A 56,252-nucleotide genomic window follows, 5' to 3' on the forward strand; every position below is an offset into this window, starting at 1 on the left:
CCACCGACCTGGCGCTGATCGACGACGCCGTGGACGCCCTGGCGGCCGGCGACGCCGCGGCGCTGTTCGGCGCGGTGGAGTCGGTGATCGACGCCGGGCATGATCCGCGGCGCTTCGCCACCGACCTGCTCGAGCGGTTCCGCGACCTGATCCTGCTGCAGGCCGTCCCCGATGCGGCCAGCCGCGGCGTGGTGGACGCTCCCGAGGACGTGCTGGAGCGGATGCGTGACCAGGCCACCCGGATCGGCCCGGCGACCCTGACCCGTTACGCCGAGGTGGTGCAGGCGGGGCTCGGCGAGATGCGGGGTGCGACGGCGCCGCGGCTGCTGCTCGAGGTGGTGTGCGCCCGGCTGCTGTTGCCCTCGGCCAGCGACACCGAATCGGCGCTGCTGCAACGGGTCGAGCGGATCGAGACCCGGCTGGACATGTCCATTCCCGCGGGGTCGACGCCGGCCGAGCCGGTCGAGCAGCCGGTGCGGTTCACCCGGCCGTCCGCGGCGCCCAAGCCGGCGTCCAAGCCCGAGCCGGCGGCGGCCAAGCCCGAGCACGAGCCGGAACCCCAGCCCGAGGCCAGGCCGGAGCCGAGGCCCAAACCCACGCCGGAGCCCAAGCCGGCGCCGGAGCCGGCGCGGGCCTCCGAAACCCCGTCCGCGCCAGGGGAACTCAATGCCGCCGCGGTGCGAAGCATGTGGTCGACGGTGCGCGACAAGGTCCGTCAGCGCAGCCGCACCACCGAGGTGATGCTGGCCGGCGCCACCGTTCGGGCGATCGAGGACAACACGCTGGTGCTGACGCATGAATCGGCACCCCTGGCCAAGCGGCTCTGCGAACAGCGCAACGCCGACGTCATCGCCGAGGCGCTCAAGGATGCGCTGGGCGTCAACTGGCGGGTGCGGTGTGAGGCCGGCTCACCGGCGCCGGCGACGGCCGGCCCGCCGCATCCCAAGCCGGAACAGCCTGTCCCCGAACCGGATTCGGCCCGCCGTGACGAGGAAGAGCACATGCTGGCCGAGGCGGTGCGCGACGAGCCGGCGGCGCGCCGCGACCCGGAAGAGGCCGCGCTGGAGCTGCTGCAGAACGAGTTGGGCGCCCGCCGCATCGACGGGGGCTGAGCACCTCCCTGTTAGGGCGACCACCACGGCCGCAGCGGCAGGTCGTCGTCGCCGCGCGCGTCGACGTTGGCCGCCAGCACGTGATGCAGCTGAAGGTTGTTCTGCTCGAAGGCAACTCGCGAGGCCGCCATGTACAAACCCCACACCTTCGCGGTCGGCAACCCGACCTCGTCGACGGCGGCGTCCCAGTGCTCGACCAGATTGCGGCACCAGTCGCGCAGCGTCATCGCGTAGTGGTGCCGGAAGTTCTCGCCGTGCAGCACCTCGAAGCCGACGTCCTGGATCGCGCAGGTGATGCGGCCCGACCCGGTCAGCTCGCCGTCCGGGAACACGTAGCGGTCGGTGAACCCGCCGGCGAACGACGTCGAGGTGTTGTCGTGCCGGGTGATGCAGTGGTTGAGCAGCAGACCGCCGGTGCGCAGCTTGCTCTTCAGGAACCCGAAGTAGGCGGGGTAGTTCTTGACGCCAATGTGCTCGGTCAACCCGATCGAGGACACCGCGTCGAACCCGGTTTCCGCGACGTCGCGGTAGTCGGAGTGGCGCACCTGCGCCAGGTCGCCGAGCCCCTCGTCGTCGATGCGGCGCTGCGCCCACTTCGCCTGCTCGGCCGACAGGGTGGCGCCGATCGCCCGCACCCCGCGGCGCGCCGCGTAGCGCACCATGCCGCCCCAGCCGCAGCCGACGTCGAGCAGCCGGTCGCCCGGGGCCAACCGCAACTTGTCGAAGATCAGCCGGTACTTGTTCTCCTGCGCCTCTTCCAGCGTCGCGTCGGGGTGCGGGTACACCGCGCAGGTGTAGGTCATCGACGGGCCCAGCACCAATTCGTAGAACCGGTTGGAGACGTCGTAGTGGTGGTGGATGGCCTCGGCGTCGCGGGCCTTGGTGTGCATCAGCCCGTCGGCGATCCGGCGCCACCGGGGTCGCGTCTCCTGCGGCGGCGGGGCCACCGGCAACAACCGCTCGAACCCGATCGAGCGGACGACGTTGGCCAGCACCCGGGCCGGCGGCCGCTTGAACTGCACCCGATCGGTGAGCGTCTTGAGCAGCCGGTACGGATCACCCGGATGCACGCCGTAGGCCTGCAGGTCGCCGGCCACGTAGGCGCGGGCCAGGCCGAGCTCGCCCGGCGCCGTCGCCAGATACGTGGCCCCGCGCGGACTGCGCAGATCCAGGCCCAGCTCGGCGTCTTCGCTGCCGGCGGTGCTGCCGTCGTAAGCGGTGAACTTCAGCGGGTGGCGGCCGGTCGCGGCGAAGACCTCCAGAATCTCGGCCATGCTGAGCTTGCCGGTCCGCGACCGGTGCGGTTGTTTGGTGGTCGTCATCGCCGTTGTACCGCCTTCGCGTAGAGGTCGAGTAAACGAGAATCGGGGTCGTAGGTCTTCTTGACGGTGTTGTACGCCTCGCCGCCGTAGAGCTCGTCGAACTCCTCGCGGGTGTAGAAGGAGTCGGAGTACAGCGACTTATGCCCGTCCAGCTCGCTCACCTTGGCTTCGATCAGCCGGTTGGTGGCGCCCTCGGTCGCACCGGCGGGCACCGACGACCAGAAGCCGACGTTGACATAGGTGTGATCCGGGCGCATCGGGTACAGCGGCCAGCCGTCATGGTCGCGTAACCGTAAGGGGCACAACCAGATCGGTGTGATGGGCACCGTTTCGAGGAACCACTCCAGGAATTCGAAGGTCCGTTCCACCGGCAGCTCGACGTCCTGCACCACCCGCTCGCGCGGCGGACGGCCGTTGCGGGCCTCGATGCGGTCCGAGATGCGCAAGCGCCGGTCCAGCGAGACCAGCTTGGAGTAGACGCTGCTGCGCCGGTAGCGGCGCGGCCACCAGCGCCGCACCCGCGGGTTCTGCACGCCGAACGCACGCGAGCACCAGAACCAGTCGGTGTCCCAGCGCCAGAAGTAGTCGTGCATGGTCAGCCGGTCGTCCTTGGTGGGCTCGTCGCCCGGGGAGTCGTGCCGGATCGACTGGTAGTAGATGTGTTGCCCGGTGTAGTCGCTGACCGGGCCGGGGGTGGTGGTCCGCCGGCCCACGCACAGGTAGCTCTCGTCGGCGCTGAACACCACGCCGTCGAGATAGTCCACCGGCGTGCCGGCGTGGCCGCCGGTGTCGATGATGCGTTCGGCCGCCGCGATCAGGTCAGCCAGCGCGTGAAACCTGATGTGGCGCAACGCCACAAACGGCGCGACCGGCTCCAGCTCGATCCGCAGTCGGGTCGAATACCCAAGCGTGCCATAGGAATTCGGGAAGGCGCGGAACAGGTCGGCGTGCTGGGTGCGCGACGCGGTGAGCAATTCGCCGGCGCCGGTGAGGATGTCCATCTCCAGCACCGACTCGTGCGGCAGACCGTTGCGGAACGACGCCGATTCGATGCCCAGGCCGCTCACCGCGCCGCCGAGGGTGATGGTCTTGAGCTGGGGCACCACCAGCGGCGACAGCCCGTACGGCAGGGTCGCGGCCACCAGGTCCTCGTAGGTGCACATGCCCGCCACGTCGGCGGTGCGGGTCTCCGGATCCACCCCCAGCACCCGGGTCAGCCCGGAGGTGTCCAGGCCGGGCGCGTCGCGTTTGGTGCGGGCGCGGAACAGGTTTGACGTCGGCTTGGCCAGCCGGACGGCCGACGTTGCCGGGATGGACCGATAACTTTCCAGCAACCGGTCGACGCCGGCCTGGTGGGCCGAGAGTGCGGATCCAAGGACTGGCACCAGATATACCCTAGTCTTCGACAACAGCCCGTGCACCCGTCGTGAGCGGCGGTATCGGGGAAACCATCAGCAGGAGGGGCCGCCGTGGGACAGGTGAGCGCAGACAGCACCATCTTGATCAACGCCGACCCGGCGGCAACCCTTGCCGCCGTCGCGGACTACCAGACGGTCCGCCCGAAAATCCTCTCCCCGCAATACAGCGACTACCAGGTGCTGCAGGGCGGGCAGGGCGCCGGCACGGTCGCCAAGTGGAAGCTGCAAGCCACCAAGTCGCGGGTCCGCGACGTGCAGGTCGACGTCGACGTGGCCGGGCACACCGTGATCGAGAAGGACGCCAATTCGTCCATGGTGACCAACTGGACGGTGGCACCGGCCGGGCCCGGCTCCAGCGTCACCGTCAAGACCACCTGGACCGGCGCCGGCGGCGTCAAGGGCTTCTTCGAGAAAACCTTTGCGCCGTTGGGGCTGAAGAAGATTCAGGGCGAGGTGCTGGCCAACCTGAAGAGGGAGCTGGAGAGCTAGCGGGCCTGGCCCTGGGAGCCCAGGAAGCCCGCGACGCCGCGGACCATCGCGTCGGCGTACTTCTGCCGGCCCTCGGCCGACTCCATCAGCGCCGAATCCGCGGGGTTCTTCATGTTGCCGCACTCGACCAGGATCGACGGGTACTGCGCCAGGTTCAGGCCGGTCAGGTCCGAGCGCCCGTATAGCCCGTTCTGGCCGATGTAGTTGGCCGGCGGGATGCCCGAGGCCTGCATCTGATCGCGCATGATTCGGGCGTATTGCACCGACGGCCCGGCCTGCACCTGGTTGAGCGGCGGGGCCGAATAGTTGACGTGGAAGCCGCGGCCCGACGGCGGTCCGCCATCGGCGTGGATGGACAGAATCGCGTTGGGGTGCAACGCGTTGGCCATGTTGGCGCGCTCATCGACGCACGGGCCCAGCCCGGTGTCGTTGGCCCGGGCCAGGGCGGTCCGCACCCCCAGCGCGGTCAGCTCGGCGCGCACCCGAAGCGCGGTGTCCCAGGTGAAGGTGTGCTCCTGGTAGCCGGTGTTGGTCGCCGTCCCACTGGCCTGACAGTCCTTGGTGCCGCCGCGCCCGGTGGGCACCTGGCGGTTGATGGACGCGTCGTTGGAGCCGTTGTGGCCCGGGTCGATGAACACCACCATGCCGGCGATGTTGGACGGCACCCCCCACGCGGCCGGGGCTGCGGTCGGAATGATCGCCGTCGACGCAGCAACCAGCGCACCGACCGCCACTTTGATCCCGACACGTCTGCTCAGTCGTAGGTCCACGGCGCCAAGGTAACGTCGCGCGGTCTACGCTGGGTGTTCCGAATCGCCGGAGACTCACGAGCGAAACCAAGTCGAGACCAAGACGCGAGGGGACTGTCATGCAACCCGGACCCGGAGGCGATATGTCCGCGCTGCTGGCCCAGGCGCAGCAGATGCAGCAAAAGCTCATGGAGGCCCAGCAGCAACTGGCCAACGCCGAGGTGCACGGTCAGGCCGGCGGGGGTCTGGTCAAGGTCGTCGTCAAGGGCAGCGGCGAGGTGGTCGCGGTCAAGATCGATCCCTCCGTCGTCGACCCGTCGGACGTCGAGACCTTGCAGGACCTGGTCGTCGGCGCCATGGCCGACGCGTCCAAGCAGGTCACCCGGATGGCCCAGGAGCGGCTCGGGTCGCTGGCCGGCGGGTTCGGCGCGCCGCCCGGGCAGCCTCCGGCACCGGCGCCGGGCGTTTAGCGTCCGGGTAGATTCCAGGGCCGACATGTTTGAGGGACCCGTCCAGGACCTGATCGACGAGCTGGGCAAGCTGCCGGGCATCGGGCCCAAAAGCGCCCAGCGCATCGCCTTTCATCTGCTGTCGGTCGAACCGCCCGACATCGACCGGCTGACCGCGGTGCTGGCCAGGGTCCGCGACGGGGTGCGGTTCTGCGCGGTGTGCGGCAACGTCTCCGACGACGAGCGCTGCCGGATTTGCTCCGACCCCCGCCGCGACGCGTCGGTGGTGTGCGTGGTCGAGGAGCCCAAGGACGTGCAGGCCGTCGAGCGCACCCGCGAATTCCGCGGCCGCTACCACGTTTTGGGCGGTGCGCTCGATCCGCTGTCCGGGGTGGGCCCCGATCAGCTGCGGATCCGCGAGCTGCTCAGCCGGATCGGGGAGCGGGTCGACGACGTCGACATCACCGAGGTGATCATCGCCACCGACCCGAACACCGAGGGCGAGGCGACGGCCACCTACCTGGTGCGGATGCTGCGCGACATTCCCGGCCTGACCGTGACCCGCATCGCCTCCGGGCTGCCGATGGGCGGCGATCTGGAGTTCGCCGACGAGTTGACGCTGGGCCGCGCGCTGGCCGGCCGCCGCGCCATGGTCTGAGGGTTTTCGGCCGCTCAGCGGGCGGCCAGCCGCTCCCGGCGCAGCAACTCCACCTCGGGCATTGGCAGCTCGGGCAGCCCGCCGACCACCTTGCCCAGCAGCAGGTCGGCCAGCTGCGGGTTGCGGGCCAGGCACGGCCCGTGCATGTAGGTGGCGACCACCGACCCCTGCACCACCCCGTCGAAACCGTCTCCGGCGCGGTTGCCCGCACCCTTGACCACCGCGCCCAGGGGAGCGGCGGAGGGGCCCAATACCGTTCCGCCCCTGTGGTTTTCGAAACCGGTCAACGGCTCGGTCAAGCCGGCCAGCAGCGGCTTGGTCACCAGCTCGCCGATGTGGCGGGCGTCCTGCGGAGAGGTCGTCGCGTCCAGCATGCCCACGCCGTCGACCCGTTCCCCGGCCGACGTCTCATACCAGTGCCCGAGCACCTGAACGGCCGCGCAGATCGCCAGCACCGGCGCGCCGCGTTCGGCGGCGCGCTGCAGGCCCGGGTAGCGCAGCAGATGCCGGGTGGCCAGCCGCTGCGCGTAGTCCTCGGCCCCGCCCAGCGTGTAGAGGTCCAACGACTCGGGCACCGGGTCGGCCAGCGTGAGTTCGACGATCTCGGCGGCGATGCCGCGCAGCCGCAGTCGCTGCCGCAGCACCAGCGCGTTGCCTCCGTCGCCGTAGGTGCCCATCACGTCGGGCAGCACCAGCCCGATCCGCACGACCGAATCAGCCATGGCGCGCCAACGCTCGTTGCAGCGTCAGGAACGCGGTGTAGTTGGCGACGACCTCCACCCGCCCGGGCGGGCAGGACTCGATGGCGGCGACGGTGTCGTGCACCAGGGTGTGCTCGACACCGGCGTACCCGAGCCGCACCGCCAGGTCGGTGCCGCGCTCCCCGGCGGCCACCACCGGGGTGGTCTGGAACGCGTCGTTGAAGTGCTCGAAGCGCACGTCCCACAGCCAGGACAGGTCCTCGCCGTCGGGCACCCGGCCGTTGACCGAGATGACCACCCCGTCGGCGTGCGGGTCCACCATCGACAGCGCTTCCTGCCAGCCCGCCGGATTCTTGGCCAGCAGCATGCGGACGTCGTGCCCGCCGACCCGCACCGTGCGATACCGGCCGGCGACCTCGTCGACCGTCGACACGGCCGTCACCGCCGCCGCCGGATCGGCGCCCAACGCGACCGCGGCCGCTACGGCCTGGGCGGCGTTGCCGCGGTTCACCGCGCCCGGCAGCGCCAACCGCATCGGCAGCGCCACACCGCCTTGGCCGTACAGGTTGCCGCCGTCCTGTGGGTCGAACCACCAGTGCGGGCTGGGCCGCTTGAAGTCGGCGCCGGTGGAATACCAATGCCCCTGCTCGCGGACGATCACCTCGCCGCTGCGCGGGCAGCTCACCGAGTCGTTCGCCCAGGAGCCGCCGGCGGCCACCCACACCACGTGGGGACTGTCGTAGGCCGCGGAGGTCATCAGCACGTCGTCGCAGTTGGCCACGACGACCGCGTCCGGGTGCCGGGCCAGGCCGGCGCGCAGGGTCCGCTCGATGACGTTGATCTCGCCGACCCGGTCCAGCTGGTCGCGGGACAGGTTGAGCAGCACGACGACGCCCGGGCGGACGGCGTCGGACACGTGCGGCACGTGCATCTCGTCGACCTCCAGGGCGGCCAGCCGGGCGCCGCGGTTGGCGGCCAGCGCCGCGACCAGGCCGGCGTCCATGTTGGCGCCCTCGGCGTTGGTGGCCACCGATCCCATGGTGGCCAGCGCGGCGGCGGTCATCCGGGTGGTGGTCGACTTGCCGTTGGTGCCGGTGACGACGACGGTGCGCCGGCCGGTGGCCAGTTGCCGCAGCACCGAGCGGTCCAGCGTCATCGCGACCAGCCCGCCGATCATGGCGCCGGCGCCGCGGCCGGTCACCCGGGACGCCCAGCGCGCGCTCGCTCCCGCGGCCAGGGCCAGGCGGGCACGGGTGGTCAGCACCCGGAGAGTTTAAGGGCGATCGCAAGCGCGGCGCTTGTCGCCGGGCGCAGCGGGTCGCCCTCATCGGGTTCGGTGCGATCGCAAGCGCGGCGCTTGTCGCCGGGCGCAGCGGGTCGCCCTCATCGGGTTCGGTGCGATCGCAAGCGCGGCGCTTGTCGCCGGGCGCAGCGGGTCGCCCTCATCGACTGGAGGCGCAGCGGGTCGCCCAGATCGATTCGAACGCCGACACGGCGCCGTGTGACACCGGTGATGTCGGTCGCCCGTGCCATCCTCAGTGCATGAGCGCGGTGTGCTGGGGTCGTCCGGCCAGCGAGCCGGACGCGGGATGGGCCGTCATCGACGTCGAGACCTCGGGCTTTCGCCCGGGTCAGGCTCGCATCATCAGCCTTGCGGTGCTCGGGCTGGACACCGGCGGCAAGGTCGAGCAGTCGGTGGTGAGCCTGCTCAACCCGGGCGTGGATCCGGGCCCCACCCATGTGCACGGCCTGACTGCCGCCATGCTGGAAGACCAGCCGCAGTTCGCCGACATCGCGGGCGATGTGGTCGAGGTGCTGCGCGGCCGCACCCTGGTCGCCCACAACGTGGCCTTCGACTACGCCTTCCTCGCCGCCGAGGCCGAACTCGCCGGCATCGAACTTCCCGTCGACACCGTGATGTGCACGGTCGAGCTGGCCCGGCGGCTGGACCTGGGCATCGACAACCTGCGGCTGGAGACGCTGGCGGCGCACTGGGGCGTGACCCAGCAGCGGCCGCACGACGCCTTCGACGACGCCATGGTGCTGACCGGCGTGCTGGCCTCGGCGCTGCAGCGGGCCCGGGAACGCGACATCTGGCTGCCGGTGCATCCGGTGACCCGGCGCCGCTGGCCCAACGGCCGGGTCACCCACGACGAGCTGCGCCCGCTGAAGGTGCTGGCCTCCCGGATGCCCTGCCCCTATCTCAACCCGGGCCCCTACGTGGGCGGCCGACCACTCGTCCAGGGCATGCGCGTCGCGCTGGCCGCCGAGGTCGAGCGCACGCACGAGGAACTCGTCGAGCGGATCCTGCACGCCGGGCTGGCCTACAGCGACACCGTGGACCGGGAGACCTCGCTGGTGGTGTGCAACGACCCCGCCGCCGAGCACGGCAAAGGCTATCTGGCCCGGCAATTGGGGGTGCCGGTGATCTCCGACGCGCAGTTTTTGGACTGCGTTCGCGCCGTCATCGGCGGCACCAGCATGGACGAGTTCACCGACGCCACGCCCGATCCGCAGCTGGCGCTGTTCTGATCAGGCGCGGGCGGCTCGGTTGACCGCCGACACCACCGCGCGCAACGAGGCGGTGGTGATGGACGGGGCGATGCCGACACCCCACACCGTCCGACCGTTGACCGACGCCTCCACATACGCGGCGGCCTGCGCGTCGTCGCCCGAACTCATGGCGTGCTCGGAGTAGTCCAGCACCGCCACATCGAACCCGACCCCGGCGAGCGCGTGCACGAACGCGGCCAGCGGGCCGTTGCCGGTCCCGTTGATCTCGGTCTGCTCCCCGTTGATCTTGACCGTCGCGGAGATGCTGGTGACGCCGCTGTCCTCGTCGGAGGCGTCGACGCGCTGCTTGACCCGCTCCAGCGGCCACACCGGGGCCAGGTACTCCTCGAAGAACGCGTCCCACATCTCCTTGGGGCTGACCTCGCCGCCCTCGCCCTCGCTGATCTTCTGGATCACCTGGGAGAACTCGATCTGCAGCCGGCGCGGCAGGGCCAGGCCGTGATCGGCCTTCATGATGTAGGCCACCCCGCCCTTGCCGGACTGCGAGTTCACCCGGATCACCGCCTCGTAGGTGCGCCCGACGTCCTTGGGGTCGATCGGCAGATACGGCACCTGCCAGAGCATGTCCTCGACGTCGGTGTCGGCGGCGTCGGCGTCGATCTTCATCTGGTCCAGGCCCTTGTTGATGGCGTCCTGGTGGCTGCCGGAGAACGCGGTGTAGACCAGGTCGCCGCCGTAGGGGTGCCGCTCGTGCACCGGCAGCTGATTGCAGTACTCCACCGTGCGGCGGATCTCGTCGATGTTGGAGAAGTCGATCTGCGGGTCCACGCCGCGGGAGAACAGGTTCAGCCCCAGCGTCACCAGGCACACGTTGCCGGTGCGTTCGCCGTTGCCGAACAGGCAGCCCTCGATCCGGTCGGCGCCGGCCGCATAGCCCAATTCCGCTGCGGCTACGGCGGTTCCGCGGTCGTTGTGCGGGTGCAGGCTCAGGATGACGGAGTCGCGGCGGGCCAGATTGCGGCTAATCCACTCGATGGAGTCGGCGTACACGTTGGGGGTGGCCATCTCCACCGTGGCGGGCAGGTTGAAGATGATCGGGTTTTCCGGTGTGGGCCTTATGATTTCGCCGACCGCGTCGCACACCTGCTTGGCGTACTCCAGTTCGGTTCCGGTATAGGACTCCGGCGAGTACTCGAACCGCCACCGCGTCTCGGGGTACTTGGCGGCCTCCTCGACGCACTTGCGGGCGCCGGTCACGGCGATCTCCTGCACCGCGGCCCGGTCGGCGCGAAATACCACGCGCCGCTGCAGGATTGACGTCGAGTTGTAGAAGTGCACGATGGCCTGCGGCGCGCCCTGGCACGCGGCGAAGGTGCGCTCGATCAGTTCCGGCCGGCACTGGGTCAGCACCTGAATGGTGACGTCGTCGGGAATGGCGCCCTCGGTGATGATCTCGCGGACGAAGTCGAAGTCGGTCTGGCTGGCCGACGGGAAGCCGACCTCGATCTCCTTGTAGCCCATGCGGACCAGCAGGTCGAACATGCGGCGCTTGCGGGCCGGGCTCATCGGGTCGATCAGCGCCTGGTTGCCGTCGCGCAGGTCCACCGCGCACCACAGCGGGGCACGGTCGATGACCTTGTCGGGCCAGGTGCGGTCGGGCAGCCGGATCGGCTCGACCTCCTCGGCGAACGGCCGGTACCGGTTGACCGGCATCGAGGAACCGCGCTGGGGGTTCCAGGCCGGCTGTCCGGGGCCGGGCGGGCCGGCGGGTTTGACGATGCTGCGGGACGAGCTGAAGGCGTCGGGATGGGAAGTCACGGTGATTGCTCCGGGGATATCAGAAGGAACCTCAGACCGGCGCATCGCGAACACCCGCGACGGGAAGCCGGTCTGGAATCAGACCCCGTCGCGGCGTCCGAGGAGGAGCACCCGCTGCACGTCGGCAACTTTACCGCGATTGGCGCCGTGGCGAAAATGCCGCCGGGACCGCGGCGCGCGCGCAGGCCGGGCCACCCGGTATCGCGACGTAAATCACCATGCGGGGGCACGTATTCTGTTGTGGACTTATTCCCGAAATACCAGTGCGCAGGCCCGGAGAGGCAGGAAAAAGGTGGCGCTCGTCGTGCAGAAGTACGGCGGATCCTCGGTGGCCAACGCCGATCGGATCCGGCGCGTGGCCGAGCGCATCGTCGCCACCAAGAAGCAGGGCAACGACGTGGTGGTCGTCGTCTCCGCGATGGGTGACACCACCGACGACCTGATGGACCTGGCCCAGCAGGTGTGTCCGGCCCCGCCGCCGCGCGAACTGGACATGCTGCTGACCGCCGGCGAGCGGATCTCCAACGCGCTGGTGGCGATGGCGATCGAGTCGCTGGGCGCCCAGGCGCGTTCGTTCACCGGCTCGCAGGCCGGGGTGATCACCACCGGCACGCACGGCAACGCCAAGATCATCGACGTCACGCCGGGACGGCTGCAGGCCGCGCTGGACGAGGGCCGCATCGTGCTGGTGGCCGGGTTCCAGGGCGTCAGCCAGGACACCCGGGACGTCACCACGCTGGGCCGCGGCGGCTCGGACACCACGGCCGTCGCCCTGGCCGCGGCGCTGGGCGCCGACGTCTGCGAGATCTACACCGACGTCGACGGCATCTTCTCCGCCGACCCCAGGATCGTGCACAACGCCCGCAAGCTGGACACGGTGACCTTCGAGGAGATGCTCGAGATGGCGGCTTGCGGCGCCAAGGTCTTAATGCTGCGCTGCGTGGAATATGCCCGCCGCTACAACATTCCGGTGCATGTCCGGTCCTCGTACTCGGACAAGGAAGGCACCGTCGTCGTCGGATCGATCAAGGACAAGCCCATGGAAGACCCCATCCTGACCGGAGTCGCGCACGACCGCAGCGAGGCGAAGGTGACCGTCGTCGGCATCCCCGACATCCCGGGCTACGCGGCGCGGGTATTCCGCGCCGTCGCCGACGCCGACGTCAACATCGACATGGTGCTGCAGAACGTCTCCAAGGTCGAGGACGGCAAGACCGACATCACCTTCACCTGCTCGCGCGAGGCCGGGCCCACCGCGGTGGCCAAGCTGGACGCGCTGAAGGACGAGATCGGGTTCACCCAGTTGCTCTACGACGACCACATCGGCAAGGTGTCGCTGATCGGGGCCGGCATGCGCAGCCACCCGGGCGTCACCGCCACCTTCTGTGAGGCGCTGGCGCAGGTGGGCGTCAACATCGAGCTGATCTCCACCTCCGAGATCCGGATCTCGGTGCTGTGCCGCGACACGGAACTGGACAAGGCCGTGGTGGCGTTGCACGAGGCGTTCGGGCTCGGCGGCGCGGAGACCGCCACGGTGTATGCGGGGACGGGCAGATAGATGGTTGCTATTGGAGTTGTTGGCGCCACCGGCCAGGTCGGCCAGGTGATGCGCCGGCTGCTCGACGAGCGCGACTTCCCGGCGACCTCGGTGCGGTTCTTCGCGTCGTCGCGCTCGCAGGGCCGCAAGCTGGAATTCCGGGGCGCCGAGATCGAGGTCGAGGACGCCGCGACGGCCGACCCGACCGGTCTGGACATCGCGCTGTTCTCCGCCGGCAAGACGATGTCGCTGGTGCAGGCGCCGCGGTTCGCCGCGGCCGGGGTGACGGTGATCGACAACTCGTCGGCGTGGCGCAAGGACCCCGACGTGCCGCTGGTGGTGTCCGAGGTGAACTTCGAGAGGGACGCGCACCGTCGCCCCAAGGGCATCATCGCCAACCCGAACTGCACCACCATGGCCGCCATGCCGGTGCTCAAGGTGCTGCACGACGAGGCCGGGCTGCAACGCCTGGTGGTGTCCAGCTACCAGGCGGTGTCCGGCAGCGGGATCGCCGGGGTCGAGGAGCTGGCCACCCAGGCGCGCGCGGTCATCGACGGCGCCGAGCAGCTGGTGCACGACGGGCGCGCGGTGTCGTTCCCGGCGCCCCAGACCTACGTCGCGCCGATCGCCTTCAACGTGGTGCCGCTGGCCGGGTCACTGGTCGACGACGGCTCCGGCGAGACCGACGAGGACCAGAAGCTGCGGCACGAGAGCTGCAAGATCCTGGGCATCCCCGACCTGGCGGTCAGCGGGACCTGCGTGCGGGTGCCGGTGTTCACCGGGCACTCGCTGTCGATCAACGCCGAATTCGCCCGGCCGCTGTCCCCGGAGCGGGCCCGCGAGCTGCTCGACGGCGCGCCCGGGGTCAAGGTGGTCGACGTGCCGACCCCGCTGGCGGCCGCCGGCGTCGACGAATCCCTGGTCGGCCGGATCCGGCGCGACCCGGGGGTGCCCGACGGGCGCGGCCTGGCCCTGTTCATCTCCGGTGACAACCTGCGCAAGGGCGCGGCGCTGAACACCATCCAGATCGCCGAGCTGCTGGCCGCTCAGTTGTGAGGCGCGGGTGAGCGCCGCGCACACTCGACTGGTCGCGCGGTGTTCGCTTGCATTGACTTTGCTTGCGCCGCAATGGTTTACCGCGGCGCGCGCCGACCCGCCGGCGCCCGAACCGGAACCCATCGTGGGCCCGCTGGCGCCCGGCCAGGTGCTGCGCATCGGCCCCACCGCCGGAACCGGCACTCCCACAGGCGATTACGGGATCGGCGCCACCGACCTGTGTGAGTTCGTGGAATTTCCCACCGAACTGCTGCAGGTGTGCGGCGACAGCTTCGCGGGCCAGGGCGTCGGATTCGGCGGCTGGTATGCGCCGGTGGCCCTGCGCGTCGACACCGCGTCCGTCGACGACCCGGCCGGGGTGCGCTACACCGGCGTCACCGGGATCAGCAATCCGCTGCTGGCCGACCCCGCCCCGCCTGGCGCCTCGCAGCTGCCCGCCGGGGTGGTGCAGATCAACCGGCGCAACTACCTGATGGTGACGACCACGAAAAACCTTGAGCCGCAAAGCTCCCGGCTGGTGACCGCCGAACCGGTGCGGGCGGGCTGGCAGACGATCCCGGGGTCCACGCGGCCCGCCTCGTATCAGGGCGGCTCGCAGACCCAGATCAGCGGCTATTACGACCCGATACCCACCGAGGAATCGCCGAGCGGCTGGGTGTACATCGTGGCCGACAGTTTCACCCGCCGGGATCCGGTCGTGCTGTACCGGGTGACCCCGCAGGCCTTCACCGACCGGTCCCGGTGGCAGGGCTGGGCGGCCGGACCGCAAGGCGGGTGGGGGAAGCCGCCGACCCCGCTGTGGCCGGACGCGGTGGGCGAGATGTGCATCCGGCAGATCGACGGCAAGGCCGTGCTGAGTTATTTCAATGCCACCACGGGCAACATGGAGGTCCGGGTCGCCGACGACCCGCGGATGCTGGGTGACGCGCCGGTCACCACGGTGGTGCAGCACGACGAGTGGCCCGAGCCGGCGGAAAGCCTGCCGCCGCCCTACGACAACCGGCTCGCGCAGCCCTACGGCGGCTACATCTCGCCCGGCTCCACGCTCGACGAGCTGCGGATCTTCGTGAGCCAGTGGGACACCCGCGCGCGGGTGGCCGCTCCCTACCGGGTCATCCAGTTCGCGGTGAACCCGCTCAAGCCCTGATCAGAGGCCATATTTCAGCCCTCCGTCCGCAGGGCGTCCGCAGTAGATCCGAGCGCCTGCTCGACCAAGCCCGCTGCGGCCTTCCTGGTCCGGTCGTTGGCGTCGGGCCACAGATGGCTGTAGGTGTCCAAAGTGACCGACGCCGAGCTGTGCCCGAGCGCGCGCTGGACGGTCACGACGTCGCAGCCGGCCGCAATCAGGCCCGAGGCGTAGAAGTGCCGAAGGTCGTGCAGCCGGTACTCGATGTGCACCTTGTCGCGGACCTTGCGCCACCACCGTCCCACCGTCGCAGCATGCGCCGGCAGCTGGTCGTCGCGCGCACCCGCGAACAGCCACCGGTCCGGGTCATCGCCCGTCCTGTACAGGCGCACGTGCTCCGAGATGATCTTCACCAAAGCGTCAGGAACGCACACGGTGCGCTCGGACCCGTACTTCGGGCCGCGGAGCTCCATCCGGCCGTCATCAGTCCACTGGACCTGACGCTGAACCCTGATCTCCTGGCGCATGAAGTCGACGTCTGACACCTTCAATGCGGATGCTTCACCGCGGCGCAGGTCGGCGAACGCACAGACCGCGATGAACGCCGCGTACCAGGGCTCGATGTCGTCGGTTGCGCGGATCGCCGCGCCGACCTCCTGCGCGGTTGGAATCGTCATCGCAGCCGACGCTTTCCGTACCCGCGGCAGACGTATCCCGGTGGTCACGTCCCGCGCCATGAAACGGTCCCGGACAGCCGCGCGGAACACACTGCGTACGTTCCCGAACCGGGTGCGGATCGTCGTCGGCTCGAGCTCGTTATCCTGCATCGCCTTCACCCATGACTCGACGTGTGAAGGCCGGATATCACCCAAGCCGACGTTGCCGAACGTCACCGAGTTAGCGGCCAGGTCCATTGAATGCGCCGTTCCTGACACCCACACCTGCCGCGACGACCAATCCTTGTAATACGAGGCGAACGTTACCTTCCCCAGCCTGGGATCAACGTAGGTTCCGGTGGCAAACTTCGTCGTGATCTCGGTATCCAGCCACGATTGCGCATCGGCCTTCCTGGCGAAGCCCCTTGCGTGCTCGCGCCCATCCTCATCGACGTACCTTGCCCGCCAACGCTTCCCGCTGCCGTACGCGGCGCTCGGTACGGTATCTGTTTTGCCGTCAGGTAGGCGAATCGTCTTCGTCCAGCGATCCTCAACACCGCTCCGGCGGTTACGACGTTGGGCCGGCGTACTCAATCGGGTACTCCCTATCAAGCTTTGCGAAAACTCTTGCAGCGGTGCGTATTAGCGTCGCCAACGAGTGCGCGTCTTCTTGCAGTTCCGTGTTCAGGCGCACATATTCTCGGGCGACCTTGATTAGTCGCTTATCTGGTTCGAGCCCAGGAACGGTACTGACGGCCCGCACGTAAGAGGCGATGAGTTGGTTACCGTTTTCTGTGCCACGCTTGACGTGGCTGTCGATGGTTTCTGCTTGTCGCACAAGAAAATCGAATGCGTCAGCAGCGACCATCTCGGCAAGCTCGTTATAGGCGATCTCGACACTCTCGCCGCGCAACATCGTCTCAAAGCGGGCATCGAGAACCCTGGCAATGACCAGCGCCTCGGTTAGTTTGAGGGGTCGCTCACCGGCTTCAACTCGTTGCACGGTGGTTTGGTGGAAGCGGAGCCCTCCTTCCGAGAGGCGACGAGCGAACTCGGTCTGCGACCACCCTTTCGCTTCTCGGCGCTCTCTCATCTGGGTAGCGAAGTTGATCTCGTACCCCGAGTCATCCCAGGCCCAAGGTTCAAAGTCGTCATCAGACACCGTGCAACCATACCAACACAGTGATGCACCCTCCAACATGTAGTTGCAAACGCAAACTTCGTCGTGTACAACCAACACTGTGATGGGTGATCCATCACAGTGTTGGAGAGGGGAAGACTAGATGATGCCGGGTGAGGAACTGCTGACCGCGAAGCAGGTATGCGCGGAGTATCCGTTCAATCCTGGGACATTGCGCTTCTGGCGGAGCACCAATCAGGGACCGGCGAGTTTCACCGTTGGCCCGCGCGGCCGCGTGGTGTATCGGCGGTCCGAAATCGAGCGGTGGCTTGCCGACCAGGAAACCGCAACTCGACGTGGCGGCGGCGCTGCCTGATGCACGCCACCAACAAGATCGAAGGCCCCAGGGCTGCCACCCCAGGGCCTTCTCAACCAATCGCTCCACAAGAACAGAGAGGTCTCACAATGTTAGAACACCACGCCGACGACGACCAGGTTCCCGGCCGCGGCACGTACCCGGTCGACTCAGCTACCCGCGCGTGCTGTCAAGGGATCGGCCGTCACGCACCCGACTGCCCAGAGTCTGCCGACGCCGGCCGTTTCACCGGTGATCGCTACGACCGTCTCATCCAGGGAGCAGAAGTGCTCGCGAGCGACCCGGCCATCGAGAACGCGGACTCACTTTTCAACGGTCAGTTCATCCGCGCATTCGTCCATGAACTTGTCGAAGCGAAGGTGCTAGACGGCCTGAGCGAGCGCGACTGCGACACCTTCTCCATGCTGGCCATCATCAACGGCGCACAAGGGCCTGCCCACCTGGCGTGGCGTATCCACCAGTGGCTCAACGGCAACCAGCTCGACCGAAACACCGACGAAGACAATCCGTTGGCTGTGTGCTCTGCGCTGGCCACGGCTCTCAAAATCATGATTGATGCCTTCGCCTGGGCCTTCGCAGCCGCGGAGTCCAAAGGGTGACCGACTATCGAACCGAGTCGCGGCAGGTCGACTTCTATATGGTCCATCTGTTCGTGGCGCCAATGTTGCACGAGGCGGGGAGCTGGCCGTTGGCCGGCTCCTACGCCTGGCAGCAGCTCGACGCCACCGATCCGCGAAAACTGGCGGCTGTTCTCGACGGCGGTCGCCGCGATGCCTTGCGCAACGACACCATCAGCGCGGCTCTTACCCAAGCGGCCCAAGGTATTTCAGCATCTTCGGACTGGTCAGGATTGTCGCGCAGTATCCGACGTCGCTCAGGTGTCTACATTCCACGGGAGGTGGCGTGACGGACACACCCGTACAGCGACGAACGACGGTGCTCGACGAAATCCACGCGATGCTAACGAAATACGTCGCTTTTCCCAGTGACCACGCCGCAATCGCATGCGCGCTTTGGGTCGCACACACGTGGGTCGTCTGGGCGTTTTTCACCACCCCGCGGCTCGTCATCCAGTCCCCCGAGCCCGGCAGCGGGAAGACCAGGCTGCTCGAGCTGCTGGCGATCTTGTGCCGCAACGCCAAACTGACGATGAGCACCAGCGCGGCGGCCCTGTACCGGCGCATCGGCGGATCCGACGACCCCATTACCATCTTGGCCGATGAAGCCGACGCCGTATTCAGCCGCAATGCCACATCCGAAGCCGAGGCGCAGCGCGCTATCTACAACAGCGGCTACCGCAAAGGCGCCACCGTGGACAGGTGCGAAGGCGACGGCGCCAAGATGAAGGTGACCGCCTTCAAGGTCTACGCGCCCGTGGCGCTCGCTGGCCTAGGCACCATGCCCCGCACCATCACCACCCGCGGCGTCGTCATCGAGATGCGCAAGCGCGCACCCGGCGAACAGGTCGCCGCGTTCCGCGAACGCGACGCTCTCACCGAAGCCGCACCGATCATCGAGACACTGACGGCCTGGGCAGACCGGGCCGCCGGCATCTTGGAGACCGCGCGCCCGACCATTCCCAGCGGTGTCGTCGATCGACCCGCCGAGGTGTGGGAGCCGCTGCTCGCCGTCGCCGAGAGCATCGGCGGCCGCTGGCCCGAACTGGCCCGTGCCGCGTGCCGGCACTACGTGTTCAAGCCATCCGACGAAGCCGCCTCGGTGGGCGTGCGGTTGCTTGCCGACCTGCGCAAGCTATTTCATCCCGAAGACCAGGCGCCCATCACGGAGCTGCACTCAGCTGACATCGTGACCGAGCTGATCGCTGAACCAGACTCCCCGTGGCGCGACCTGTGGGGCAAGACTCTCGACCAACGGAAACTGTCGAACTACCTCCGCAACTACGGCGTGCGACCGAAGCAGATCCGCATCGGCAGCAAATCCGCTAAGGGCTATCTCACCGCTCCCCACTCTGCACCCGACGGCGACTCCGTGGGCCTCGCAGACGCTTGGCAACGCTACCTTGCGCCACAGACCGAAACATCCGAAACAGCCGAAACAACGCAGGTCAGCGACTCAAGATTTGTTTCGGACGAATCCGAAACGACCCGCTTGTCCGAAACAGAATCTGGGTCTTCTACCAGCAGTGTTTCGGCTGTTTCGGATGTTTCGGCTATACGGGGAAGAGAGGCAGCAATGCCGCATACACGCGCCCACACAGTGACGCGCCCGGCACCGAAACAGAAAAGCACCAGCAAATTCGAAGGGCCAGCCGGTCCCGGCCGCTGCGGCGTCTGCTCATGGCATATCGAGAAGCAGGGCCACGCCGACTGGTGCACCACCGAGACACGATAAGGAACCGCCTCAACATGGCCGAACAAGGACAACCTGACCCGGACGCCTACGCCACCACGGGCGTACTCGACGTCCGCTGCCCCGACTGCGACGCTGCACCCCAAGCATGGTGTGTCGACGACGACGGCCGCGCCATCCCGGCGCATCCCCTGCGTGGGGCGGCTCGCCGAAGCCGTACGCATGCTCCGCGCCGGAAGCACCAAACCCCATGACCGCAACCATCACGAACATTCCAATCTGCAAGACGCCGTCCACGACTGGAAGGCGCGGCGCGCGCACCCGGACGTCGTCGGGCCATGCGCATCGAAGCCGGCGAACGACGTCGCCGCCCTGGCGTACACCCACACCGCCGTCACCTACCTCGATGTCGCCGGCCCGTGCCACTGAATACGTCACCGTCGCCAAACCGATCATGCCGAAGCCGAAACTCACGAAAGGACAACAGAAGTGAGCGATACCGAGGTCACAACCGAAGCCACGGACACCGAGCTCAGCCCGGACGAGGCGCTGGACATCGCAGTCAAAGCCACCGCGGCAGCCGAATACCAGGATGCCTTCCGGCCGCCCGCCCACCGGTCGACCGACCAAACCGACCAGGCCGCCGACGAGCAGCCCGATGGTGCCGAAGGCGATGGAGACGACAATCCGAACCATGAAGCGGCGAAGTGGCGCACCAAACTTCGCGACGCCGAGTCCCAAAACACCGCTCTGGCAGCCCAACTTGAGAACATGCAGCGCGCCGCGATCGACACTCAGGTGACCGCGTTCGGCATCAAGCCGGCCGCATTCTGGGCTTCCGGCGCGGAAATCGCTGACCTACTCAACGACGCCGGCGTACCCGACCCCGAGAAAGTCCAGAAGGCCGCGGCCGCCGCCAAAGACACGCTCGGCCTCATGCTCAATCGACCACGACCCAAACCTCGGCTCGGCGAACTACGCTCCGGCGCGATGGCGCATGCACCCAAGCGCGACAAGTGGGTTGAGGCGTTCGGCCCGCGCGGCGGCGAATAACCGGAGATGTCGGCCCCGCCTTGTACGATGTGATTGCGATTGTCACGCCAGGTGCGGACCCGGCAGGCGGTGAGACACCCAGCCGGCGCAGAACCCCCGTTGAATTTCACGCGCGGGTTTCCCGTGCGCACCTGAAAGGCAAGGCCTGACATGGCAGACATCACTACCTCGACAACCGCGCCAGGCTGGGCGAGAGACGAATACACCTTCGCCCCGCTCGACGTCGTCGCACCCGCCCTCATCAACCAATGCACGTTGGTGTCCGGCGACGTCGACGGCGATGAACCAAGCCTGCACGTCGCCTACGTCGTCGACCAACTCGACGCCGAGTACGTCGACGAGAACACCGCCGGCACCGAAAACCCGCCCGGCCTCGACGAAGTCGAGATCAAAACCAAAAAGCTGTACCGACTGGTCAACCTGTCGTCCGAGCAGTTCAACCAAGAACAGACCGCGGCCGCGGTCGCGAACTCGGTCGCAACCGACCTGATCGCCAAGGCCGACGCCAGCTTCCTCGGTGAGAACACCAACCCACTGATCGGACTGCTCCACGCAGCCGATGTGGTCACCGGAACCGAAGTCAGCGACAGCCTCGACAGCTTGGTCGACCTCATCGCGAGGCTTGAGGCGAACCGTTCCAAGCCATCCCACATCATCCTGGATCCGATGTCGTGGGCGGCGCTGCGGAAACTGAAGATCGGCACCGCATACAACGCGTCGCTGCTTGGTGCTGGTACGCACGACAGCCAACCGATGCTGCTCGACCTGCCCGTCGTGCGGTCACCATTCGTGCCGGCGGGCACCGGCGTCGTCGTCGACGCCACCGCGATCGCCAGCGCAGTCGGGCCCGTACGGATCGCGACTAGCGAGCATGCTCTGTTCGCCCAAGACGCCATCCAAGTCCGCGCCACCTGGCGGATCGGCTGGAAGGTCATGCGCCCGGAGCGCATCGGCCGGTTCACCGTCGCCGACGCCGGCGGTAGCTGATCGTGGGCCGCGGCGCCAACGCCTTCAGGTCCGTCTCCTACCTGAACCGTGGCCGCCGACCCGCAAACCCCGCGGCCGCGACTGACCAATGGCGAGGTCAGTCGCGGCCAACGGGCCAACCCAGCGGCGGCAGCAGCTGATGTGGGGTGACGCCGAGATCCGCCGCCGCACAGTCCCGCACTGGCTGCAACAGGCATGCTTCAAACGCGACGAATGGACCTGCGTCCAATGCGGTTACGAGGGGACGCCCGGGACCGGCGATCTTCACTGCGACCACATTGTGCCCGTCGCTGAAGGTGGCCAGGACGAGCTGGACAACGTGCAAACCCTCTGCGTCCCGTGTCACCGTCCCAAGACGCAAGCTGAAGCCGTCCGCGGCCGCGCCCGACGGCGCGGTAAGCGACCACCACCACTGCACCCAGCAGAAGCCCTATCGGCACCCGATCACGTGCGATAACCGACGCTGAACGACCATCACACATCGCACACATACCCAACCAGCGCGCCGAGGATGGTGACCCATGCCGTCACCCACAACCGGACAGCCATCACCAACAGACAAGCATCATCGCAGGTCACGGCACCCCTGGGGGACGACCCCGCGACCGCCGCGCGCCGGGCACGGATGGCATAGCGTCCCGGTCTGTGTACGAAACTCGAACCTCTGGCGCTCGCGAGTTTCGTACACCCCCAAAATGGGCGGCTATGACCGGCTCAGCAAACTTCGGAACGAGGGTCGAGAGATGCAGCCAGGCTGGCGGTTTTGGCGAATATCCGGCGAGGGCTTACTGCGGTCGCCGTTTCTGTGGGGGCGGGCGTACGGGCCGATGGTCACTGTTAGTTGTGACCACCTGCCGAAGTGGGGGAACTGCCAGTGTGGGCTGTATTTCTTTCCACGGCTGGCGAGTCTGTTTGAGCACGACTATTACGGCGCCGAGCTACGCGGCCGGACGGCCAAGGAGTTCGCGTTGACGTTCGGGGTGGTGGGCGGCCGGTGCTGGCCGGACCCGTGCATCGAGACTGCGCTGCGGGCCGAGCGGTACAGGATCCTCGCGGTGGTCACGTCGAACGCGGCCGTTGATTCTTTACCGCTGCGCGGTCGGTATGGCTGCCAGGTAGTGGCCGGTGCGTCGCGGAAGCATTGCCGAGAGATCGAGACGTTGCTGCGGCATCGTCTGGCGGAACTCGCGGATGAACCGCTGCCTGAATCCCAACGGCTTGTCGAACCATTGAGTATGGAAGAGCGCATTGATGCGCTCACCAGAGTGTTGCAGGCCGTGAGCCAGAGGCAAGCTGTCACCTCCTCCGCGTAGTCTCCGACCCATGGTTGAACTCGATGAAATCACCGACGCGCTCAGTGGCAACAATCGCTTCAATGCGATTCAGGTCAATCCCATGTTTGTGCGCGCGGTGCAGACCTTCACCCGTTGGCCGGTGGACGCCTGGGCCGGTGAGCTCAACGAGAAGGGCTACCTCCGAACGCTGCATTGGATAAAGGGCAACTTGCTCGGGCGACTTGTCGCCGAAGGCGATGCGGAACTGAGTGTCACCGCCAGCGTTTGGCCCATCGCGAATATCGCAGTCGGACTGGCGGCCACCGTCGGGGAGGATGACTTTTTTGCCGGGCGTCCACTCCGCAAGCTCACGGTCAAAGTCGTTGCTGGCGACGAAATCAGCCTGGATGTTGGAAAATTCACCGGCCATCTGCGCGAACGCGCCAACGAGTTCGTCGACAAACTGCTCGATGCGGTGAGCTACCCTCCGGATCGGGGCGCTCAGTGACAGGCAGAAATGCTGAATACGCGGGGCGGGCAGGGATGTACAGATTGCTGTCCGCATTCGTGGGGCCACAATTTTCTCAGGTGGTCGACGAGACCCTCGATGACCCTGGACTACGGGATATCCTCACCACCTTGGTCGGCGTAGCTTTCGCAGGGTACATACGGCTCGCGGACAACGACTTACAGAAAGCAACCGAACTCATTGACCGCGAGCGACAAGCTGCCGAGGACCTGCGGGATCTGTAAGCAGGCAAGGTGCCGGGCCGCGCCGCTCATATTGCCGGCGGATAATCGCCATACATGCCGAGGAAGTGATCACCGGCCAGCGCCGCGGCGTGCTGCCGATCCGCTCGAGCTGCGATCGCCCTCTCCTGCTGGCGCCGGGCTATCACTCGGTCATCCCGGCGTGCGAGCCACTTTCCGATCGCCGACCCGGCCGCGGCTACGCCGGCGAAAGCGGCCAGCAGCCAGCCGAACTTCACCAGCACTGCGGCGGCGATCAGCAACAGGATCAGAGGCATCGCGTACCTCCCGCTCTGGCGGCTCCGTCCGCAGTGCGTCCGCAGTAGCTTACGAACGCCACTTTTGCCGCCAACACAATAAACAAAGCTGACCTGCGGAAACTATTCATCTCAACTTACATCCGCTTTGCCAAACATGCAGGAACGGATTCGCGGTGAACCCGTTCAAGCCGGGGCAACCTTGAAATTCGCCCCCCAGTTTTCAAGGTTGAAGCCCTAACCTCGAAATCTCGGGGTCGGCGATATGCCTTGTTGAGCAGGGGCTTTGGTTCACAGCTGCTACATAACCGGCGCATAGCCGCAGCTATTGTTAACGCCTTCATCATTTGTCTCATGAGTGAAACATCTGAAACCCCCACTGTGCGGACCTCCACCGCCACTGCACCGGCGCCCGCTGCCGCGGCGCCATACCGGGCCCCGCGGGTCTTCCAAGTCGCCGCGTGGGTCGCCATCGTCGCCGGCATCGTGTTCATCGTCGCGGTGATCTTCTTCACCGGCTTCATCCTCGGCCACCGCGGCGGCCATCACGGCCACCACCACCACAAGCACCACGCGATGATGCATCACCGCGGCCCCGGCGGCCCGGGTGGTCCCGGCAGCTTCGGCGGCCCGGGCGGACCCGGCGGCCAGGGCGGCCAGACCGGTCCGGGCACGTCCACCGCGCCGGCCACGCCGTCGCCGGTGCGCCCCAGCGGCCTGGCCCCGAACCAGCTGCCGGCGTCGGTCTTCCACTCCGCGGCGACGTCGCACGGCGCGCTGGGGCAGGCCCCGAGCGTCATCGTCCTGACCAACTGAAACCCGATACCCAACCCGTGGCCCGGCGCTCCTTGCGAGCGCCGGGCCACCCGTTCGTCGGGGTAACCGCCGCGTCTCGATTCGCAACAATTTGCCGCGGGGCCCTGTTGGGTGCCTGGCGCGCGCGGCAATATGGCATGGCATGAGCGAGACACCCGAACCGCAAGCTGAGCCGACCACTCCCGAGCCGACCCCAGCCGCCGCAGTTCCACCGCCCCCGCCGCCGCCCGAGCGGGTGAAGCCGCCGCGGCTCTACACGGCGGCGGCCTGGGTGGTGATCGTCGCGGGCATCGTGTTCATCATCTCGTCGGTGTTCTTCGTCGGCGCCTTCATCTGGAAGCACAGCTATTACCACTGCCACCATCACCACGGCGTCTTTCATCCGGGCGGCCCCGGACCGGGCAACGGGCCCTGGCAGTACGGCGGTCCGGGTCCGGGCAACGGGCCCTGGCCCGGCGGTCCCGGCGGTTCCGGGGCGTGGTACGGCGGCCCGGGTGGACCCGACAACGGGCCCTGGCCCGGCGGGCCGGGATTGATCGTCCCGATGCCCCCCGGCGGCCCGGGTGGCCCCGGCGGCCCGGTCTCCGGCCCGGGCGTCAGCGGCCCCGGGCAGCCGTCGCCGGTCAGCCCCGCTCCCAGCACGCCCGCGCCGCGCCCTTAAGCCGCTCCCTCAAGACGTGCCCTTGAGCCGGGTCCTCAAGGCCGGGGGCGCCTGGCATGATCGCTGCATGACCATGCGGATCACGCGGGTTCGCCGGGCGGTGTTGTTCGTCGGCGTCGCGGCGGCGGGCGCGGTCGCGCTTCCGGTCGCGGCCGCCCACCCATCGGAGCCCGGCGTGGTGAACTACGCCGTGCTGGGCAAGGGGTCGGTCGGCAACATCGTCGGCGGGCCCATGGGGTGGGAGTCGGTGTTCACCCAGCCCGGGCAGGGTGACTGGGTGGACCTGCCGGAGTGCAACAACTGGGCCGACATCGGCTTGCCCGAGGTGTTCAACGACCCCGACCTGGCGTCGTTCAACGGGGCCGTCACCCAGACCTCGGCGACCGACCAGACGCATCTGGTCAAACAGGCGGTCGGGGTGTTCGCCACCAACGACGCCGCGGACCGCGCCTTTCATCGGGTGGTGGATCGAACGGTCGGCTGTTCGGGTCAGACCACCGCGATCCACCTGGACAACGGCAGCACCCAGGTGTGGTCGTTCGACGGCGGCCCGGCCGGTCCCGCCGACGAGAACTGGACCAAGCAGGAAGCCGGCACCGATCGCCGGTGCTTCAATCAGACCAGGCTGCGTGAAAACGTGGTGCTGCAGGCGAAAGTGTGCCAGTCCGGCAATGCCGGGCCCGCGGTGAACGTGCTCGCCGGGGCCATGCAAAACGCGCTGGGTCAATAGTCGACGGATCGGGTACCCGTCGTTTCCGTGCGCCCTCGACGCCGCGCCGCGAAGGCGAGCCGAAGGCGCGCGAGGGGAATATGTCGGGGGCGTCTGATAGATGAAGCACTAGACGAAGTGGTGCCGGTTATCGTTCGATTAGCTGCGCAGGGAAGCGGTCCGCAGGTGCATGTTCAGGCTTGGTCGGGCCCGAAGGGATCGTGATATGACGTTCGCCCCGAGCACTGCGGCGGCTTCGCGGCCGGCCGGTGGCGACCCGGCGGCCGAGCTGAGGATCGCCGAGCTGACCGACTCCGCGGCCGTCGCGCACTACATCGCCCGGGGCTGTCTGGCGGACGCTCCGCTGGGCCGGGTGGGTCTGGAAGTCGAAGCCCACTGCCACGACCCGCAGGACCCGTGCCGCCGGCCGGGCTGGGACGAGATCGCCGCGGTGCTCGACGCGCTGCCCGCGCTGCCCGGCGGCAGCCGGGTCACGGTGGAGCCGGGCGGGGCCGTCGAGCTGTCCGGCCCGCCGGCCGACGGCGTGCTGGCGGCCATCGACGCCATGCGCCGCGACCAGGCCGTGCTGCGGCCCGCATTCGCCGAGGCCGGGCTGGGTCTGGTGTTTTTGGGCGCCGACCCGCTGCGGCCGCCCCAGCGGATCAACCCCGGCGCCCGCTACCGCGCCATGGAACGGTTCTTCGCCACCAGCCGCTCCGGCGAGGCGGGCGCGGCGATGATGACATCCACGGCGTCGATTCAGGTCAACGTGGACGCCGGGCCGCGGGAAGGCTGGGCGGCGCGGGTTCGGCTGGCACATGCCTTGGGCCCCACCATGATTGCGATGACGGCCAACTCGCCGATGCTGGACGGCGATTTCACCGGCTGGGTGTCCAGCCGGCAGCGGGTGTGGGGTCGGATGGACTCGGCGCGCTGCGGCCCCATCCTGGGTGCCAGCGGCGACGACCCGGGCACCGACTGGGCGCGCTACGCGCTCAAGGCGCCGGTGATGTTGGTGCACACCCCGGACGCCGAGGCGGTCACGCGCTGGGTGCCGTTCGCCGACTGGGTGGACGGGCGGGTGTTGCTGGGCGGCCGCCGGCCCACTGTCGCCGACCTGGAGTACCACCTGACCACGCTGTTCCCGCCGGTGCGCCCGCGGCAGTGGCTGGAGATCCGCTATCTGGACAGCGTGCCGGACACCCTGTGGCCCGCCGTGGTGTTCACCCTGGTCGCGCTGCTCGACGACCCGGTCGCCGCCGGCCTGGCGGCCCGGGCGGTGGAACCGGTGGCCACCGCCTGGGACGTCGCGGCCCGGGTGGGGCTGCGGGACCGACGGCTGTACGCGGCGGCCAACGCCTGCCTGGCGATCGCCGCCGAGCGGGCGCCGGCCGAACTCGCCGAGCCGATGCGGCGGCTGGTCCGCCTCGTCGAACAGGGCCGGTGTCCCGGCGACGACTTCGCCGACCAGGTCATCGAGCACGGCATCGCGGCGTCGGTTTCCCGGGCCGCGCGCGGCCCGCAAGGGGGGCCGTGACGTCACCGGAGGCGATCGCCGACCAGCTGGCGCGGACGCGGGCGCGGACGCTGCGGCTGGTCGACTTCGACGACGACGAGCTGCGCCGGCAGTACGACCCGTTGATGAGCCCGCTGGTGTGGGATCTCGCGCACATCGGCCAGCAGGAGGAACTGTGGCTGTTGCGGGGCGGCGACCCCGCCCGGCCCGGGATGTTGCCGCCGGCCGTCGAGGGCCTCTATGACGCGTTCGTGCACTCCCGCGCCAGCCGGGTCGACCTGCCGCTGCTGTCGCCGGAGCAGGCCCGCGCCTACTGCCGCACGGTGCGCGCGGCGGTGCTCGACACCCTGGATGCGTTGCCCGACGACCCCGACGCCGCCTTCGTGTACGCGATGGTGGTCAGCCACGAGAACCAGCACGACGAAACCATGCTGCAGGCGCTGAACCTGCGCAGCGGCGCGCCGCTGCTGCGCGACACGTCGGTGCTGCCGGCCGGCCGGCCGGAACTGGCCGGCACCTCGGTGCTGGTGCCCGGCGGCGAGTTCGTCCTCGGGGTGGACGCCGCCGACGAACCCGAGTCGCTGGACAACGAACGTCCGGCGCACGTGCTCGACCTGCCCGCGTTCCGGATCGGCACGGTTCCCGTGACCAACGGCGAATGGCAGCAGTTCGTCGCCGACGGCGGCTACGACGAGCCGCGCTGGTGGTCGCGGCGCGGCTGGCAGCACCGCCAGGCCGCCGGCCTGACCGCGCCCCAGTTCTGGCACCCCGACGCGCGCACCCGCACCCGGTTCGGCCATGTCGAAGACATCCCCGCCGACGAACCGGTGCAGCATGTCAGCTTTTTCGAGGCCGAAGCGTACGCGGCCTGGGCCGGTGCCCGGCTGCCCACCGAGATGGAGTGGGAGAAGGCCTGCGCGTGGGATCCGTCCACCGGCACCCGGCGCCGCTATCCGTGGGGAGCGACGCCGCCGTCGCCGGCCGTGGCGAACCTGGGCGGCGCCGCGCTGCGCCCCGCCCCCGTCGGCGCCTACCCGTCCGGCGCCTCGGCGTGCGGGGCCGAACAGATGCTCGGCGACGTGTGGGAGTGGACGACGTCCCCGCTGCGGCCCTGGCCGGGATTCGCGCCGATGCTCTACGAACGCTATTCGCAGCCGTTCTTTGATGGCGACTACCGGGTGCTGCGCGGCGGCTCGTGGGCGGTGGAGCCGGGCATCCTGCGGCCCAGCTTCCGCAACTGGGATCACCCGTACCGGCGCCAGATCTTCGCCGGTGTCCGGCTGGCCTGGGACGTGCCCGGCGCGCGGGACCACCGCTGATGTGCCGGCATCTGGGATGGCTGGGGGCCGACGCCACGGTCTCCTCGCTGATGCTCGAGCCGCCGTTCGGGCTGCGGGTGCAGTCCTACGCGCCGCGCCGGCAGAAACACGGCCTGCTCAACGCCGACGGTTGGGGCGCAGGGTTTTTCGACGGGGAGGTGCCGCGCCGCTGGCGCAGCCCGGCGCCGCTGTGGGGTGACGTGTCCTTCGAGTCCGTCGCGCCGGCGCTGCACAGCCACTGCGTGGTGGCCGCGGTGCGCTCGGCGACGGTGGGCATGCCGATCGAGATCAGCGCCACCGCACCGTTCACCGACGGCCGGTGGCTGCTGTCGCACAACGGGGTGGTCGACCGGTCCGTGCTGCCGGTGACCTCGCGGGCCGAATCCGTTTGCGACAGCGCGATATTGGCAGCGGTCATCTTCGAGCGGGGCCTGGACGCACTCGGCGAGATGATCGCCGAGATCGGCGCGGCCGACCCGGCGGCCCGGCTTAACATACTGGCCGCCAACGGTTCTCGGCTGCTGGCCACGGCCTGGGGGGACACCCTGTCCATCCTGCGCCGCGCCGACGGCGTGGTGGTGGCCAGTGAACCCTACGACGACGACTCCGGCTGGGAGGACGTGCCGGACCGCCACCTGGTCGATGTCACGGCCGACGGTGTCACGCTGACACCGCTGGATCATCCGAAGGGATTTTGATGACGCTGTCGCTGTCCAACCACCTCGCCGCCGACTCGGCCCACCACGCGTTGCGCCGCGACGTGCTCGACGGGCTGCGGCGTACACCGAAGTCGTTGCCGCCCAAGTGGTTCTACGATTCGGTGGGTAGTGACCTTTTCGACCAGATCACCCGCCTGCCGGAATACTATCCGACCCGCGCCGAGGCCGAGATCCTGCGCGCGCAGGCGCCCGGCATCGCCTCGGCCAGCGAGGCCGACACCCTGGTCGAATTGGGCAGCGGCACCTCGGAGAAGACCCGGGTGCTGCTCGACGCGCTGCGCGAGCGGGGCGCGCTGCGCAGGTACGTCCCGTTCGACGTCGACGCCGGCATCCTGTCGGCATCCGCCGCCGCCATCCAGCGCGAATACGCCGGCATCGAAATCCAGGCCGTCTGCGGCGATTTCGAGGAGCACCTGACCGAGATCCCCGAAGGCGGGCGACGGCTGTTCGTGTTTCTGGGCTCGACGATCGGCAACCTGACGCCCGGGCCGCGCGCGCAGTTCCTGGCCGCGCTGTCGGCCCAGATGCGGCCCGGCGACAGCCTGTTGCTGGGCACCGACCTGGTCAAGGACACCGAGCGGCTGGTGCGCGCCTACGACGACGCCGCCGGGGTGACGGCGGCGTTCAACCGCAACGTGCTCGCGGTGATAAACCGGGAACTGGACGCGGATTTCGACGTCGACGCCTTCGAGCACGTGGCCCGCTGGAACGTGGACGAGGAACGCATCGAGATGTGGCTGCGCGCGACCGTGCGCCAGCGGGTGCGGGTCGGTGCGCTCGGGCTGACGGTGGACTTCCGGGTGGGTGAGGAGATGCTCACCGAGGTGTCGTGCAAGTTCCGCCCGGAGCGGGTGAGCGCCGAGCTGGCCGCCGCCGGATTGCGTCGCACGCGTTGGTGGACCGACGGCGCGGACGACTTCGGGTTGTCGTTGGCCGTCAAGTGAGCGGCGGCACCCCGCTGGCCGACAAGTGGCGGTCGGCCCGGCCGCCGGCGGCGGGTCTGCACCTCGACAGCGCGGCCTGTGCCCGGCAGAGCTGCGCGGTGATCGAGGCCACCGCCCAGCACGCCCGCAACGAGGCCGAGCTCGGCGGTTACGTGGCCGCCGAGGCGGCCGCACCGGTGCTCGACGCCGGGCGGTTCGCATTCACCGCGCTGACCGGCATGACCGACGCCGAGGCGGTGTTCACCACCGGCTCGCTGCACGCCCTGGACCTGCTGCTGGGCAGCTGGCCGGCCGAGCGCCGCACCCTGGCCTGCCTGCCCGGCGAGTACGGCCCCAACCTGGCCGTGATGGCCGCCCACGGATTCGACCGTTGGCTGCTGCCGACCCTGGCCGACGGCCGGGTGGCGCTGGACGACGCGGCGCTGGCCCTGCAGACCGACCCGCCGGACCTGGTCCACCTGACCACGATTGGCAGCCACAGCGGTGTGGTGCAACCGGTTTCGATGATCGCCCGGCTCTGCCGGGAGCTGGGGCTGCCGCTGGTCGTCGACGCCGCGCAGGCGCTGGGTCAGGTGGACTGCACGGCCGGCGCCGACGTGACCTACTCGTCGTCGCGGAAGTGGATCGCCGGGCCGCGCGGAGTCGGGATGCTCGCGGTGCGCCGGGCGCTGATGGAAAACCTGCACCCGAGGCTGGCGGCGCCGGACTGGGCGCCGGGCTCCACGGTGGCTCAGCAACTCGAGTTTGGTGAGGCCAATGTCGCTGCGCGAGTAGGGTTTTCGCTGGCACTGGGGGAATACCTGGGATACGGGCCGGCTGCCGTCTGCGCGCGGCTGGCCGAGCTGGGCGGCCTGAGCCGCGGCGTGCTGACCGACGTGACCGGCTGGGCGGTCGTCGAAGACGCCGAAGAGCCCAGTGCCATCACCACTTTGGCGCCCACCGACGGCGCGGACCCGCGGGCGGTGCGGGACTGGTTGCTCGCCGAGCGGCGGATCCTGACCACCTTCGTCGGCGTGCAGCGCGCGCCGTTGCGGCTCACCGCGCCGGTGTTGCGGATCTCGCCGCACCTGGACACCACCGCCGAGGACCTGGAGACCTTCGCCGAAGCGCTCATCGCCGCGACGGCGGCGACCTCGGCCTGAGGGCTACTGGGCCTTGTGCGCGGTCAGCAGGTACGCGGGCATCTTCATCCGGCCCCGCTCGTCGCGCTCATGCGCCGGGAATTCGAAAGGCGCATCGGCGATTTGGGGCACGTTCGAGACGATGAAGGACGGGCGGATCTCGTCGATCGCCCAGTATTTGCCCACCGCGGCGCGCAGCTCGTCCTCGTCGACCTCGTTGGGCTTGGGTTGCATCTCGGCGGGGAAGGCGCCCTTGGCGAACACCAGGATGAACAAGCTGGCGCCGGCTGCCGCCGCCCGGTGGATCGAGCGCAGGTAGCCGTCGCGGCCCTCGACCGGCAGCGAGTGAAACAGCGTGCTGTCGACCACCGTGGCGAACCGTCCGTCATAGCCGGTGAACGACGTGATGTCGGCCTGCACGAAGCTGGCCGTGGTCAGCCCGCGCTCGGCCGCCGCGCGGGTGGCCGCCGCGACGGCGGTGGGGGTCAGGTCGATGCCGACCACCGTGTAGCCGCGGGCGGCCAGCGCCAGGGACAGCTCGGCGAATCCGCAGCCGGCGTCCAGCACGTCGCTGCGGAACTTGCCCTGCTCGATCAGGGCGGCCAGTTCCGGTTGTGGCTCACCGATGTTCCACGGCGGCGGGCCCTCGAAGTGGGCCTGTTCGCGATAGGCGCTGTCCCAGTCCATCACTTGATCAGACGACATGGTTCCCAAGCTACTCCCAGGTGTGCACCGGCTCGTTGGCGTGCATGTGCTCGCAGTACCGGCGCAGCATCTCGGCCAGCGCCGCACGCCTGCTCAGGCCGCCGTCCTGCAGCGCCCGCACGGTGGCGACCTGCCAGCTGGCGCCGTTGCGTCCGGCGCGGGCGCGGCCGTCGATCACGCCCAGGAACCGGTCGCGCACCTCGGCATCCACCCCCCAGCGGCGCAGTCCCTCGTCGGCGATCGGCAGCAGCGTGTCCAGCACCAGCTCGCGCGCGCTCACCTCACCGATCCCGGGCCAGCGCAGCCGGGCGTCGATGCCGTGCCGCGCCGCGGTGAGGAAATTGGCTTCTGCCACAGCGAAATCCATGCGGTCCCACAGCGGGTCGTCGGCCTCGGACAGGCTGCGCAGCATGCCGTAGAAGAAGGCCGAGTTCGCCAGCATGTCGATGACGGTCGGCCCGGCCGGCAACACCCGGTTCTCCAGTCGCAGATGCGGGCGCCCGTCGGCGACGTCGTACACCGGGCGGTTCCACCGGTAGACGGTGCCGTTGTGCAGCCGCAACTCGGAAAGCTGCGGCGTGCGGCCGGCGGCCAGCTCGGCGACCGGGTCTTCGTCGGACACCTCGGGCAGCAGCGATCCGAAGTAGCGGATGTTCTCCGCGAACAGGTCGAGGACCGAATCGATCCAGCGCTCGCCGAACCACACTCGCGGCCGTACGCCTTGGGTTTTCAGCTCCTCCGGCCTGGTGTCGGTGGACTGGGCGAACAGCTCGATGCGGGTCTCGGCCCACAGCTGGTGCCCGAAGAAGAACGGCGAGTTGGCGCCCAGCGCCAACTGCGGGCCGGCGACGATCTGCGCCGCGTTCCAGTTGGCCGCGAACGTCTCGGCGGCCACCTGCAGATGCAGTTGCGTACTGGTGCAAGCGGATTCGGGCGCGATGGTCGCGGTGTGCCAGCTCAACGGCTCGGGACCGGAGATGTCGATCGGGATGTCCTCGCCGCGGGCGGTGAAGATCGAGTCGTTGAGCGCGGCATAGCGCGTCGATTCGCTCATCCAGTCGTGGTCCAGGTGTTCGGGCATCAGGGTGGGCAGGATGCCGATCATGACGATGTGCGCGCCGCCGGCCGCGCCGGCCTTGGTCTCGGCCTCGTTCAGGCTGGCCCGCACCTCGGCCTCGAGATCCAGGCCGGTGTGCCCGGGCAGCGCGTGCGGCGGAACGTTGAACTCGATGTTGTAGGCGCCCAATTCGACCTGATATGCCGGATCGCCGATGGCGTCCAGCACGTGCCGGTTGGACATGGCCGGCTGGTAGTCGGCGTCGACCAGGTTGCACTCGATCTCCATGCCGGTCAGCGGCTGCTCGGACTCGAAGCACGACCGGGCGAGCATCGTCTCGAAGACGTCCAGACACAGCGCCACCTTGCGCCGGAATTCCCGCCGATGTGCGCTGTCGTACGTGGCGCGCTTGACCTCTTCGCCCACACCGCAGATGCAACAGGGTTACCGCCGGTAACGCAAGCTTGGTCGGCGGCGAGCGGGTAGACCATGATGGACTTCTGCCGCCGACGTGTCACCGAACAGGAGAGCTGTGGCCGAATTCGCCGAATTCATCGCCGCCATCGACCAGGGCACCACCAGCACGCGCTGCATGATCTTCGATCACCAGGGTGCCGAGGTGGCCCGCCATCAGCTCGAGCACGAGCAGATCCTGCCCCGGGCGGGCTGGGTCGAGCACGACCCGATCGAGATCTGGGAGCGCACCTCCTCGGTGTTGACGTCGGTGCTCAACCGCGCCAACCTGTCCGCGGAAAACCTTGCCGCACTGGGCATCACGAATCAGCGCGAGACCACCCTGGTGTGGAACCGCAAGACCGGCCGGCCCTATTACAACGCGATCGTCTGGCAGGACACCCGGACCGACCGGATCGCGTCGGCGCTCGACCGCGACGGGCGCGGCCAGGTGATCCGCCGCAAGGCGGGACTTCCCCCGGCGACCTACTTCTCCGGCGCGAAGCTGCAATGGATCCTGGACAACGTCGACGGGGTGCGCGAGGCGGCCGAGCGCGGCGACGCGTTGTTCGGCACCGCCGACAGCTGGGTGTTGTGGCAGCTCACCGGGGGGCCGCGGGGCGGGGTGCACGCCACCGACGTGACCAACGCCAGCCGGACCATGCTGATGGACTTGGAGACGCTGGACTGGGACGACGAGCTGCTGTCGTTCTTCACCATCCCGCGCGCCATGCTGCCCGAGATCGGGCCGTCGTCGTCGCCGCGGCCGTTCGGGGTGACCTCGGACACCGGGCCGGCCGGCGGCCGGATACCGATCACCGCCGTGCTGGGGGATCAACACGCGGCGATGGTGGGCCAGGTCTGCCTGGCCGAGGGCGAAGCCAAAAACACCTACGGCACCGGGAATTTCCTGCTGCTCAACACCGGTGAGAGCATCGTGCGGTCCGAGCACGGATTGCTCACCACCGTGTGTTACCAGTTCGGCGACGCCAAACCCGTTTACGCACTTGAGGGTTCGATCGCGGTCACCGGCGCCGCCGTGCAGTGGCTGCGCGACCAGTTGGGCATCATCAGCGGCGCCGCGCAGAGCGAATCGCTGGCGCGGCAGGTCGACGACAACGGCGGCGTCTATTTCGTCCCCGCCTTTTCCGGGCTGTTCGCGCCCTACTGGCGTTCGGATGCGCGCGGCGCGATCGTCGGGCTGTCGCGGTTCAACACCAATGCCCACCTGGCGCGGGCGACGCTGGAGGCGATCTGCTATCAGAGCCGTGACGTGGTGGACGCGATGGCAGCGGATTCCGGTGTGCGCCTTGAGGTTTTGAAGGTCGACGGCGGCATCACCGGAAACGACCTGTGCATGCAGATCCAGGCCGATGTGTTGGGCGTGGACGTGGTGCGGCCGGTGGTGGCCGAGACCACCGCGCTGGGCGCGGCGTACGCGGCGGGCCTGGCGGTGGGGTTCTGGGCCGACCCGGGCGAGCTGCGGGCCAACTGGCGCGAAGACAAGCGCTGGACGCCGGCCTGGAGCGACGAGCAGCGCGCCGCGGGTTACGCGGGCTGGCGCAAGGCGGTGCAGCGGACCCTGGATTGGGCCGACGTCACGTGACGTGACCCGATCCAGGGCCCGCTCAAGGCAACTCAGTCCTCGCCGAGAATGCCGTAGATCTCGCGCCGCGCATTGTTGAGGATGTCGACGATGCGCTGCTGTTGCTCGGGGCTCGCGGTGTGGGCGGACTGCCCGACCGCGCCGAACAACTGACCGATGGCCGCCCGCAGGTTCATGTGACCGGGGTCGGCGCCCTCGGCGATCTCGTCCCACGGCGGGGTCTCGATTTTCTCCGCGGCCGCGCGCCCGTCGTCGGTCAGCTCGAAAAGCTTCTTGCTGCCGTCGGTTTCGGTCGCGGTGATCAGGCCCTCGTCGGCGAGCAGCTGCAGCGTCGGGTACACCGAGCCGGGGCTGGGCTTCCACAGCCCGTTGCTGCGTTCGGCGATCAGCTGGATCATCTCGTAGCCGTGCATCGGGCGCTCGGCCAGCAGTGCCAACACGGCGGCGCGCACGTCACCGCGCTTGCCGCGACCCGGGCCGCCACGGCGCCATGCGCCGCGCGGGCCGCCCGGACCGAAGCCGAAGCCCGGTCCGAACCCGGGGCCGAAGCCAGGCCCGAATCCGGGACCGAAGCCCAGCGGTCCGTCGTGGCCGCCGGCGTGCTCGCGCAGATGTTCGCGGAAATCCCGCCGGGCCTGGCGGCGCGCCTCGTGCAGGGCGCGGCGGTCAACCCGGCCGGGCCCGAAGCCGAAGCCGAAGCCGGGGCGGGCGCCGAAGGGTCCGTCGGGGGGAGTGAAGGGGTTGCTCATGGTTTTCGTCCTTACGTTCGTGGGTTTGCGCACCGGACGTGCGCTTCGAAACATCACGATATATCGCAAACTAACGCGATGCAACGGGATATGTTGATCGGATTTGGCTGCAGCCCACTGAACTGCACAAACGGTCCACAACCCGGGATCTCCTCGGCCGCCCGACGCGGTTTGCACCCGGCAGACGGCGGGTAGGAACACACAGATGGACGCAAACGACAAGCTCACGGTCGACGGCGGAGCTGCGGGTGCGGTCGCGTCCGGGCGGCCCGGCCGCCCCGGGGGCCGCAACGTGTGGCCGTGGGTCAACTGGGGACTGGCGCTGGCGACGGTGCCCGCCGCCGCGATCGTGATGCCGTTCGCGCTCGGTGCGGTGATGAGCACCGACGGGTGCAGCGACCGCAGTTGCCCCAACCTGGGCCACGGCGGGATCGATTTCGGCGTCGCGTTCTACGGCGCACCGGCGGTGGCCGTCGTCGTCATCATCGTCTCGTTCTTGACCGCCAAACGCCGCGGCGGCATCGCCGTTCCGCTGTGCGGGTGGGCGTTGCTGATCGCAGACGTCGCCCTGATGGCCGCCAGCGTGTCCAGCTAGCGCGGCGGCGTGAAGCCTGCCGAAAACCCTTCCGGCGGACCGGGATTCAGCGGCCCCGGGGCCGGCCACGGCGGTGCGGGCCCGGAGCCGGGCCAGGCCGGCGGATAGCCGGGTGCGGGCCAGGGTGCGGGCGGGCGCAGCCGGGCCAGCTCGCGGCGGTGCCGTTCGGCGAGCACGGCGGCCAGCACCAATTCCGGTGGGGCGCCGGGCGGCGGCGGAGCGATGCGGGCCACCACGTCGCCGGCGATCCGGTAGGCCATCTGCAGGCGCAGCCCCGGATCGAGTTGTGCTGCCCTGGAAAGGAATTGGCGGGCGACCTCGGCCTGGCCGCTGGACAGTCCGGACAGCTGCAGCGACGACGCCCACCAGGCCAGCGACGGCGGCATCGCCGGCGGGGGCCCCAGCCGGGGTCCGCGTTCGTTGACCACCACGGTGCCGGCGAAGATGTCGCCGATCCGTTTCGCCTTGGGCGACAGGATGCTGCAGATGACGGCCGGGCTGCCGAACAGCATCCAGATCTCCACCAGCGAGGCCAGCGCCCGAAACAGCGCTTGGCGGAAGCGTTCCGGGCCGCCGTCGTCGGACACCACGCGCAGCCCCAGCGCGATCTTGCCCACCGAGCGTCCCCGCGTTGCGGTTTCGAGGATCAGCGGGTAGCCGACGATCACCAGCACCGTGAAGATCAGCAGGATGGCGTTGCTCAGCGCGGTGTCGAATTGGGTCAGGGTGGCGGCCCACAGCATCAGCCCCAGCAGGTAGCCGACGACGATCACGGCGATGTCGATCAGCGCGCTGAGCGCCCGCACCGGCAGCTGGGCGATCTGCACGTCGAGCACCACGGCGTCCCCGGTCACCACCTCCGACATAACTGGAACGGTACAGGCTGGGCGGTGAGCCGGGGCCGGGCGGACTTTGCCCGGACCGCGCGGCGATTAGGCTGCCCAGGGTGGACGTCGATGCCTTCGTGCTGGCCCATCGCCCGACCTGGGACCGCCTGGACCGATTGGTCGGGCGGCGCCGGTCGCTGTCCGGCGCCGAGATCGATGAGCTGGTCGAGCTTTACCAGCGGGTGTCCACCCACCTGTCGATGCTGCGCTCGGCGTCCTCGGATTCGATGCTGGTCGGCCGGTTGTCCAGTCTGGTGGCGCGGGCCCGCTCGGCGGTGACCGCCGCCCACGCCCCGCTGAGCAGCACCTTCGTCCGGTTCTGGACGGTGTCGTTCCCCGTCGTCGCCTACCGGTCCTGGCGGTGGTGGGTGGCCACCGGGGCGGCGTTCTTCGCGGTGGTGGTGATCGTCGCGCTGTGGGTGGCCGGCAACCCCGAGGTGCAGTCGGCGCTGGGAACTCCAAGCGACATCGACCAATTGGTCAATCACGACGTCGAGTCGTATTACAGCGAACATCCCGCCGCCGCGTTCGCGCTGCAGATCTGGGTCAACAATTCCTGGGTTTCGGCCCAGTGCATCGCGCTGTCGGTGGTGCTGGGATTGCCGATTCCTTTGGTGCTGTTCGAGAACGCCGCCAACCTGGGGGTGATCGCCGGGCTGATGTTCCCGGCCGGCAAGGGCGGGCTGCTGCTGGGTCTGCTTGCCCCGCACGGGTTGCTGGAGCTCACGGCGGTATTCCTTGCCGGGGCAACGGGAATGCGGCTGGGCTGGTCGGTGATCTCGCCGGGCGACCGTCCCCGCGGGCAGGTGCTCGCCGAACAGGGCCGCGCCGTCGTGTCGGTGGCGGTGGGCCTGGTGGCGGTGCTGCTGGTGTCCGGGTTGATCGAAGCGCTGGTGACGCCGTCGCCGCTGCCGACGTTCGTGCGGGTCGGCATCGGCGTCGTCGCCGAGGCGGCGTTCCTGTGCTACATCGGCTACTTCGGCCGCCGCGGCGTCAAAGCCGGGGAAAGCGGTGACATCGACGAAGCGCCCGACGTCGTCCCGACCGGCTGACCGGGGCGGGCGCTACAGCCGGCCGGTCGCCTTCATCGCCAGGTAGTGATCGGCGAGCGCGGGCGCCAGTTCGGCCGGTGCGGCGTCAACCACCTCCACCCCGCCGTGGCGCAGCCGGGCGGCGATCGCGGCGCGCTCGTTGCGGGACCGCTCGGCGGCGGCCGCGTCGTACACCGCCGCCGCATCCGAGCGACCGGCGGCCATCTGGTCCACCCGCGGGTCGGCGACCGCGGCCACCAGCAGGTGATGTTTCGCCGACAGCTGCGGCAGTACCGGCAGCAGGCCCTCGTCCAGGGCCGCCGCGTTGAGGTCGGTCAGCAGCACCACCAGCGACCGCCGGCGGGCCCGCAGTGCAATCGCGGAAACCATTGCCCGCCAGTCTGTTTCGACCAGGGTAGGCTGCAGTGGGGCCATCGCGTCGACCAGCTGGGCGAGCAGCTCGGTGCGCGAGGCGCCGAAGACGCCGGCCCGGCCGACCCGGTCGTGCGCCAGGAAGTCGACGTGGTCGCCGGCTCGCGACGCCAGCGCGGCCAGCAGCAGCGCGGCGTCCATCGACCAATCCAGCCGCGGCCAGCCGGCGGGATCGGCGGCGGTCGGGTCGACACCGACCCGGCCCGCCGCGGTGCGCCCGGTGTCGAGCACGATCACCACCCGCCGGTCGCGCTCGGGTCGCCAGGTGCGCACCACCACGTCGGCGCGCCGCGCGGTGGCGCGCCAGTCGATGGAGCGCACGTCGTCGCCGACGACATACTCTCGCAGCGAATCGAATTCGGTGCCCTGCCCGCGCACCAGGGTGGGCAGCAGCCCGTCGATCTCGCGCAGCCGGGCCAGCCGCGACGGCAGGTGCTTGCGGGACAGGAACGGCGGCAGCACCCGCAACTGGCCGGGCACCGATTGCGACCCCTGCCGTCCGGCCAGGCCCAGCGGCCCGATGGAGCGGGCAGTGACCACCGTGGCCCGCTGGTCGCCGCGGCGCACCGGCGCCAGCCGGGTCGCGATGTGCTGGTGTTGACCGGCGGGGATGTCCACCCGGTGCAGGCGCGGCCGGGCCCGCGCGCTGGGCGGCCAGGCGTCGCGGATCTGGCCGCGGAACCGGCGCGGGCCGTCGTTGTGGATCAACAGCGCCGCGTCGGCGTGCTGGCCGAGCCGGGCCGAGCGGTCGGGGGAGCGGATATAGCGCAGCCGCGCGGGGCTGGCCGCCAGCGCGGCGTCGACGGCCACCGCGACCGCCAGGGCCGCCAGCAGTGCCGTGAAAACCGTTGCGGGCCAAGGGGACAGGGCGATCGGCAGGACGCAGATCAGTGCGACCAGCCCGGTGCGTCCGGTCAGGATCACCGGGGCACCGGGACCGACGCCAGAATCCCGTCGAGCACACCGTCACAGGTGGCGCCCTCGAGTTCGGCCTCCGGGCGCAGCATCACCCGGTGCCGCAGCGTCGGGCGGGCCATGGCCTTGACGTCGTCGGGCGTGACGTAGTTGCGGCCCGACAGCCACGACCAGGACCGGGCGGTGGCCAGCAGTGCGGTCGCCCCGCGCGGTGACACCCCCAGCTGCAGCGCCGGCGAGGAGCGGGTGGCGCCGACGATGTCGACGATGTAGCCCAGCACCTCGTCGGCGACCCGGACCTGCTGCACCGCGTCGCGGCCGGCCGCCAGGTCCGCGGGCCCGGCCACCGGCTGGACGACGGACAGGTCGCGCGGATCGAAGCCGTGCGCGTGCCGGTGCAGGATGGCGATCTCGGCCTCCCGCGGCGGCAGCGTCACATTCAACTTGAGCAGAAAGCGGTCCAGCTGGGCCTCGGGCAGCTGGTAGGTGCCTTCGTATTCCACCGGGTTCTGGGTCGCGGCGACGATGAACGGTTCGGGCAGCGGCTGGGCCTCGCCCTCGACGCTGACCTGACGCTCTTCCAGCGCCTCCAGCAGCGCGGCCTGCGTCTTGGGCGGGGTGCGGTTGATTTCGTCGGCCAGCAGCAGGTTGGTGAACACCGGCCCGGGCCGGAACACGAACGCGGCGGTGCGCGCGTCGTACACCAACGAGCCCGTCACGTCGCCGGGCATCAGGTCCGGGGTGAACTGCACCCGTTTGAACTCCAGCTGCAGCGCCGCGGCCAGCGCCCGCACCAGCAGCGTCTTCGCCACTCCCGGAACGCCTTCCAGCAGCACGTGGCCGCGGCACAGCAGCGCGATGACCAGACCGCTGACCACGCCCTCCTGTCCGACGACCGCCTTGGCGAGCTCGGCGCGCAACGCCAGCAGCGCCTCTCGTGCCGATTCAGCGGTGGGGCTGGCGGTGACCGGTTGCGTCGGTTGCGTCACGGGTGTGCGACCTGCCTTTCGATGTCGTCGAGCGCACGGGCAAGTTGTAACAGGTCGTGGTCGGTCGTCGGCGGCGGGCCGAACAGGTGGTAGGAGACCCAGCCCGGATCGGAGCCGGTGCGCTGGGCGGCGGTGGACACCACCGCCTCCGGGGTGGCGCCGCCGGCCAGGCCGAGCTTGGGGGTCAGCCGCTGCAGCGCGGCGGTGCGCAAGGCCGCGGCGGCGCGATCGCGCGCCCGCCGGGACCGATACAGCCGGCCGCGGCCCTCGACGGTCTCCGAGGCGCGCACCACCACCGGCAACTCCTCGGCCACCAGCGGTCCGGGCCGGCGGCCCCGCCACACCGCGACCAGCAGCACCACCACCGCCAGCTGGCCGACGACCCAGTACACGTTGGCCGGGATCAAATCCAAAACCGTTGCCTTCGAAGAGGACTCGCCCTCGACGAAGTGAGGCGCGTACCAGACCAGCCGGGGCCGGCCCCCGGCCAGGTTCATGGCCAGCGCCGCGTTGCCGGCCTGCAGCAGGCTGCCGTTGGTCATGAAGTCGGTGCTGCCCACCGCCGTGATGGCGCGTCCGCCGTCGCGGAACCGGATCAGCGCGCCGTCGTAGCAGCGGGTCATCGCCCGGCCGTCTTCGGATTCAAAGGTGGTGGCACGCCCGAACCGCACCGACCCGGCCCGCACCGCTTCGCGCAGAGTGCAATTCGGGTCGCTGTCGAAGCCGTTGGTCCCCGAGATCCGCACGCCGGGCAACAGCGCCTTGCGGGCCTCGGTGGTCGGTTCCACCAGCAGCAGATCGGACCGGATCCGGGCCAGCCGGTCCAGCACCGAGTCGGCCAGGTACTGGCTCTGGGCCACCAGGATCAGGGCGTCCGGGCGCGCCGCGGATTCGACGTCGGCGATGTGGTCGGCGACCACGACGTCGACTCCGCCGTCGCGCAGCAGCGCCACCAGCGCGTGGGCGCCGTCGGGATCGGTTGACGCCGCGTCCATCCGGGTGCCGGGCCGCGGCGCGCTCAGGTAGGCGTCCACCCCGGCGATGACGGCCAGCACCAGCAGCGTGGCCAGCACCCAGCGCCAGGAGCGCCGGCGCCGCGGCGCGGTGGCGGTGGCGGTGGTCGTCGCCATCAGCGCACCTGGGCCCAGGACTCGGCGACGACGGGTTGGCCGGGCGGCGGTGTGACACCCTGCCAGCGGGAGCGCAGGTGCTCGTCCAGGTCGGCGATCAGCTGGTAGGCGGCCTGGGTTCCGGGCTGCTCGCCGTAGGTGACGTCATTGAAAGCCGTTGCGGCTTGGGTTAATTCGCCGGCCAGATGCGGCAAGGCGGCGCCGGCGTCGCGGGCCAGCTCGTTGGCGGTCCGGCCCGGGGCGGCGGTCAGCACGCCGGTCTCCTCGAGCTGGCGGGCCACGGCGCGCAGCCGGTGCCGGATCGCGGCCGCCCAATCACCTTCGGCGGCGCAGCTTTCGGCCGTCGCGCGGTGCTGGGCGGCGGTCAGCAGGGCGGCTTCGAACAACAGGTGGTCGCCGCCGCGGCGGGTGCGCATGGTGCGGCGCAGGATGTGCACGGCGACCACCGCCGCGATCGCGAGCAGGAGGAAAAGCACGGTGGCGGTGAGCCATCCACCCGGAACGGTGGAGATCTTCTGCAGCATCCGGTAGATCGCGTCGTTGAGCCAGGCGACGAGCTGGCTGGGCGTGGAGCCCTTGGAGTAGATCGGCTTGTGCAGTTCGTCCGCGGCGGCGCGGTGCGCGGCATCGCGGTCGATGTCGATGGAAGGCATCCTGCGCTAGTCCTCGCTCCGCCGTTACCGGGGCCGCGTCAGCCAGAGGTTGTCGGTGGACGCGGCCGCATAGCTTCCCTGGGCGGCGCCGCTCTGCAGCACCAGGTCGAACGCCTCGGCGCGCATCCGGCGGTCGGTGTAGAGCAGCACGATCACCCCGGCGTTGAACGGTGCGGTGATGATCTCGCCGATCGCCGCCCCGACCGACAGGATCGCGGTGCTGATCAGGAAGGCCGTGCCGGACGAGCTGATCTGGAAGACCTGGCCGACGATGCTGAACGGCACCGCGACGGCGTTGGCGACCACCGCCGTCACCAGGAAGGCGAGCGCCCGGATGCCCAGCACCCGCCAGAAGCCGCGCCGCACCAGCCGGAACGAGCGGGTGATCGCGTCGAGGACGGGCAGCCGCTCCAGCACGATGAGCACCGGGGCGAACAGCACCACGGTGTAGAGGTACACCAGCACCGCGATGACGGTGAGCACCAGCGGAATGCCCAGCACCACGGCGGCCGCGGCGTTGCCGATCGCGGCCAGGATCGCGATGACCACCACCACCAGTCCGGCGATGGCGGCCACCACGACGGCCTCCAGCAGCGCCAGGCCGAGCAGGGCGGGCAGCCGCCCCCGGATCTTGGTCCAGGTTTCCCCGACGGTGATCGACGATCCGAACACCGCCCGCCCGACGATGACGGTCAGCATGCCGGACAGCAGCATGCCGCCCAGCCAGCCGACCAGGACGCCGGCGCCCACCGACACCGACCAGGCGCCCAGCACGCCCGCGGTCAACTCGTCGGATCGGTCGCCGGTGAATCTGCCGTAGGCCGCCAGCGGGCCCAGCACGGCGGCCTTGGTGATGATCTGCATGGCGATGACGACGATCGCGGTCAGTCCCAGCGTCGCCTTCGGATTGGCCCGGATGTAGCCGACGGCCCCGTTGAAGATGTCGCCGAGGGTCAACGGCCGCAGCGGGATGATGCCGGGTTTGAGCACCCCGTAGCCCGGCGGCGGGCCGAACGCCGGTGCGGGGGGATAGCCGGGCGGCGGGTACGTCGGGGGCGGCCCGTAGTGGACGCCGTACTGGCCGGGGTATTGGGCGCCGTATTGGGTGCCGTATTGGGATTGTGAGCCGTATGCCGGTGGCGGACCAACCGGATAACCGGGCGGCGGCGCGCTCACCGAGCCCCGCGGCTCGTGCACCGGTGGTTCGTCATGGGCTCCATCCTGTCGGCGGCCGGACCATTTCACAACGTTGACCCGGGCTCCGGCGCGTAGCGTCGCACACATGGCGGAACTCAAATCCCGGCTGCGGGCCGACCTGACCGCGGCGATGAAAGCCCAGGACAAGCTGCGCACGGCCACCCTGCGCATGCTGCTGGCGGCGATCCAGACCGAGGAAGTCTCCGGTAAGCAGGCCAAAGACCTCACCGACGACGAGGTGATCAAGGTGCTGGCCAAGGAATCCCGCAAACGCGCCGAATCGGCCGAGATCTACACCCAGAACGGGCGCGGGGACCTGGCCGCCAACGAGCACGCCGAGGCGCGGATCATCGACGAATATCTGCCCACCCCGCTCACCGAGGCGGAGGTGGCCGACGTCGTCGACACCGCGATCGCCCAGGTCGCCGAGGAGATCGGCGAGCGGCCGTCCATGAAGCAGATGGGCATGGTGATGAAGGCCGCCACCGCGATCGCGGCCGGCAAGGCCGACGGCGCCCGGTTGTCGGCCGCCGTCAAGGAGCGGCTCTAGTCCGCGGCCTCAATCCGCGATCAGCACCCGGGTGCCGTCGCTGGCGCGGCGCGTCACCCGCCGGGCGTCGAGCTGCTCCAGCAGCGGCACCGCGACCCGTCGGGTGGTGCCCAGCGCGCGGCGCGCCTCGCTGACGGTGAACGGCTGTGGCAGCCCGGCCAGCACGCCGGCGGCGCGGGCCAGCGCGTCGGGCCCCAGCACCACCCCGTCGGCGATCCGGGTCAGCCGTCCGGCCCGCACCGCCGCGGCCAGCTCGCGCGGGCCCAGGCCCAGCCCGGCGAGTTCGTCGGCCTCCGGGGCGCGAAAGGGCTCGGCGGCCAGCCACGCCTCGACCTCGCGCACCGCCTTGTCGACGCGGGCCGGCAGCCCCGCGCCGGGGGCGCGGACCAGCCCGTCGGCCACCTCGAAACCGGTGCCCTGCATTAACTTCGGCACCAGCTCGGCGGCGGGCAGGCCGACCTGCCGGCGCAGCGTCTCCAGCGGCATGCCGGCCGCGATGTCGTGCTCACCCGCCCAGCGCCGCACCTGTGCGGCGGCCTCGTCGCGCCGCTCCGCCCACCACCGCGGGTCCACCACCCAGTCACCCACCCGCTGCCCGCGGGCCGGCACACCCATGGCGCGCAGGTCGTCGGCCCGGGCGATGTGCGGCGCGGGCGCCGAGCCGGTGGCCAGCTCGGCGGCGCGCAACCGGGCGGCGCCGCGCGGCGCAGCTCCGGCGGCGCACGTCGAGCACCTCGACCCGGCGGCGATCCGGTGCTGCCCGGGTCGCGCAGCAGCCCGACGTCGGCCACCCGCAGCGGCAGCGGCCGGCCAGCCGCAGCCGCGCCGCCGCCGGGCCCAGCCGGCGCACCCGCACCGGCACCGCCGCCGACCCGACGTGCAGCACGAGTTGGCTGTGCAGCGTGTCCTCGGCCGTGCCCGGGCCGCGCAGGGCGACGTCGATCTCCGCGGTGTCGCGCCACGCGCCCGGGGTGCGAACGGTGTCGCCGCGGCCGATGTCGTGCCGGTCGACACCGCGCAGGTTGAGCGCCACTCGGGCCAGCGCGCCGACCTGAGTCTCGTTGCGGCCCAAGGACTGTAGCCCGCGCACCGTGACGCGTCGCCCGGCGTGTTCGAGTTCGTCGCCCACCCGCACGGTGCCGGCCGCCAGCGTGCCGGTGACCACGGTGCCCGCGCCGCGCACGGTGAAGCTGCGGTCCACCCACAGCCGGACGTCGGCGTGCGGATCGGGTGGCGGCAGCCGGTCGGTCAGCGCGACCAGTTCGGCGCGCACCCGCTCGAGGTCGGTGCCGATCGCGACGGGAGCCCCGGCCAGCGAGGTGGCGGCGAACCGTTCCGTCGCCTGCGCGACGGCCGGGCCCGGGTCGGCGAGATCGGCCTTGCTGATCACCAGCAGCCCGTGCCGCACCCGCAGCGCGTCCAACGCCGCGAGGTGCTCCTCGGATTGCGGCATCCAGCCTTCGGTGGCCGCCACGACGAACACCACGGCGGGTACCGGCCCTACGCCGGCCAGCATGTTGGCCACGAAACGCTCGTGGCCCGGGACGTCGACGAAGGCGAGCCGACGGCCGGCGAGCTCGGTCCACACGAAGCCCAAATCGATGGTCAGGCCGCGGCGCTGCTCTTCGGCCAGCCGGTCCGGCCACATGCCGGTAAGCCGGTGCAGCAGAGTCGATTTGCCGTGATCGACGTGCCCGGCGGTGGCTAGGACGAACACGCCCGTACCGCCGCGGCCAGCAGCTCGTCGTCCTCGGGGGAGACCGTGCGCAGGTCGAGCAGGCACCGGCCGCCCTCCAACCGCCGACGACGGGCGGCCGGCCGGCGCGCAGCGCGGCGGCGTAGCGCTCGGGCAGACTCACTGCGGCGCTGGGCAATTCGACGCCGGGCGCGCCGCCGCCGCCGACCGCCGCGACGCAATCCAGCGCCACCGCGTCGGCGTCCGCAGGCAGCGCGGCGGCCAGGGACTGCGCCCGGCCGCAGCCGCCCGACGTCGGCGTCCAACGCGGCGGCTACCGGCGGCGGCGGACCCGTCAGGGTCGCCTCCAGCGCCGCCAGGGTCAGTTTGTCCACCCGCAGCGCGCGGGCCGCGGGATGGCGGCGCAGCCGCTCGACGAGATCGCCGCGGCCGAACAGCAGCCCGGCCTGCGGGCCGCCGAGCAGCTTGTCCCCGCTCGCGGTGACCAGGTCGGCGCCGTCGGCCAGCGTCGAGGTGGCGTCCGGCTCGTCGGGCAGCACCGGATGCGGCGCCAGCAGGCCCGAGCCGATGTCGACCACCAGCGGGATGTCCCGGGTGCGCAACTCGGCGGCCAATGCCGCCACGCCGACCGCCGAGGTGAACCCGGTGACGTGGAAATTGGAGGGGTGCACCTTGAGCACGAAGCCGGTCTGCGGCCCCAGCGCCTCGGTGTAGTCGCGCAGGCCGGTGCGGTTGGTGGTGCCGACCTCGCGCAGCCGCGCACCGGTGGACTCCAGCAGCTCCGGGATGCGGAAGCCGTCGCCGATCTCGACGAGTTCGCCTCGGCTGAGCACGATTTCACGGCCCGGCGCCAGGGTCAGGGCGACCAGCAGCAGCGCGGCCGCGTTGTTGTTGACGACGTGCACGGCGCCGGCCGCGGGTACCGCCCGGGCCAGCGCGGCCAGCGCGCCCCGGCCGCGGCGGGCCGGCGCCCGGTGGCCAGGTCGAACTCCACGTCGGTGGCCCCGCCCGCGGCGACGACCGCGTCCAGCGCCGCCCGCGACAGCGGCGCCCGGCCCAGATTGGTGTGCACCACCACGCCGGTGGCGTTGATGACCGGCCGCAGGCTCGACGCGGTGGCGGGCAGCGCGGCGAGCGCGTGCTCGGCGACCTGCTCGGGGGAGATCTCTCCGGCCCGGGCCCGCTGCTGGGCCTGCGTGATCACCGACTTCACCAGCGCGCGGCCCAGCACCCGCTGCGCGGCGGCCAGCCGCGGGTCGGCCAGCAGCGTGTCGGTGCCCGGCACCCGCCGGCGGGGATCACTCATGGCAGGCCCGACGGAGTATGGCGGAGGCGGACGGGAATCGAACCCGCCAGCGGCAGCGTCTGCCGTTCCACGGTTTTGAAGACCGCGCCGGTCACCAGACCGGACACGCCTCCCTGGACCATGGGGTCAATTATGGACGGGTGACCTACCGACTGACGCAATACGCTCACGGCGGCGGCTGCGCCTGCAAGATCCCGCCCGGTGAGCTCGAGGACGTGGTGCGCGGGCTGGGCGCGGCCAGTCCGCGCGACCCGCTGGGGGAGCTGCTGGTGGGCCTCGACAGCGGTGACGACGCGGCGGTGGTGCGCATCCAGCAGGGCACCGCGCTGATCGCGACGACGGACTTCTTCACCCCGGTGGTGGACGACGCCTACGACTGGGGCCGGATCGCGGCCACCAACGCGCTGTCCGACGTGTACGCGATGGGCGGGCGCCCGGTGGTCGCGGTGAACCTGCTGGGCTGGCCGCGCGAGGTGCTGCCGTTCGAGTTGGCCGCCGAGACGCTGCGCGGCGGGCTGGACGTGTGCGGCCTGGCCGGCTGCCATTTGGCCGGCGGGCACAGCGTCGATGACCCGGAACCCAAGTACGGGCTGGCGGTGACCGGGATCGCGGACCCGAATCGATTGCTGCGCAACGACTCCGGCAAGCCGGGCCTGCCGCTGTCGCTGACCAAGCCGCTCGGCATCGGCGTGCTCAACAACCGGCACAAGGCGACCGGGGAGCGGTTCGAGGAGGCCATCGCCGTGATGACCACGCTCAACGCCGAGGCGGCCGGCGCGGCGCTGGCCGCCGGCGTCGAGTGCGCCACCGACGTCACCGGTTTCGGGTTGCTCGGCCACCTGCACAAGCTGGCCCGGGCCAGCGGGGTGACGGCGGTGCTCGACGCGGCGGCGGTGCCGTACCTGGACGGCGCCCGCGAGGCGCTGGCGGCCGGCTACCTGTCCGGCGGCACCCGGCGCAACCTCGACTGGGTGGCCCCGCACGTCGACCTGTCGGGGGTCGGCGAGGACGAGGCGCTGTTGCTGGCCGACGCGCAGACCTCCGGCGGGCTGCTGATCGCCGGCGAGATCCCGGGGGCGCCCGTCATCGGTGAGCTGGTGCCGCGCGGCGAGCACACCATCGTGGTGCGCTGAGCGGTCCAATGATGGCGACCCGCTGCGCCCGGCTTCGCCGCGCTTGCGATCGCCATTAGGTCCAATGATGGCGACCCGCTGCGCCCGGCTTCGCCGCGCTTGCGATCGCCATTAGGTCCAATGATGGCGACCCGCTGCGCCCGGCTTCGCCGCGCTTGCGATCGCCATTAGGGTGAGGGGATGGCCCCGAAAAAAGCCCTGAGCAAGGTGTTTCTGGAATGGCCCGTGCTGCGCCAGGTGCGCTCGACGGACAAACTCGGCCGCGGCTCGGCGGTGACCTCCAAACACACCCGCGCGCTGGTGCCGCGCACCGCCACGGCCGACCGGGTGGTGCAGAGCGTGTGCCCGTACTGCGCCGTCGGCTGCGGCCAGCGGGTGTACGTCAAGGACGAGCGGGTCGTGGCGATCGAGGGCGACCCCGATTCGCCGATCTCGCGAGGACGCTTGTGCCCCAAGGGATCTGCGAGCGAGCAGTTGGTGAACTCGCCGGGGCGGCAGCTGCAGGTGCTCTACCGCGCGCCGCGGGCCGCCGAATGGCAGCCGCTGCAGCTGGACACCGCGATCGACATGATCGCCGACCGCTTCGTGGAATCGCGCCGCAACAGCTGGCAGGACATCGACAAGAAGGGCAACCTGCTGCGCCGCACCATGGGCATCGCCGCGCTGGGCGGCGCGACCCTGGACAACGAAGAGAACTACCTCATCAAGAAGCTCTTCACCGCCGCCGGCGCCATTCAGATCGAGAACCAAGCCCGTATTTGACACAGTGCCACGGTTCCCGGTCTGGGAGCCTCCTTCGGGCGCGGCGGCGCCACCCAATCACTGCAAGACATGGCCAATGCCGACTGCATCGTCATCCAGGGCTCCAACATGGCCGAGTGTCACCCGGTCGGCTTCCAATGGGTGGAAGAGGCCCGGGCCCGCGGCGCGCGGGTGATCCACGTCGACCCGCGATTCACCCGCACCTCGGCGGTCTCCGACCGGCACATCCCGATCCGGGCCGGTTCGGATGTGGTGCTGCTCGGCGCGCTGATCAACCACGTGCTCACCAACGACCTGTGGTTCTCCGAATACGTCGTCGCGTACACCAACGCCGCCACCATCATCAACGAAAACTTCCGCGACACCGAGGATCTCGGCGGCCTGTTCTCCGGGTTCGATCCCGAGACCGGGCAGTACGACACGTCGAGTTGGGCCTACGAAGAGGAGGACGACGGCCGGTCCGGGGGCGAAATCGAGTCCCCCGGCGGCGGTCACACCCACGGCGCCACCGCCACCCACAGCGCTGCCGGTGACGAGCACGGAAGCGGCGGCCCGCCGCTGGCGCACGCCAGGGTGCGCCGCGACGAGACCCTGCAGCACCCGCGGACCGTCTTCCAGATCCTCAAGCGGCACTACGCCCGCTACACGCCGGAGATGGTCAAAGACGTGTGCGGGATCAGCCGGGAGGACTTCGACTACCTGGCCCGCTCCATCGTGGAGAACTCCGGGCGCGAGCGCACCACCTGCTTCGCCTACGCCGTCGGCTGGACGCAGCACACCCTGGGCGCCCAATTCATCCGCACCGCAACGATTTTGCAGCTGCTGATGGGCAACGTCGGGCGCCCGGGCAGTGGCATCATGGCGCTGCGCGGCCACGCCACCATCCAGGGCTCCACCGACATCCCCACGCTGTTCAACCTGCTGCCCGGCTATCTGCCGATGCCCAAGGCGGGCGTGCACGACACCCTGGCCGACTACCTGGACGCGGTGGGATCCAAGAAACAGAAGGGCTTCTGGGCCAACGCCGACGCCTACACCGTCAGCCTGCTCAAGGCGTGGTGGGGCGAGGCGGCCACCGCGGACAACGACTGGGCCTACGACTACCTGCCCCGACTGACCGGCCCGCACGGCACCTACCAGACCGTGATGGGCATGCTGGCCGACGAGGTCGAGGGCTACTTCCTGCTCGGCCAGAACCCCGCGGTCGGTTCGGCGCACGGCCGGATGCAACGGCTGGGCATGTCGCATCTCAAGTGGCTGGTGGTGCGCGACTTCAACCTGATCGAATCGGCCACCTGGTGGAAGGACGGGCCCGAAATCGCCTCCGGGGAACTGAAAACCGAGGAGATCGAGACCGAGGTGTTCTTCCTGCCCGCCGCCACGCACGTGGAGAAGGCCGGATCCTTCACGCAGACACAACGATTGGTGCAGTGGCGGCACCAGGCCGTCGAACCGCCGGGACAGTGCCAGAGCGAACTGCAGTTCTTCTACGAACTCGGCAAGCGGATCCGGCAACGGCTGGCCGGCTCGACCGACGAGCGGGACCGGCCGCTGCTGGATCTGACCTGGGACTACCCCACCGACGAGCACGGCGACCCGGACGGGGAGGCGGTGCTGGCCGAGATCAACGGATACCGGGTCGGCGAGCCCGCGGACCCGTTGGCGTCCTACACCGAGCTGCGCGCCGACGGCTCGACCGCCGCCGGCTGCTGGATCTACACCGGGGTGTACGCCAACGCCGTCAACCAGGCCGCGCGCCGGGTGCCCAACGGCGGTGCATCGCCCAGCCAATCGCAGTGGGGCTGGCGTGGCCCGCCGACCGGCGGGTGCTCTACAACCGCGCGTCGGCCGACCCGGACGGCAAACCGTGGAGCGAACGCAAGCGCTACATCTGGTGGGATCCCGACCAGCGACGCTGGGTCGGCTACGACGTGCCGGACTTCGTGGTCGACCGGGCCCCGGGCGCCCGGCCCGACCCCGAGCTGGGCGGCCCCGACGCGCTGGCCGGCGACGACCCGTTCATCATGCAGGCCGACGGCAAGGGCTGGCTGTTCGCGCCCAAGGGTGTGGTCGACGGGCCGCTGCCCACGCACTACGAGCCGCAGGAATCGCCGGTGGCCAACGCGCTGTATCCCCAGCAGCGCAACCCGGCGCGAATCACCTTCGCGCGCAAGGACAATCTCAGCGCACCCAGCGCCGGCGAGCCCGGCTCCGACGTCTACCCGTACGTGTTCACCACCTACCGGCTCACCGAGCATCACACCGCCGGCGGCATGAGCCGGTGGCTGCCCTACCTCTCGGAGCTGCAACCGGAGATGTTCTGCGAGGTCTCACCCGAGCTGGCCGCCGAACGCGGCCTGCAGCCGTACGGGTGGGCCACCATCATCTCGCCGCGCGCCGCCATCGAGGCGCGGGTGCTGGTCACCAAACGTGTTGCGCCGCTGGTCATCAACGGCCACACCGTGCACCAGATCGGGCTGCCCTACCACTGGGGTGTGGGCGGCGACGCGGTGGTCAGCGGGGACGCGGCCAACGACCTGCTCGGTGTCACACTGGATCCCAACGTGCAGATCCAGGAATCCAAGGCCGGGTCGTGCGACATCCGCCCGGGCCGCCGCCCGCGCGGCGAGGAGCTGCTCCGGCTGATCGCCGACTACCAGTCGCGCTCGGGCGTCACCACCGAGACCGGCAACGTGCGGGTGGACGATGCCGTGTGGGAAAGGGGGAGCTGATGGGCCAGCTGACCGGACCGACCGACCCGGCCGCCGACGCCGGCTGGGCGGATCGCAAGCCGCGCAAGGGTTTTTTCACCGACACCTCGATCTGCATCGGGTGCAAGGCCTGCGAGGTCGCCTGCAAGGAATGGAACCGCAACCCGCAGGACGGCGACCTCGAGCTGCTGGGCTCGTCCTACGACAACACCGGCGCGCTGGGCGCCAGCACCTGGCGGCACGTGGCCTTCGTCGAACAGGGTCGCGAACGCATCGAGCAGGCACGCGAATCCGGCAGGGCGCTCATCGATTTGGGCATGCCGACCCTCCCCGCCGCGGCCTCCGAGCCGACCGAGCCGGCGGTGCCGCACACCCCGGAGTTCCGCTGGCTGATGTCCTCGGACGTCTGCAAGCACTGCACGCACGCCGGCTGCCTGGACGTCTGCCCGACCGGCGCGCTGTTTCGCACCGAATTCGGCACGGTGGTGGTGCAGCACGACGTCTGCAACGGCTGCGGCACCTGCGTGGCGGGCTGCCCGTTCGGGGTCGTCGAGCGGCGCAACGACGGGACCTACGCGACACCGGCGCAACGGCCGGACCGCCCCAGCGAGGAGATCGTCACCGGCGTCGCGCAGAAGTGCACGCTGTGTTACGACCGGCTGCTCGAGGACGAGATCCCGGCCTGCGCCAAGACCTGCCCCACCACCTCGATCAAGTTCGGCGACCACGACGACCTGGTGGCCATGGCGCGCCGGCGGGTGGCCGCCCTGCACGCCCAGGGGCTCACCGAGGCCCGGCTGTACGGGGCCAACGAGCACGACGGCGTCGGCGGCACCGGCTCCATCTTCTTGCTGCTCGACGAACCCGAGGTCTACGGTCTGCCGCCCGACCCGCGGGTGTGCACCGCCGACCTGATGACCATGTTCAAGCGGGCCGGGCTGGCCGCGGCCGGCATGGTCGGGGCGGCCGTGCTGGCGTTTTGGAGGAGCCGGTGAGCACCTCGGAATTCGACAGTTTCCGGCCGCCTGAACCGGCGGGCGGCAAGCGCCGCAAAGGCAAGCGCGGCGGCCGGCGCGGGGCGGGCGACGGCTCCCGCGAGATGCCGATGGTGCCCGAGGCCGAGTTCAGCTCGTACTACGGGCGCCCGGTGGTCAAGCCGGCGCCGTGGGGCCACGAGGTGGGGGCGTATCTGTTCCTGGGCGGCGTCGCCGGCGGCTCCGGGCTGCTGGCGGCCGGCGCCCAGCTGACCGGCCGGGACACGCTGCGCCGCAACACCCGGCTGACCGCCCTGGCCGCGGTGCTGCTCAGCCTGGTCGCGCTGGTGAAGGACCTGGGCCGGCCCGAGCGGTTCCTGAACATGTTGCGCACCGTCAAGCTGACCTCGCCGATGAACCTGGGCTCGTGGATTCTCAGCGCGTTCAGCGCCGGGATCTCGGTGGCCGCCGCCGCCGAGGTGGACCGGATGACCGGGCAGCGGCTCCCGCTGGGCCCGCTGCGCCCGGTGCTGCGCGCCGCCGAGGGGCCGGCCGGCCTTCAGGCGGCGGTGCTGGCGCCGCCGCTGGCCGTCTACACCGCCGTGCTGCTGGCCGACACCGCCACCCCGACCTGGAACGCCGCCCACGAGGACCTGCCGTTCGTGTTCGTCAGCTCGGCGAGCCTGGCCGCGTCGGGACTGGCGATGGTGACCACGCCCGTGCACCAGGCCGGCCCGGCCCGCACGCTGGCCGTGCTCGGTGCGCTCGGCGACCTGGCGGCCAGCAAGGTCATGGAGCGCCGGATGGACCCGGTCGCCGCCGAACCCCTGCACACCGGCGGGCCCGGCCGGATGCTGCGGGCCAGCGAACGCCTGGTGATCGCCGGCGGGCTGGGCACCCTGCTGGGCGGGCGGCACCGGGTGGTGGCGGTGGTCAGCGGCCTGGCGTTGGCGACGGCCTCGGCGCTGACCCGGTTCGGGGTGTTCGAGGCCGGGCTGGAGTCCGCCCGCCACCCCGCTACACCATCGAGCCGCAGCAGCGCCGGCTGGCCGCCCGCCGCGCGGCCGGGATCACGTCGGACTCCATCACCACCGCGGGCTGAGCACGCCCGCGTCGTTTGCCCTCGGTGCAGCCGGGTATCCCGGTGCGCATGACGAATTTTGGCTACACTTTGATGACCGAGCAGAGTGGACCCAAAGAGCTTGTCCGGTACGCGATTTCGGCCGAAGAGCGCGGTTTCGACTTCCACGTGTGCAGTGACCACTTCTCACCGTGGCTCACCTCGCAGGGACATGCGCCCAACGCCTGGGCGGTGCTGGGCGCGGTGGCGCAGGCCACCGAGCGGGTCGACCTGTACACCTACGTGACGTGCCCGACGATGCGCTATCACCCGGCCATCGTCGCCCAGCAGGCGGCCACCGTGCAGATCCTGTCCGACGGCCGGTTCACCCTGGGCCTGGGCAGCGGCGAAAACCTCAACGAGCATGTCGTCGGCAAAGGCTGGCCGACCATCACCCGCCGGCAGGACATGCTGCGCGAGGCCATCAAAATCATCCGGGAGCTGTTCGGCGGGCAGCTGGTGGACTTCACCGGCGACTATTTCCGGGTCGACTCCGCGCGGCTGTGGGACGTGCCCGACGTGCCGGTCGGCATCGGGGTGGCCATCGGCGGCACCCGGGCGGTCGACAAGTTCGCCAAGCTGGCCGACCACCTGATCGCCACCGAACCCAACGCCGACCTGGTCGACGCCTGGCACGGCGCCCGCCAGGCCGCCAACCTCGCCGGCGGCGGGCGGGTGGTCGGGCAGATCCCGGTGTCGTGGGACCCCGACCGAGACACCGCCGTCAGACGCGCGCACGACCAGTTCCGCTGGTTCGCCGGCGGCTGGAAGGTGAACGCGGACCTGCCCACCCCGGCCGGGTTCGCCGGCGCCACCCAGTTCGTGCGCCCCGAGGACGTCGCCGACGCCATTCCCTGCGGCCCCGACCTGGACGCGATCGTCGAGGGGGTCCGGCCGTACTGGGAGGCCGGGTTCACCGACATCGCGCTGGTCCAGATCGGCGGGGACACCCAGGAGAGATTCCTCAAGGAAGCCGCCGAACCGCTGCTGGCGGCGCTGCGCGACGCGGCGAAGTAGCGGCGAACGAGAAAGGGGAACCGAGATGTCAAATGAGTTGCAAGGCAAGAAGATAGCGATCCTGGCGGCCGACGGGGTGGAAAAGGTGGAGCTGGAGCAGCCGGCGGCGGCGCTGCGCGAGGCCGGCGCCCGCGTCGAGGTGGTCTCGCTGCAGGACGGCGAGATCCAGGCGCGCAACCACGACCTGGAGCCGGCCGGCACCTTCACCGTCGACCGCAAGGTGGCCGACGCGTCGGTCGATGACTTCGACGGCCTGGTGCTGCCGGGCGGCACCGTCAACCCCGACAAGCTGCGCCTCGACGACACCGCGGTCTCCTTCGTGCGGGACTTCGTCGGATCCGGCAAGCCGGTGGCCGCCATCTGCCACGGCCCCTGGACGCTGGTCGAAGCCGGTGTGGCAACGGGCCGGACGCTGACCTCCTATCCCAGCATCCGCACCGATCTGCGCAACGCGGGCGCCCACGTGGTGGACGAGGAGGTGGTGGTGGACGGCAACCTGATCACCAGCCGCTCGCCGAAGGACCTGCCGGCGTTCTGCTCGACCATCCTGGCGCAATTCGCGGGCGCCACCACCGGTTAGCCGTCAACACTTTTCGGCTGGTCCGTTTGAATGCGGTGGTTTGCGGGCATTATCCACGCCAAGCCGTGAGATCAGCGGCGCTCCTTGTAAGGGTTCTCGAAAGGCCAACAGTGACAACCACCTACCCCGAGCCCGCTGTGTTGCCCGCCCACAATGTCTATCAGCCGCAAGAGGATTCCCGGTTGCTGGTGGACGTGATGCACGGCACCGGTCTGATCCCGGGACGGCGCGTGCTGGACCTGTGCACCGGCAGCGGCTTCGTCGCGATCGCCGCGGCGGAGATGGGCTGCGCCAGCGTCACGGCGTTCGACAAATGCCCGCACGCCGTGCGGTGCGCCGGGGAGAACGCCGCGCTGGCCGGGGTGGATGTCGACGTCCGGGAGGGGTCGTGGCTCGCCGCGGTGGATTGCGCGCCGTTCGACGTCGTGGTGTCCAATCCGCCCTACGTGCCCACCCCGCCCGGCGCC

At 70.0% G+C, this 56,252-nt stretch carries 55 protein-coding genes, 1 tRNA gene and 3 pseudogenes (2 of these 59 cut by a window edge); 37 read left to right on the forward strand and 22 right to left on the reverse strand.

Annotated elements, in window-relative coordinates; translation table 11 throughout:
- Positions 1-1,112: the 3' portion of a DNA polymerase III subunits gamma/tau gene (locus NF20_RS00260; RefSeq protein ID WP_033711738.1), read on the forward strand. 727 nt of this gene lie to the left of the window's left edge; 1,112 of the gene's 1,839 nt are visible here — the last part of the coding sequence; its start codon lies off the left edge, out of view; it ends in the stop codon at positions 1,110-1,112.
- An 11-nt stretch (positions 1,113-1,123) separates the two neighbouring features.
- Here NF20_RS00260 and NF20_RS00265 read toward each other — a convergent pair whose 3' ends face one another.
- Both NF20_RS00265 and NF20_RS00270 read right to left on the reverse strand, forming a co-directional pair.
- Positions 1,124-2,434, reverse strand: coding sequence for a class I SAM-dependent methyltransferase (locus tag NF20_RS00265; RefSeq protein ID WP_003873371.1), 1,311 nt, complete (start codon positions 2,432-2,434; stop codon positions 1,124-1,126).
- Entirely contained in the window at positions 2,431-3,822 is a 1,392-nt protein-coding gene (locus NF20_RS00270; protein WP_050593699.1) for an FAD-binding oxidoreductase, read from the reverse strand. Before NF20_RS00270 ends, NF20_RS00265 begins: the two co-directional genes overlap by 4 nt.
- 81 nt (positions 3,823-3,903) lie before the next feature.
- Here NF20_RS00270 and NF20_RS00275 point away from each other — a divergent pair, with 81 nt between their 5' ends.
- Positions 3,904-4,341: an SRPBCC family protein gene (locus tag NF20_RS00275; protein ID WP_009974602.1), complete on the forward strand. Its 438-nt coding sequence runs from the start codon at positions 3,904-3,906 to the stop codon at positions 4,339-4,341.
- Here NF20_RS00275 and NF20_RS00280 read toward each other — a convergent pair.
- On the reverse strand, positions 4,338-5,111 hold the full coding sequence (locus NF20_RS00280; RefSeq protein ID WP_010948820.1) for an Rv3717 family N-acetylmuramoyl-L-alanine amidase: 774 nt from the start codon (positions 5,109-5,111) through the stop codon (positions 4,338-4,340). The two genes, NF20_RS00275 and NF20_RS00280, sit on opposite strands and share 4 nt — an antisense overlap.
- A 98-nt stretch (positions 5,112-5,209) precedes the next feature.
- On the opposite strand from NF20_RS00280, the gene NF20_RS00285 reads away from it, so the two are divergent.
- Together NF20_RS00285 and recR are read left to right on the forward strand one after the other, a co-directional pair.
- Complete coding sequence (locus tag NF20_RS00285) at positions 5,210-5,560, forward strand: YbaB/EbfC family nucleoid-associated protein (protein WP_010948819.1); 351 nt, start codon at positions 5,210-5,212, stop codon at positions 5,558-5,560.
- Positions 5,561-5,585: 25 nt separating this feature from the next.
- The gene (gene recR / locus NF20_RS00290; protein ID WP_003873365.1) at positions 5,586-6,197 is read left to right on the forward strand and encodes a recombination mediator RecR; all 612 of its coding nucleotides are present in this window, start codon (positions 5,586-5,588) and stop codon (positions 6,195-6,197) included.
- Positions 6,198-6,211: 14 nt separating this feature from the next.
- Here recR and NF20_RS00295 read toward each other — a convergent pair whose 3' ends face one another.
- The gene (locus NF20_RS00295; RefSeq protein ID WP_033711741.1) at positions 6,212-6,919 is read right to left on the reverse strand and encodes a type 1 glutamine amidotransferase; all 708 of its coding nucleotides are present in this window, start codon (positions 6,917-6,919) and stop codon (positions 6,212-6,214) included.
- On the reverse strand, positions 6,912-8,162 hold the full coding sequence (locus NF20_RS00300; protein ID WP_033717187.1) for a Mur ligase family protein: 1,251 nt from the start codon (positions 8,160-8,162) through the stop codon (positions 6,912-6,914). The genes NF20_RS00295 and NF20_RS00300 overlap by 8 nt, the downstream gene beginning before the upstream one ends.
- Positions 8,163-8,440: 278 nt before the next feature.
- Here NF20_RS00300 and NF20_RS00305 point away from each other — a divergent pair, with 278 nt between their 5' ends.
- Positions 8,441-9,430: a DEDDh family exonuclease gene (locus NF20_RS00305; RefSeq protein WP_023869911.1), complete on the forward strand. Its 990-nt coding sequence runs from the start codon at positions 8,441-8,443 to the stop codon at positions 9,428-9,430.
- On the opposite strand, the gene leuA is transcribed toward NF20_RS00305, so the two are convergent.
- The gene (gene leuA / locus NF20_RS00310; RefSeq protein WP_369798127.1) at positions 9,431-11,275 is read right to left on the reverse strand and encodes a 2-isopropylmalate synthase; all 1,845 of its coding nucleotides are present in this window, start codon (positions 11,273-11,275) and stop codon (positions 9,431-9,433) included. It abuts the gene before it with no gap.
- Between the two features lie 247 nt (positions 11,276-11,522).
- Here leuA and NF20_RS00315 point away from each other — a divergent pair, with 247 nt between their 5' ends.
- From NF20_RS00315 to NF20_RS00325, 3 genes are read left to right on the forward strand one after another with little or no spacing between them, the layout of a single operon-like run.
- A complete protein-coding gene (locus tag NF20_RS00315; RefSeq protein WP_003877007.1) occupies positions 11,523-12,788 on the forward strand; it encodes an aspartate kinase in 1,266 nt (421 codons plus the stop codon).
- Entirely contained in the window at positions 12,789-13,823 is a 1,035-nt protein-coding gene (locus tag NF20_RS00320) for an aspartate-semialdehyde dehydrogenase (protein WP_033712039.1), read from the forward strand.
- A gap of 7 nt (positions 13,824-13,830) precedes the next feature.
- Complete coding sequence (locus NF20_RS00325) at positions 13,831-14,970, forward strand: DUF4185 domain-containing protein (RefSeq protein WP_033712036.1); 1,140 nt, start codon at positions 13,831-13,833, stop codon at positions 14,968-14,970.
- A gap of 14 nt (positions 14,971-14,984) precedes the next feature.
- On the opposite strand, the gene NF20_RS00330 is transcribed toward NF20_RS00325, so the two are convergent.
- Both NF20_RS00330 and NF20_RS00335 read right to left on the reverse strand, forming a co-directional pair.
- Complete coding sequence (locus NF20_RS00330) at positions 14,985-16,199, reverse strand: tyrosine-type recombinase/integrase (RefSeq protein ID WP_218917627.1); 1,215 nt, start codon at positions 16,197-16,199, stop codon at positions 14,985-14,987.
- Positions 16,174-16,767 carry a helix-turn-helix domain-containing protein gene (locus tag NF20_RS00335; protein ID WP_033712033.1) on the reverse strand — a complete coding sequence of 198 codons (594 nt, stop codon included), beginning with the start codon at positions 16,765-16,767 and terminating at the stop codon, positions 16,174-16,176. Before NF20_RS00335 ends, NF20_RS00330 begins: the two co-directional genes overlap by 26 nt.
- 121 nt (positions 16,768-16,888) lie before the next feature.
- On the opposite strand from NF20_RS00335, the gene NF20_RS25810 reads away from it, so the two are divergent.
- The 10 genes from NF20_RS25810 to NF20_RS00380 all read left to right on the forward strand — a co-directional run bounded on the left by NF20_RS25810 (position 16,889) and on the right by NF20_RS00380 (position 23,233).
- Positions 16,889-17,101, forward strand: a complete 213-nt coding sequence (locus tag NF20_RS25810; protein ID WP_369798126.1) for a helix-turn-helix transcriptional regulator — start codon at positions 16,889-16,891, stop codon at positions 17,099-17,101.
- A gap of 89 nt (positions 17,102-17,190) precedes the next feature.
- Positions 17,191-17,700, forward strand: a complete 510-nt coding sequence (locus NF20_RS00340; protein ID WP_155947423.1) for a hypothetical protein — start codon at positions 17,191-17,193, stop codon at positions 17,698-17,700.
- The gene (locus NF20_RS00345) at positions 17,697-18,008 is read left to right on the forward strand and encodes a DUF2742 domain-containing protein (RefSeq protein ID WP_179944054.1); all 312 of its coding nucleotides are present in this window, start codon (positions 17,697-17,699) and stop codon (positions 18,006-18,008) included. The genes NF20_RS00340 and NF20_RS00345 overlap by 4 nt, the downstream gene beginning before the upstream one ends.
- 29 nt (positions 18,009-18,037) lie before the next feature.
- Positions 18,038-19,453, forward strand: coding sequence for a DUF3631 domain-containing protein (locus NF20_RS00350; protein ID WP_218917628.1), 1,416 nt, complete (start codon positions 18,038-18,040; stop codon positions 19,451-19,453).
- Between the two features lie 111 nt (positions 19,454-19,564).
- A complete protein-coding gene (locus NF20_RS00355; RefSeq protein ID WP_155947424.1) occupies positions 19,565-19,840 on the forward strand; it encodes a hypothetical protein in 276 nt (91 codons plus the stop codon).
- Between the two features lie 60 nt (positions 19,841-19,900).
- A complete protein-coding gene (locus tag NF20_RS00360) occupies positions 19,901-20,464 on the forward strand; it encodes a hypothetical protein (RefSeq protein ID WP_033712028.1) in 564 nt (187 codons plus the stop codon).
- A 150-nt stretch (positions 20,465-20,614) separates the two neighbouring features.
- Positions 20,615-21,451, forward strand: coding sequence for a phage major capsid protein (locus NF20_RS00365; RefSeq protein WP_033712027.1), 837 nt, complete (start codon positions 20,615-20,617; stop codon positions 21,449-21,451).
- A gap of 139 nt (positions 21,452-21,590) precedes the next feature.
- Positions 21,591-21,908 (forward strand): HNH endonuclease, encoded by a 318-nt coding sequence (locus tag NF20_RS28840; RefSeq protein ID WP_416332313.1) that lies wholly within the window; start codon positions 21,591-21,593, stop codon positions 21,906-21,908.
- 238 nt (positions 21,909-22,146) lie between these two features.
- Positions 22,147-22,764, forward strand: a complete 618-nt coding sequence (locus NF20_RS00375; RefSeq protein WP_155947425.1) for a hypothetical protein — start codon at positions 22,147-22,149, stop codon at positions 22,762-22,764.
- A gap of 10 nt (positions 22,765-22,774) precedes the next feature.
- Positions 22,775-23,233, forward strand: coding sequence for a hypothetical protein (locus NF20_RS00380; protein WP_033712023.1), 459 nt, complete (start codon positions 22,775-22,777; stop codon positions 23,231-23,233).
- Between the two features lie 271 nt (positions 23,234-23,504).
- Here NF20_RS00380 and NF20_RS00390 read toward each other — a convergent pair whose 3' ends face one another.
- The gene (locus tag NF20_RS00390) at positions 23,505-23,753 is read right to left on the reverse strand and encodes a hypothetical protein (protein WP_033712018.1); all 249 of its coding nucleotides are present in this window, start codon (positions 23,751-23,753) and stop codon (positions 23,505-23,507) included.
- Positions 23,754-24,113: 360 nt separating this feature from the next.
- Between NF20_RS00390 and NF20_RS00395 the strand changes: the two genes are divergently transcribed.
- The 8 genes from NF20_RS00395 (at position 24,114) to egtE (ending at position 31,558) form a co-directional block, all read left to right on the forward strand.
- The gene (locus tag NF20_RS00395; RefSeq protein WP_009974611.1) at positions 24,114-24,548 is read left to right on the forward strand and encodes a hypothetical protein; all 435 of its coding nucleotides are present in this window, start codon (positions 24,114-24,116) and stop codon (positions 24,546-24,548) included.
- A gap of 142 nt (positions 24,549-24,690) precedes the next feature.
- On the forward strand, positions 24,691-25,209 hold the full coding sequence (locus tag NF20_RS00400; protein WP_003873355.1) for a hypothetical protein: 519 nt from the start codon (positions 24,691-24,693) through the stop codon (positions 25,207-25,209).
- Between the two features lie 67 nt (positions 25,210-25,276).
- On the forward strand, positions 25,277-25,939 hold the full coding sequence (locus NF20_RS00405) for a sensor domain-containing protein (RefSeq protein WP_019733610.1): 663 nt from the start codon (positions 25,277-25,279) through the stop codon (positions 25,937-25,939).
- 205 nt (positions 25,940-26,144) lie between these two features.
- Entirely contained in the window at positions 26,145-27,455 is a 1,311-nt protein-coding gene (gene egtA / locus NF20_RS00410; protein WP_011723532.1) for an ergothioneine biosynthesis glutamate--cysteine ligase EgtA, read from the forward strand.
- The gene (egtB, locus tag NF20_RS00415; protein WP_033712015.1) at positions 27,452-28,753 is read left to right on the forward strand and encodes an ergothioneine biosynthesis protein EgtB; all 1,302 of its coding nucleotides are present in this window, start codon (positions 27,452-27,454) and stop codon (positions 28,751-28,753) included. Before egtA ends, egtB begins: the two co-directional genes overlap by 4 nt.
- A complete protein-coding gene (egtC, locus tag NF20_RS00420; protein ID WP_023869902.1) occupies positions 28,753-29,451 on the forward strand; it encodes an ergothioneine biosynthesis protein EgtC in 699 nt (232 codons plus the stop codon). The genes egtB and egtC overlap by 1 nt, the downstream gene beginning before the upstream one ends.
- Complete coding sequence (gene egtD, locus NF20_RS00425) at positions 29,451-30,416, forward strand: L-histidine N(alpha)-methyltransferase (RefSeq protein ID WP_033712014.1); 966 nt, start codon at positions 29,451-29,453, stop codon at positions 30,414-30,416. The genes egtC and egtD overlap by 1 nt, the downstream gene beginning before the upstream one ends.
- Positions 30,413-31,558: an ergothioneine biosynthesis PLP-dependent enzyme EgtE gene (egtE, locus tag NF20_RS00430; RefSeq protein WP_033712013.1), complete on the forward strand. Its 1,146-nt coding sequence runs from the start codon at positions 30,413-30,415 to the stop codon at positions 31,556-31,558. Before egtD ends, egtE begins: the two co-directional genes overlap by 4 nt.
- A gap of 3 nt (positions 31,559-31,561) precedes the next feature.
- Here egtE and NF20_RS00435 read toward each other — a convergent pair whose 3' ends face one another.
- Positions 31,562-32,242: a class I SAM-dependent methyltransferase gene (locus NF20_RS00435; RefSeq protein ID WP_019683595.1), complete on the reverse strand. Its 681-nt coding sequence runs from the start codon at positions 32,240-32,242 to the stop codon at positions 31,562-31,564.
- A 10-nt stretch (positions 32,243-32,252) separates the two neighbouring features.
- Complete coding sequence (locus NF20_RS00440) at positions 32,253-33,725, reverse strand: glutamate--cysteine ligase (RefSeq protein WP_033712012.1); 1,473 nt, start codon at positions 33,723-33,725, stop codon at positions 32,253-32,255.
- Positions 33,726-33,891: 166 nt separating this feature from the next.
- Between NF20_RS00440 and glpK the strand changes: the two genes are divergently transcribed.
- Positions 33,892-35,358, forward strand: a complete 1,467-nt coding sequence (glpK, locus tag NF20_RS00445) for a glycerol kinase GlpK (RefSeq protein WP_230484139.1) — start codon at positions 33,892-33,894, stop codon at positions 35,356-35,358.
- A 32-nt stretch (positions 35,359-35,390) separates the two neighbouring features.
- Here the strand turns inward: glpK and NF20_RS00450 are convergent, their stop codons facing one another.
- Positions 35,391-36,107 carry a PadR family transcriptional regulator gene (locus NF20_RS00450; protein WP_003873345.1) on the reverse strand — a complete coding sequence of 239 codons (717 nt, stop codon included), beginning with the start codon at positions 36,105-36,107 and terminating at the stop codon, positions 35,391-35,393.
- A 205-nt stretch (positions 36,108-36,312) separates the two neighbouring features.
- On the opposite strand from NF20_RS00450, the gene NF20_RS00455 reads away from it, so the two are divergent.
- Positions 36,313-36,702, forward strand: a complete 390-nt coding sequence (locus NF20_RS00455; protein WP_033712011.1) for a hypothetical protein — start codon at positions 36,313-36,315, stop codon at positions 36,700-36,702.
- Here NF20_RS00455 and NF20_RS00460 read toward each other — a convergent pair.
- Positions 36,699-37,529 (reverse strand): RDD family protein, encoded by an 831-nt coding sequence (locus tag NF20_RS00460; protein WP_306454147.1) that lies wholly within the window; start codon positions 37,527-37,529, stop codon positions 36,699-36,701. The two genes, NF20_RS00455 and NF20_RS00460, sit on opposite strands and share 4 nt — an antisense overlap.
- A gap of 119 nt (positions 37,530-37,648) precedes the next feature.
- Here NF20_RS00460 and NF20_RS00465 point away from each other — a divergent pair, with 119 nt between their 5' ends.
- Positions 37,649-38,641 (forward strand): stage II sporulation protein M, encoded by a 993-nt coding sequence (locus NF20_RS00465; protein ID WP_019734179.1) that lies wholly within the window; start codon positions 37,649-37,651, stop codon positions 38,639-38,641.
- 12 nt (positions 38,642-38,653) lie between these two features.
- On the opposite strand, the gene NF20_RS00470 is transcribed toward NF20_RS00465, so the two are convergent.
- The 5 genes from NF20_RS00470 to NF20_RS00490 are packed head-to-tail and all read right to left on the reverse strand — an operon-like array spanning position 38,654 to position 44,023.
- Entirely contained in the window at positions 38,654-39,976 is a 1,323-nt protein-coding gene (locus NF20_RS00470) for a DUF58 domain-containing protein (RefSeq protein WP_033717188.1), read from the reverse strand.
- Positions 39,973-40,956, reverse strand: coding sequence for an AAA family ATPase (locus NF20_RS00475; RefSeq protein ID WP_033712005.1), 984 nt, complete (start codon positions 40,954-40,956; stop codon positions 39,973-39,975). The genes NF20_RS00470 and NF20_RS00475 overlap by 4 nt, the downstream gene beginning before the upstream one ends.
- Entirely contained in the window at positions 40,953-42,086 is a 1,134-nt protein-coding gene (locus NF20_RS00480; protein WP_033712003.1) for a DUF4350 domain-containing protein, read from the reverse strand. The genes NF20_RS00475 and NF20_RS00480 overlap by 4 nt, the downstream gene beginning before the upstream one ends.
- The gene (locus NF20_RS00485; protein ID WP_019734098.1) at positions 42,086-42,739 is read right to left on the reverse strand and encodes a DUF4129 domain-containing protein; all 654 of its coding nucleotides are present in this window, start codon (positions 42,737-42,739) and stop codon (positions 42,086-42,088) included. Before NF20_RS00485 ends, NF20_RS00480 begins: the two co-directional genes overlap by 1 nt.
- A 24-nt stretch (positions 42,740-42,763) precedes the next feature.
- On the reverse strand, positions 42,764-44,023 hold the full coding sequence (locus tag NF20_RS00490; RefSeq protein WP_023864226.1) for a membrane protein: 1,260 nt from the start codon (positions 44,021-44,023) through the stop codon (positions 42,764-42,766).
- Here NF20_RS00490 and NF20_RS00495 point away from each other — a divergent pair.
- Positions 44,022-44,486 carry a GatB/YqeY domain-containing protein gene (locus NF20_RS00495; RefSeq protein ID WP_003873336.1) on the forward strand — a complete coding sequence of 155 codons (465 nt, stop codon included), beginning with the start codon at positions 44,022-44,024 and terminating at the stop codon, positions 44,484-44,486. The two genes, NF20_RS00490 and NF20_RS00495, sit on opposite strands and share 2 nt — an antisense overlap.
- Positions 44,487-44,495: 9 nt before the next feature.
- Here the strand turns inward: NF20_RS00495 and NF20_RS28845 are convergent, their stop codons facing one another.
- The 4 genes and pseudogenes from NF20_RS28845 to NF20_RS00510 all read right to left on the reverse strand — a co-directional run bounded on the left by NF20_RS28845 (position 44,496) and on the right by NF20_RS00510 (position 47,601).
- On the reverse strand, positions 44,496-45,101 hold the full coding sequence (locus tag NF20_RS28845) for a SelB C-terminal domain-containing protein (protein WP_416332308.1): 606 nt from the start codon (positions 45,099-45,101) through the stop codon (positions 44,496-44,498).
- Complete coding sequence (locus tag NF20_RS00500; protein WP_416332309.1) at positions 45,067-46,203, reverse strand: GTP-binding protein; 1,137 nt, start codon at positions 46,201-46,203, stop codon at positions 45,067-45,069. The genes NF20_RS28845 and NF20_RS00500 overlap by 35 nt, the downstream gene beginning before the upstream one ends.
- Positions 46,191-47,488: pseudogene (selA, locus tag NF20_RS00505) on the reverse strand (L-seryl-tRNA(Sec) selenium transferase). Before selA ends, NF20_RS00500 begins: the two are co-directional and overlap by 13 nt.
- Positions 47,489-47,506: 18 nt before the next feature.
- Positions 47,507-47,601 (reverse strand) — tRNA-Sec (locus tag NF20_RS00510).
- A 27-nt stretch (positions 47,602-47,628) separates the two neighbouring features.
- Here NF20_RS00510 and selD point away from each other — a divergent pair.
- The 7 genes and pseudogenes from selD to NF20_RS00550 form a co-directional block, all read left to right on the forward strand.
- On the forward strand, positions 47,629-48,621 hold the full coding sequence (selD, locus tag NF20_RS00515; protein WP_009974668.1) for a selenide, water dikinase SelD: 993 nt from the start codon (positions 47,629-47,631) through the stop codon (positions 48,619-48,621).
- A gap of 180 nt (positions 48,622-48,801) precedes the next feature.
- Positions 48,802-52,115 (forward strand): annotated as a pseudogene (fdh, locus tag NF20_RS00525) (formate dehydrogenase).
- Complete coding sequence (locus NF20_RS00530; protein ID WP_009974672.1) at positions 52,097-53,089, forward strand: 4Fe-4S dicluster domain-containing protein; 993 nt, start codon at positions 52,097-52,099, stop codon at positions 53,087-53,089. The pseudogene fdh and the gene NF20_RS00530 overlap by 19 nt, the downstream one beginning before the upstream one ends.
- A pseudogene (gene nrfD / locus NF20_RS00535) lies at positions 53,086-54,170 on the forward strand (NrfD/PsrC family molybdoenzyme membrane anchor subunit). The gene NF20_RS00530 and the pseudogene nrfD overlap by 4 nt, the downstream one beginning before the upstream one ends.
- Before the next feature lie 48 nt (positions 54,171-54,218).
- Complete coding sequence (locus tag NF20_RS00540; protein WP_033711997.1) at positions 54,219-55,205, forward strand: LLM class F420-dependent oxidoreductase; 987 nt, start codon at positions 54,219-54,221, stop codon at positions 55,203-55,205.
- A gap of 25 nt (positions 55,206-55,230) precedes the next feature.
- Positions 55,231-55,785, forward strand: a complete 555-nt coding sequence (locus NF20_RS00545; protein ID WP_023866679.1) for a type 1 glutamine amidotransferase domain-containing protein — start codon at positions 55,231-55,233, stop codon at positions 55,783-55,785.
- Between the two features lie 110 nt (positions 55,786-55,895).
- Positions 55,896-56,252, forward strand: the 5' portion of a protein-coding gene (locus NF20_RS00550; RefSeq protein WP_023900385.1) for a HemK2/MTQ2 family protein methyltransferase. 333 nt of this gene lie beyond the right edge of the window; 357 of the gene's 690 nt are visible here — the first part of the coding sequence; the start codon lies at positions 55,896-55,898; its stop codon lies beyond the right edge, outside the window.

It is taken from the genome of Mycobacterium sp. MAC_080597_8934 (assembly GCF_000523975.1).
In the GTDB taxonomy this organism is placed as follows: domain Bacteria; phylum Actinomycetota; class Actinomycetes; order Mycobacteriales; family Mycobacteriaceae; genus Mycobacterium; species Mycobacterium avium.

Bases quoted from the DNA above. Each gene is read 5' to 3' on its own strand.
- NF20_RS00265 (WP_003873371.1), bottom strand. From the start codon at position 2,434: ATGACGACCACCAAACAACCGCACCGGTCGCGGACCGGCAAGCTCAGC.
- NF20_RS00285 (WP_010948819.1), top strand. From the start codon at position 5,210: ATGCAACCCGGACCCGGAGGCGATATGTCCGCGCTGCTGGCCCAGGCG.
- recR (WP_003873365.1), top strand. From the start codon at position 5,586: ATGTTTGAGGGACCCGTCCAGGACCTGATCGACGAGCTGGGCAAGCTG.
- NF20_RS00295 (WP_033711741.1), bottom strand. From the start codon at position 6,919: ATGGCTGATTCGGTCGTGCGGATCGGGCTGGTGCTGCCCGACGTGATG.
- NF20_RS00305 (WP_023869911.1), top strand. From the start codon at position 8,441: ATGAGCGCGGTGTGCTGGGGTCGTCCGGCCAGCGAGCCGGACGCGGGA.
- leuA (WP_369798127.1), bottom strand. From the start codon at position 11,275: ATGCGCCGGTCTGAGGTTCCTTCTGATATCCCCGGAGCAATCACCGTG.
- NF20_RS00320 (WP_033712039.1), top strand. From the start codon at position 12,789: ATGGTTGCTATTGGAGTTGTTGGCGCCACCGGCCAGGTCGGCCAGGTG.
- NF20_RS25810 (WP_369798126.1), top strand. From the start codon at position 16,889: ATGATGCCGGGTGAGGAACTGCTGACCGCGAAGCAGGTATGCGCGGAG.
- NF20_RS00340 (WP_155947423.1), top strand. From the start codon at position 17,191: ATGTTAGAACACCACGCCGACGACGACCAGGTTCCCGGCCGCGGCACG.
- NF20_RS00365 (WP_033712027.1), top strand. From the start codon at position 20,615: ATGGCAGACATCACTACCTCGACAACCGCGCCAGGCTGGGCGAGAGAC.
- NF20_RS28840 (WP_416332313.1), top strand. From the start codon at position 21,591: ATGTGGGGTGACGCCGAGATCCGCCGCCGCACAGTCCCGCACTGGCTG.
- NF20_RS00375 (WP_155947425.1), top strand. From the start codon at position 22,147: ATGGGCGGCTATGACCGGCTCAGCAAACTTCGGAACGAGGGTCGAGAG.
- NF20_RS00380 (WP_033712023.1), top strand. From the start codon at position 22,775: ATGGTTGAACTCGATGAAATCACCGACGCGCTCAGTGGCAACAATCGC.
- NF20_RS00390 (WP_033712018.1), bottom strand. From the start codon at position 23,753: ATGCCTCTGATCCTGTTGCTGATCGCCGCCGCAGTGCTGGTGAAGTTC.
- NF20_RS00400 (WP_003873355.1), top strand. From the start codon at position 24,691: ATGAGCGAGACACCCGAACCGCAAGCTGAGCCGACCACTCCCGAGCCG.
- NF20_RS00405 (WP_019733610.1), top strand. From the start codon at position 25,277: ATGACCATGCGGATCACGCGGGTTCGCCGGGCGGTGTTGTTCGTCGGC.
- egtA (WP_011723532.1), top strand. From the start codon at position 26,145: ATGACGTTCGCCCCGAGCACTGCGGCGGCTTCGCGGCCGGCCGGTGGC.
- egtC (WP_023869902.1), top strand. From the start codon at position 28,753: ATGTGCCGGCATCTGGGATGGCTGGGGGCCGACGCCACGGTCTCCTCG.
- egtD (WP_033712014.1), top strand. From the start codon at position 29,451: ATGACGCTGTCGCTGTCCAACCACCTCGCCGCCGACTCGGCCCACCAC.
- NF20_RS00435 (WP_019683595.1), bottom strand. From the start codon at position 32,242: ATGTCGTCTGATCAAGTGATGGACTGGGACAGCGCCTATCGCGAACAG.
- glpK (WP_230484139.1), top strand. From the start codon at position 33,892: ATGATCTTCGATCACCAGGGTGCCGAGGTGGCCCGCCATCAGCTCGAG.
- NF20_RS00450 (WP_003873345.1), bottom strand. From the start codon at position 36,107: ATGAGCAACCCCTTCACTCCCCCCGACGGACCCTTCGGCGCCCGCCCC.
- NF20_RS00455 (WP_033712011.1), top strand. From the start codon at position 36,313: ATGGACGCAAACGACAAGCTCACGGTCGACGGCGGAGCTGCGGGTGCG.
- NF20_RS00480 (WP_033712003.1), bottom strand. From the start codon at position 42,086: ATGGCGACGACCACCGCCACCGCCACCGCGCCGCGGCGCCGGCGCTCC.
- NF20_RS00485 (WP_019734098.1), bottom strand. From the start codon at position 42,739: ATGCCTTCCATCGACATCGACCGCGATGCCGCGCACCGCGCCGCCGCG.
- NF20_RS00495 (WP_003873336.1), top strand. From the start codon at position 44,022: ATGGCGGAACTCAAATCCCGGCTGCGGGCCGACCTGACCGCGGCGATG.
- NF20_RS00490 (WP_023864226.1), bottom strand. From the start codon at position 44,023: ATGTGTGCGACGCTACGCGCCGGAGCCCGGGTCAACGTTGTGAAATGG.
- NF20_RS28845 (WP_416332308.1), bottom strand. From the start codon at position 45,101: ATGGGTGTGCCGGCCCGCGGGCAGCGGGTGGGTGACTGGGTGGTGGAC.
- NF20_RS00540 (WP_033711997.1), top strand. From the start codon at position 54,219: ATGACGAATTTTGGCTACACTTTGATGACCGAGCAGAGTGGACCCAAA.
- NF20_RS00545 (WP_023866679.1), top strand. From the start codon at position 55,231: ATGTCAAATGAGTTGCAAGGCAAGAAGATAGCGATCCTGGCGGCCGAC.